Raw genomic sequence first — 56,789 nt, forward strand, 5'->3', positions numbered from 1 at the left:
TTACTCAGAGTTAAGTGACGATAGCCTAGGAGATACACCTGTACCCATGCCGAACACAGAAGTTAAGCCCTAGAACGCCGGAAGTAGTTGGGGGTTGCCCCCTGTGAGATATGGAAGTCGCTTAGCTCTAGGGAGTTTAGCTCAGCTGGGAGAGCATCTGCCTTACAAGCAGAGGGTCAGCGGTTCGATCCCGTTAACTCCCAAAGGTCCCGTAGTGTAGCGGTTATCACGTCGCCCTGTCACGGCGAAGATCGCGGGTTCGATTCCCGTCGGGACCGTTTAAGATAACGGAAGTTATTTTAGACTCGTTAGCTCAGTTGGTAGAGCAATTGACTTTTAATCAATGGGTCACTGGTTCGAGCCCAGTACGGGTCATATCTGCGGGTTTGGCGGAATTGGCAGACGCACCAGATTTAGGATCTGGCGCTTAACGGCGTGGGGGTTCAAGTCCCTTAACCCGCATTAAGATATAATAAATGAGCCGGCTTAGCTCAGTTGGTAGAGCATCTGATTTGTAATCAGAGGGTCGCGTGTTCAAGTCATGTAGCCGGCATTTTTAGATAGAAGAAAACAGTGCGAACGTAGTTCAGTGGTAGAACACCACCTTGCCAAGGTGGGGGTCGCGGGTTCGAATCCCGTCGTTCGCTTAGAGAGGCCGGGGTGGCGGAACTGGCAGACGCACAGGACTTAAAATCCTGCGATTGGTAACGATCGTACCGGTTCGATTCCGGTCCTCGGCATAATATAATGAGCACCCTTAGCTCAACTGGATAGAGTACCTGACTACGAATCAGGCGGTTAGAGGTTCGACTCCTCTAGGGTGCATTTTTCTTTTTAACTCGGGAAGTAGCTCAGCTTGGTAGAGTACTTGGTTTGGGACCAAGGTGTCGCAGGTTCGAATCCTGTCTTCCCGATACATGGCGGTGTAGCTCAGCTGGCTAGAGCGTCCGGTTCATACCCGGGAGGTCGGGGGTTCGATCCCCTTCGCCGCTATAATGATCTTGTCGGACCTTTAGCTCAGCTGGTTAGAGCTCTCGGCTCATAACCGAGTGGTCGTAGGTTCAAGTCCTACAAGGTCCATTTGAATATTGGAGGATTACCCAAGTCCGGCTGAAGGGAACGGTCTTGAAAACCGTCAGGCGTGTAAAAGCGTGCGTGGGTTCGAATCCCACATCCTCCTTTTATATTAACGCGGGATGGAGCAGCTCGGTAGCTCGTCGGGCTCATAACCCGAAGGTCGTAGGTTCAAATCCTGCTCCCGCAATAAGGCTCGGTAGCTCAGTTGGTAGAGCAATGGATTGAAGCTCCATGTGTCGGCGGTTCGATTCCGTCTCGCGCCATTTAATTGATAGTATTTATGCGGGTGTAGTTTAGTGGTAAAACTACAGCCTTCCAAGCTGTTGTCGCGAGTTCGATTCTCGTCACCCGCTTTGAACTTTGTTCAAATTACCAAGTTTTTTAACTTGGGCGCGTAGCTCAGGTGGTTAGAGCGCACGCCTGATAAGCGTGAGGTCGGTGGTTCGAGTCCACTCGTGCCCATTAATTGGAGAATTACTCAAGAGGCTGAAGAGGACGGTTTGCTAAATCGTTAGGTCGGGTAACTGGCGCAAGGGTTCGAATCCCTTATTCTCCGTTTTAATGAGAGTTTGTAACTCTCTTTTTTATTTTTAGAGACAATAAAACTTCAGATCTGTAAAACTTAATTGAATTACTAATCTGAAGTTATTTTTATATCGTTTATATTATAATTGTGTTATTTCACTTCCAACTCTTGAGTGAAATTTCTCCGCTATTGAGCCAGATTTCTTTTCCGTTATCACATTGCACCAAAAGTTTTCCACTTTCAGAGATGTCTTTAGCAAGTCCCTTGTAGTCTTTTTGCTCTAGTGTGAAAGTGACTTCTTTTCCAAGAACGAATGACTGTTTTTTATATAGGTATAATAGCTCTTCTGCTGGTGTTTCGAAGAAAGCACGCCATATTTCGATAATTAATTCATTTCTTGTTATTAGAGCTGTAGTTTTAAATAAGCTAGAAGCTTTTTCTTTTAATTCTTGTGGGAAGTCTTTAATAGTAAAGTTGATTCCTACTCCAATAATGATATCTGTGACTAAGCCTGTTTCTACAGATGTCATTGCTTCAGTGAGAATTCCTCCAATTTTATGATTGTTTAGATAGATATCATTGACCCATTTTATGTCGATATCTATTAAAGTTAGGTTCTTAATGGCTTTGTAGATAGCTCCAGCTACAAGTAGTGTGTAGGATGGTAATTTGTCATAGGGGAGATTTGGTTTGAGATGGAGTGTCATATAAATGCCACCTTGTGGTGAGTAGAAGGAACGTTGAAAACGGCCTCGGCCTGCTGTTTGATAGGAAGCTAGATATAGGGTATTTGCTTCATGGCCTAAATCAATTGCTTCTTTTGCATCTAGTTGTGTTGATTTTGTTTCGGGTTTAAAGCTGACTTTAATTGGAAGATTTTCTTCTAGAAGTTCTGGAAGAATAAGGTCTCCATTCATCAATTTATAGCCTTTGTTTTTGATACTATCAATTTCAATGCCTTCTTGTTCTAGCCGCTTGATGGCTTTCCAAATTGATGTTCGGGTCAGTGATAGTTCTTCTGCAATTTTTTCTCCGCTGATATAATCGGTTTCTTTAGCTAGAATTTGGTAGACGGCTTGGTAGGATTTCATAGTGTTTCCTTTCTCACTAGTTGGTGTTGAGAATATTCTTTTCTTGTTTGACTTGGAGTCTGATTAAAGTATTGTTTATAAGCTTTCGAAAAATGTAGTGGATCTGAAAAACCTACCGAGTATGCAATTACCTTGATAGACTCTTGGGTATTTTCGAGAAGTTGTTTAGCTCGGTGCATTCGAACGTAAAGTAGGTATTCTTTGGGTGATAAGGTGTTAAATTCTTTGAATACACTTGATAAGTAGCTTCTGTGAACGGATAGTTCTTTTGCTAAATCTTGAATTGTAAGTGATTGAGGATAGTGGCTATCAATTAATCGTTTGCATTCAAGATAGAGTTGGTGGGTTGATGAAATATTCTTTTTTTTCTGATTGGGAGCAATAGTTCCCAGATGAAACATCAGTTCATGGAGTTGTCCCATGATATGGAGTTGAGCTAATTCATTTGATTTGGTAATCTGAGCGAAGCGGACAATGTCTGAGATGAGTCTTGCAGTAGTCTGGGTATGACAAGTTTCAGATTGGATGAGATAGGATTGATTAGAAATTTGAGAAAGAGCAAAATAATCAGGAGCTTTCCCTCCAGTGATTCCTAACCAGTAGTAGGCCCAAGGCTCTTTACTATCTGCTTGATAAAAGGTTAATTCATCTGGTTTTAATAGAAAGAAATCTCCTTCTTTTAAATCAACAATTTTACCATTGTAATGAAATTTTCCTTGTCCTTTACTAATGTAATGTAGAACGTATGTATCACGAATGGCTGGACCAAAAGAGTAATTAGGTGTGCATTCCTCATATCCATAAAAGCTTAGGGAAAGGTCGATTGTTCCAGTCTGGTATTCTGAAAAAACTAACATGTGCTACCTCCTACCTAACATTTTACCATATTCTTGAGACATTTTTCTATTTTGGAAAGCGATTTCAGATGATAAAATAGAATCATTAAAGTGATGAGGTGAAGTAAATGGGAGTTAGGATAGAGAATAATCTATTTTATGTTGAGAGTAAAAATTTAAGTTTGATTATTGAAAATCGAAATGGGTACTTACTTTTGAAACATTTAGGAAAGACTATTAAGAACTATAAAGGTTCCAATAGTGTTTATGAACGAGACCATGCCTTTTCAGGAAATCCAACGGCTCATAATCGAACCTTTAGTTTAGATACTCAGCGACAGATTTTTGGGCAACATGGCTTAGGAGATTTTAGGAAACCAACTATACAGGTTCAGCACGATGCAACTGAGGTAACAGATTTTCGTTTTATAGAAGCAAAGATTTTAAAAGGTCAAAATGGTCCACAGGGTTTACCTTCCCCACATAGCATGGATGGTACAGAGACTCTTGCCTTGATTTTAGAAGATTCTAAGGCTCAACTTAGTCTGACTTTATATTATACTGCTTTTGATAATGATGCGACAATTGCTAGCTACAGTAAATTAGTGAATAATAGTAATCAGGAAGTTGTTATCCATAAAGATTTTTCTTTTATGGCTGATGTTCCAGCTGCGGATTACGAAATTGTAACTCTGCAGGGTGCTTATGCTCGTGAAAAGACTGTCAGACGTCAACAGGTAGAACAAGGAATCTTTTCGATTAGTTCGAACCGTGGGGCTTCTGGGCATGCTCAAACACCAGCTCTTCTCTTATGTGATCAAGGAGTCACAGAGGATGCTGGAAATGTGTTTGCTATTCAACTAATGTATAGTGGCAACTTTGAAGCTTTTGTTCAAAAAAATCAATTGAATGAAGTTCGGCTGGCTATTGGCATAAATCCAGAAAACTTTTCTTGGAAGTTAGACCCTGAGGAAAATTTTGAAACACCGGTAGCTTTAGTGACCTATTCAGATAAGGGATTAACTGGTGTTAGTCATGAAAGTCAGAATTTTGTACTGAAGCACATTCTGCCAAGTAAATTTTCTAAAAAAGAACGCCCAATTCTAATCAATAACTGGGAAGCAACTTACTTTGACTTCCAGAGAGAAAAACTGTTAGAGTTGGCAGATGAGGCTAAGAAAGTTGGCATTGAACTTTTTGTATTAGATGATGGGTGGTTTGGTAATCGCTTTGATGATAATCGTGCTTTAGGTGACTGGAGTGTGAATGAGGCAAAACTGGGTGGAAGTCTTGAAAGTCTGATTTCAGATATCCATGAAAGAGGTTTGCAGTTTGGACTTTGGTTAGAACCTGAGATGATTTCTGTAGATAGTGATTTGTATCGTAAACATCCTGATTGGGCTATTCAGGTTCCTGACTATGAGCATACCTATTCTAGAAATCAATTAGTACTTAATCTTGCCAATCCTCAGGTAGTAGAATACTTGAAAATTGTCTTAGATGAACTCCTATCTTATCATGAGATTGATTACATTAAATGGGATATGAATCGTAATATGACTAAGCTAGGGAATGGTTCGAACTATCTAGAGACAAAGATGCAATCTCATCAGTACATGTTGGGGCTTTACGAACTCGTTTCTTATCTGACAGAGAAGCACAGCCATATTCTCTTTGAGTCCTGCTCTGGTGGTGGTGGACGAAATGATCTGGGTATGATACGCTATTTCCCACAAGTCTGGGCAAGTGATAATACTGATGCGATTGCACGTTTACCAATTCAATACGGCTCATCCTATCTCTATCCAACCATTTCTATGGGGGCTCATGTGTCAGCAGTACCGAATCATCAGATGGGACGAATGACACCATTAGAAACACGCGGTCATGTAGCAATGATGGGAAATTTGGGATATGAGCTTGATTTGACAAGTTTATCAGATGAAGAGAAAGCTGAGATTGCTAATCAGGTGAACTTGTATAAAGAATTACGACCAGTAGTTCAGTTAGGACAACAGTATAGACTCATTAACCCTGATACTGAATCCAATGAAGCAGCTGTACAATTTAATTACGGCAATCAAACGATTGTAACCTACGTTCGCGTTTTGTCAGTTGTAGAGGCCATGGAAACAACTTTAAAATTAAAAGATTTGGATGAAGAGGGACTATATGAATTACAGGAAAATGGCGAAGTTTACTCAGGTGCAGAACTCATGTATGCAGGCTTAACTGTTATCTTATCCCAAGGAGATTTTTTGAGTAGACAGTATATTTTTAGAAGACTATAATAAAGGTGTATAAATTTATAAAGGAGGCTTTCCAATGAAATGGTATAAAAAATCGGACTTCTTGCAATTACAGGTTTAGCTTTGTTTGGGCTCGGCGCTTGCTCCAACTATGGTAAATCTGCGGATGGCACAGTGACCATCGAGTATTTCAACCAGAAAAAAGAAATGACCAAAACCTTGGAAGAAATCGCTCGTGATTTTGAGAAGGAAAACCCTAAGATCAAGGTCAAAGTCGTCAATGTACCAAATGCTGGTGAAGTATTGAAGACACGTGTTCTCGCAGGAGATGTGCCTGATGTGGTCAATATTTACCCACAGTCCATCGAACTGCAAGAATGGGCAAAAGCAGGTGTCTTTGAAGATTTGAGCAACAAAGACTACCTGAAACGCGTGAAAAATGGCTACGCTGAAAAATATGCTGTAAACGAAAAAGTTTACAACGTTCCTTTTACAGCTAATGCTTATGGAATTTACTACAACAAAGATAAATTCGAAGAGCTGGGCTTGAAGGTTCCTGAAACCTGGGATGAATTTGAACAGTTAGTCAAAGACATCGTTACTAAAGGACAAACACCATTTGGAATTGCAGGTGCAGATGCTTGGACACTCAATGGTTACAATCAATTAGCCTTTGCGACAGCAACAGGTGGAGGAAAAGAAGCCAATCAATACCTTCGTTATTCTCAACCAAATGCCATTAAATTGTCGGATTCGATTATGAAAGATGACATCAAGGTCATGGACATCCTTCGCATCAATGGCTCTAAGCAAAAGAACTGGGAAGGTGCTGGCTATACCGATGTTATCGGAGCCTTCGCACGTGGGGATGTCCTCATGACACCAAATGGGTCTTGGGCGATCACAGCGATTAATGAACAAAAACCGAACTTTAAGATTGGGACCTTCATGATTCCAGGAAAAGAAAAAGGACAAAGCTTAACCGTTGGTGCGGGAGACTTGGCATGGTCTATCTCAGCTGCCACCAAACATCCAAAAGAAGCCAATGCCTTTGTGGAATATATGACCCGTCCAGAAGTTATGCAAAAATACTACGATGTGGACGGATCTCCAACAGCGATCGAAGGGGTCAAACAAGCAGGAGAAGATTCACCGCTTGCTGGTATGACCGAATATGCCTTTACGGATCGTCACTTGGTCTGGTTGCAACAATACTGGACCAGTGAAGCAGACTTCCATACCTTGACCATGAACTATGTCTTGACCGGTGATAAACAAGGCATGGTCAATGATTTGAATGCCTTCTTTAACCCGATGAAAGCGGATGTGGATTAGGAGTAGAGAGACTATGAAAAAAGTATTACAAAAATATTGGGCATGGGCTTTTGTGGTCATTCCCCTCTTGTTACAAGCAATTTTCTTCTATGTGCCGATGTTTCAAGGAGCCTTTTACAGTTTTACTAACTGGACAGGATTGACTTATAACTACAAATTTGTCGGCTTAAACAACTTTAAGCTCCTCTTCATGGATCCAAAATTCATGAATGCGATTGGCTTTACCGCAATCATTACGATTGCCATGGTGGTTGGTGAGATTGCACTCGGGATCTTCATTGCGCGTGTCTTGAACTCTAAAATCAAAGCCCAAACCTTCTTCCGTGCTTGGTTCTTCTTCCCAGCTGTTTTGTCTGGTTTGACAGTGGCTTTGATTTTCAAGCAAGTCTTCAACTACGGTCTTCCAGCGATTGGGCATGCCCTTCATATTGAATTTCTCCAAACCAGTCTTTTAGGGACTAAGTGGGGAGCGATCTTTGCGGCTGTCTTTGTCCTTCTTTGGCAAGGGGTGGCTATGCCCATCATCATCTTCCTAGCTGGTTTGCAATCTATTCCAACTGAGATTACAGAGGCAGCAAGGATTGATGGCGCGACTAGCAAGCAAGTTTTCTGGAACATTGAATTGCCTTACTTGCTACCAAGTGTCTCTATGGTCTTTATCCTAGCCCTAAAAGGTGGGCTGACTGCCTTTGACCAAGTCTTTGCCATGACCGGTGGTGGTCCAAACAATGCCACAACCTCACTTGGGCTTTTGGTTTATAACTATGCCTTTAAAAACAACCAATTCGGTTATGCCAATGCCATTGCCGTAATCTTGTTCTTCTTAATTGTAGTGATTTCGATCATCCAATTGAGAGTATCTAAGAAATTTGAAATTTAAGAGGAGAAGCATGATGAAACAAGATGAAAGAAAAGACCTGATTGGCAAATACATTCTATTGATTCTAGGATCGGTTCTGATTTTAGTGCCGCTCCTTGCTACCCTCTTTAGTTCCTTCAAACCCACTAAGGATATTGTAGATAATTTCTTTGGCTTTCCAACCAACTTCACATGGGACAACTTTAGCCGTCTCTTAGCTGATGGGATCGGAGGCTATTATTGGAACTCTGTCGTCATCACTGTCTTTACTTGCAGTAATGATCTTTATCCCTATGGCAGCCTACTCCATCGCTCGCAATATGAGTAAAAGAAAAGCCTTTACCATCATGTATACCCTCTTAATCCTCGGAATCTTCGTACCTTTCCAAGTCATCATGATTCCGATTACGGTTATGATGAGTAAACTCGGTTTGGCTAATACCTTTGGTTTGATCTTGCTCTACTTGACCTATGCGATTCCACAGACCCTCTTTCTCTATGTTGGCTATATCAAAATCTCGATTCCAGAAAGTCTGGATGAAGCAGCAGAGATCGATGGGGCTAATCAATTTACAACCTATTTCCGCATCATCTTCCCAATGATGAAACCGATGCATGCGACAACCATGATCATCAATGCCCTTTGGTTCTGGAATGACTTCATGTTGCCACTCCTTGTCTTGAACCGGGATTCCAAAATGTGGACTCTGCCTTTGTTCCAATACAACTACGCAGGCCAATATTTCAACGACTACGGACCAAGCTTTGCCTCTTACGTGGTCGGCATTATCAGTATCACCATTGTCTATCTCTTCTTCCAACGCCATATCATCGCAGGAATGAGCAACGGAGCAGTGAAGTAAGAAGAACTCATGGAATCTATAGTCTCTGACACAGAGGAAGGGTTCAGCTTGTTGATAATTCTATGTAGAAGACAAGAAAGTAGTACTTAGTTTATCACAGTCTATATTAGTACGAGTTTGATGATAAATAGAGATTTAAAATGAATTTGATTTACGAAGCCAAGTCAATGAGACTTGGCTTCAATTAGAAAAAGGAGAGTAATGATGCCAATTCAGAATAAAACCATGTTGATTACCTATTCAGATAGTCTGGGAAATAATCTTAAAGACTTATATGAGAATTTGGAAGAGCATTTTGGGGATGCTATTGGGGGAGTTCACCTTCTACCATTTTTCCCATCAACAGGTGATCGTGGATTTGCGCCAGTTGACTACGACGAAGTGGATTCAGCTTTTGGTGATTGGGAGGATGTTAAGCGTTTAGGTGAGAAATATTATCTGATGTTTGACTTTATGATTAATCATATTTCTCGTCAATCCAAGTATTATAAGGACTATCAAGAAAAACATGAAGCCAGTGAATTTAAAGATCTCTTTCTAAACTGGGATAAGTTTTGGCCAGAAAACCGTCCGACACAAGCTGATGTAGACTTAATTTACAAGCGTAAGGATCGTGCACCAAAGCAAGAGATTGTGTTTGAAGATGGTTCAGTAGAACATTTGTGGAATACCTTTGGTGAGGAGCAGATTGATCTTGATGTGACCAAAGAAGTAACGATGGAATTTATCCGTAAGACCATTCAGCACTTGGCAAGTAATGGGTGTGATTTGATTCGCTTAGATGCCTTTGCTTATGCAGTGAAGAAATTGGATACCAATGATTTCTTTGTGGAACCAGATATTTGGGATTTATTGGACAAAGTTCGAGATATCGCTGCTGAGTATGGGACAGAGCTCTTACCTGAGATTCATGAACATTATTCGATTCAGTTTAAAATAGCGGATCACGATTACTATGTTTATGATTTTGCCCTTCCAATGGTAACACTTTATACTCTTTACAGTTCCAGAATAGAGCGTTTAGCTAAGTGGTTAAAGATGAGCCCGATGAAGCAATTTACGACGCTAGATACCCATGATGGGATTGGAGTAGTAGATGTCAAGGATATCCTGACCGATGAAGAGATTGACTATGCTTCAAATGAACTCTATAAGGTTGGAGCTAATGTCAAACGTAAGTACTCTAGTGCCGAGTATAACAATTTAGATATCTACCAAATCAATTCAACCTACTATTCTGCGCTTGGAGATGATGATGTCAAGTATTTTCTCGCTCGTCTAATTCAAGCTTTTGCCCCAGGTATTCCTCAGCTTTACTATGTGGGTCTATTAGCAGGCAAGAATGACTTGAAATTATTAGAAGAAACTAAAGAAGGTCGAAATATTAATCGTCATTACTATAGCAACGAGGAAATAGCAGAAGAAGTCCAACGTCCTGTAGTGAAGGCCCTTCTCAATCTATTTTCTTTCCGTAACCGTTCAGAAGACTTTGAACTAGAAGGAACTATTGACGTTGAAACACCAACAGCCCATAGCATTGTAATCAAACGTCAAAATAAAGATAAGTCCGTAACAGCAGTAGCAGAAATTGATTTGCAAAATCAGGCTTATCGGGTAATTGAGAACGGAATTGAAGTAACATTTTGAAAATTTGATATGGTGGATAAAATAGGGTTTTGCTAAATTCCCAAACTAAGTTCCACCGCTAGTAGAAGTGGAAGTTAGTCTGATAAAAATCGTAAAAACCAGTGGAAATCCGTGTCAGGGTAAGTTCCACTGGTTTTAATCATGCTTGATTTCATCGCTTTTGTAGCCGAAGGGGATCGAAAAAAAGAGCGCACAAAATCCCCTTATCTGAAAGCGTTTCAGATTAAGTTCCGCTATGGTGGAAGTTAGTGTGAGACGTTACCATGATAGGGTTTTTATTTTTGAAAACGTTTCCCTTGTTTTCAAATTGCTAAAAAAGTGGTACAATATAGGATAGCTTACTATTATCTGAATCAACTGATTTGGAGAGAAAGGATTCATTTTGAAATCAATAGGCTTTATTGAAAAGCTGAAAGGGTTGTCTAGTAAAGAGCTGATTTTATTGGGAATTATCCTGAGTATCTTTTTGCCCTTTTATCTTTTTGTAGTTGTATTCTGTTTATATATTATCAGTTTGATTTTTACAGGAGACATGAAAAGTATTCTTCAGAAAATGGGGGAGCATCCGATGCTGCTTCTTTTTCTTGGCTATAGTACTGTTATATCCATTCTTGCACAAAATTGGATGGGGCTTGTGGCTTCAGTAGGAATGTTTCTATTTACTATTTTCTTTTTGTATTATCAGTCGATTTTATCCCATAAATTCTTTCGCTTGATTTTGCAGCTCGTCTTATTTGGTAGCGTCTTGTCAGCTGTTTTTGCGAGTTTAGAGCATTTCCAAATTGTGAAGAAATTCAACTATGCTTTTCTTTCACCTAACATGCAGGTGTGGCATCAGAATCGTGCAGAAGTGACCTTCTTTAATCCTAATTATTATGGAATTATTTGTTGTTTCTGTATCATGATTGCCTTCTATCTGTTTACAACGACCAAGTTGAATTGGTTGAAAGTATTCTGTGTGATTGCAGGCTTTGTGAATCTCTTTGGTTTGAATTTTACGCAAAATCGAACTGCCTTTCCTGCTATTATCGCTGGAGCCATTATTTATCTCTTTACGACCATTAAAAACTGGAAGGCCTTTTGGCTTAGTATTGGGGTCTTCGCAATCGGCTTGAGCTTCCTCTTTTCTAGTGATTTGGGAGTTCGGATGGGGACTTTAGACTCTTCTATGGAAGAACGCATTTCTATCTGGGATGCTGGGATGGCTTTGTTTAAGCAAAATCCTTTTTGGGGTGAAGGGCCATTGACTTATATGCACTCTTATCCTCGGATACATGCTCCTTATCATGAACATGCTCACAGTCTATATATCGATACGATTCTGAGTTACGGAATTGTGGGGACTATTTTATTAGTTTTGTCTTCTGTTGCTCCTGTTCGCTTGATGATGGATATGAGTCAGGAGTCGGGGAAACGCCCGATTATCGGCCTTTATCTATCTTTCCTTACAGTGGTTGCTGTGCACGGAATCTTTGACTTGGCCCTCTTCTGGATTCAGTCAGGTTTCATTTTCTTGTTAGTTATGTGCAGTATTCCATTGGAGCATCGAACGTTGGTATCGGACATGACGGATTAAGTATATAAGATTACAATCTTCTACCTTGGGTGGGAGATTTTTATATACACTGGACATGTCGTGCATCTGAGGTGTAAGTCCTCTGTAGGGCTCCACTATCGGTGAATACAATAGCTCTCCCCAAGCCTGACTATCGTGAGGTAGTGGATTAAAATGGTCTGGGGATAGATCGTTTTAAGTCTGACGCAGGAAATAAGAATTGTCAAAGGAAGGGATAGCGAAATCGTGGCACTACTAACAGGAACGTGATAGCAAGGCGTATATAGTGGATAAGGTAGCGAGAAATTTTAAAGTATAAAAGATAGTCTTAATCTATATGTGTAAATCACGAAAGTAATTGAATTTGGAATAAGGTTGGTGTGAAAAAGATATAGTAAATTGAATCTTGAATACTAGAATGATACTTCTACAATATTATTATAATTTAATTTAAATTCCAAAATCACATTGTTCAGTCCGTATTTCATTTTACTATAGGTCTTTCTAAGCTCCAAAGTTTCTGCGTCAAATTTCCTATTTTCGCTGTAGCCTTTGATACTTCGAACGACAATTTGAATCATATATTCAGAAAAAATGAAAAATTTGTGTTAATAAGCCTAAATATTCTGAAAATTCGTTTACTTTTCTTGAAATCTATGATATAATTGATAATAACCTATACTTTATAAGAGGAGTAAATAAATGAAAAAAAGTCAAGTGCTTGCTGTAGCGGGGGCTACCTTATTAGCGTCAGGAGTTCTAGCTGCGTGTTCAAACACTAGTTCAAATAATGCTAAACTAGCAAAAGATTACCAATATGTTTATCAAACAGATCCAGAAACCTTGGATTATATCGTCAGCAATATCGATTCAACATCATTCGTCACAACAAATGCAGTAGATGGTTTGTTGGCTAATGATAAATATGGTAATTTAGTTCCTTCTATTGCTGAATCATGGACAGTTTCAAAAGATGGTTTGACTTATACCTATAAAATCCGTAAGGATGCTAAATGGGTGACAGCAGAGGGAGAAGAATACGCTCCTGTAACTGCTAAAGACTTCGTTACTGGTTTGAAACACGCCGTAGATGGAAAATCAAAAGGACTTTCAATCGTTAGCTCTTCTATTAAAGGATTAGAAGCCTATATCAAGGGTGAAACAAGCGACTTTTCAACCGTTGGAGTAAAAGCACTTGATGATCAAACACTAGAATATACTTTGAACCAGCCAGAAACTTTCTGGAATGACAAGACAACTAGTGGTGTTTTGATGCCGGTTAATGAAGAATTCTTAACTTCAAAAGGGGAAGGTTTTGGTGCCCCAACCGATGCTAACTCTATTCTTTATAACGGTCCATTTGTCTTGAAGGCTGTAACTCCTAAATCATCTATCGAGATGGCTAAAAATGACGCTTACTGGGATAAAGAAAATGTAAAAATTGAGAACGTTAAGTTCACTTTCTGGGATGGTAAGGATCAAGATGTAATTGCCAAAGGTTTTTCTGATGGTCAATATAGCAAAGCTCGTATCTTCCCTACAAGTTCTACATATGAAAAATATGCAGCTGACTTCAAAGATAACATTTACTTTAACGAACCAGGTGCTGGTGTTGCAACTGTCAGCTTGAATTATGGCCGTACAACGTATAACCACACTGCCAAAACAAGTGATGCCCAAAAGACATCTACTCAGAAAGCATTGCTAAACAAGGAATTCCGTCAAGCCTTGAACTTTGCGGTCGATCGCAATTCTTATTCAGCTCAAACAAATGGTACCGATGGAGCTGCAGTAGCCATCCGTAATACGTTTGCACCTTATAATCTTCAAGTTGGTAAGAAAACATTTGGTGAATTGGTACAAGATAGCTTGGCTAAGACAAATTCTTCTACTTGGTCAAACGTATCTCTAGCAGATTCTCAAAATGGCCTTTACAATGAAGAAAAAGCTAAAGAAGTCTTTGCTAAAGCTAAATCAAGCCTACAAGCTGAAGGTGTTGAATTCCCAATCCACTTGGATGCCTTGGTTATCCAAGAATCAACAGCGGTTGTAAACCGTGTTCAATCATTGAAACAATCAATTGAAAAAGTATTGGGTTCAGATAATGTTGTTGTAGACTTGCAACAAATGACTCAAGCAGAAGCTTTACCAATTTCATTTAGTGCTCCAACAGCTAAAGAGCAAGATTGGGATATCCACACCTTGCTAGGATGGAACCCTGACTATCAAGATCCTTCTACTTTCTTGGATCAGTTTGTCATCAAGGGAGAAAACACTCGCCTTTACCTTGGTATTGACCAAAACACTGATGCATCAGTAGTAAGCAAACTTGCTTTAGCTGACTATGGAAAATTACTTGATGATGCAAACAGCGAAAACCAAGATGTTCAAAAACGTTATGAAAAATACGCGGTAGCACAAGCTTGGTTGACTGACAATGCTTTGACAATTCCAGTAATGGCTTCTCCTAAAGAAACAGCTGTTTCATATGTTTCAAAAGTTCTACCATTTAGCTCATCATATTCTGTAGCCGGTCTTAAAGGTGAAAATTCAGGATACTTGAAGTACACTGAAGTTGGTGAAAAAGCAATCACCAAAGAAGAGTATGAAAAAGCTCGTGAAAAATGGTTGAAAGAAAAAGCTGAATCAAATGAGAAAGCTCAAAAAGAATTGGCAAGCCATGTGAAGTAAATAATTTCTAATAGAACTTTCTCTCCATGAGGAGAAGGTTCTTTTGGGATTTTTAAAGGAAATAATATGAAAAAATATATTTTTATGCGTGTTTTGCGGTCATTGGTTTCGATTTTCTTAGTAACGACTTTGACCTACACGATTATCTATACCTTGGTTCCTCGAAAATTGATTTTCAAGCAGGATCCTAACTATAATAAAATTGCGACAACAGCTGATAAACGTGATAACTATGAAAATACTGTGTTTGAGCGTATGGGCTACATTGAGTACTACGATACTAAAGAGTTGCAAGAAAAGGCAAGTAGCATGGATTCTTCTGTAACAGTAGAAGCAAATGCGACCAATAAAGCTATTTATGAAAAGTACATCAATCAATTAGGTCATGGTTGGACTTTGGGAGAATTTACTGAAAGTGGTCAATTCTATGCTACTCGTGAAATTCCAATTTTTGAACGTGTTTTTCACTTCTATGCTAACTTGATTGACATTGACCATACAAATAAAATTCAAGACCCTGAAAATCCAGACTTGAAACGCTACCTTCGTTTCGAAAATGATCCAGCTATCGGATGGTCATTGGTCGGTTCAGGTACTAAACATAAATATCTCTTGTACTTCAACAGTCAGTTCCCATTTGTGCATCAAAATTTTGTGAATATCAATTTAGGTGACTCTTATCCAACCTATGCTAATACACCAGTTCTTCAGGTTATTACTCAAGGTCAAGGACAAACCAAAACTGCCCAAGTTCAGTTCCCAACAGGTAAGAAAACGTCTTCTGTAAATATTTACTCAAGAACCTACAAGTCACCTAGTCAGGCTGACTCTCGTGAAGTAGCTAGCTATGGGAAAGATGATCCTTACACAGCGACTGAAAGTAATTACCAATATCCATCTATGATTGTCAGCTCTGCTATTGCTGGTTTGATTGGTTTGGTGATTTCTTATGCGATTGCCGTGCCACTTGGTTCAGCCATGGCTCGTTTCAAGAACACTTGGATCGATAGCTTCTCAACAGGGGTTTTGACCTTCTTGCTTGCTCTTCCAACCATTGCCTTGGTTTACATCGTTCGTTTGATTGGATCATCTATTGGTCTTCCAGATTCGTTCCCTATCTTGGGTGCTGGAGATTGGCGTTCTTATGTTTTACCAGCAGTTATCCTTGGTTTGTTGGGTGCTCCTGCTACAGCTATTTGGATTCGTCGTTACATGATTGACTTGCAATCTCAAGACTTTGTTCGTTTTGCTCGTGCAAAAGGTTTGTCTGAAAAAGAAATTTCAAACAAACACATCTTTAAAAATGCCATGGTTCCGCTGGTTTCAGGAATTCCTGGTGCCGTTATTGGGGTTATCGGTGGTGCAACTCTTACTGAAACAGTCTTCGCCTTCCCAGGTATGGGTAAAATGTTGATTGACTCTGTAAAAGCATCTAATAACTCTATGGTTGTTGGTCTTGTCTTCATCTTTACATGTATTTCTATCTTCTCACTTCTTTTGGGAGATATTTGGATGACCATTATTGACCCACGTATTAAATTGACTGAGAAAGGAGGCAAATAATGTCTACAATCGATAAAGAAAAATTTCAGTTTGTAAAACGTGACGATTTTGCCTCTGAAACTATTGATGCGCCAGCATATTCTTACTGGAAATCAGTGTTTAGACAATTTATGAAGAAAAAATCAACTGTAGTCATGTTGGGAATCTTGGTAGCCATCATTTTGATGAGTTTCATCTACCCAATGTTTTCTAAGTTTGATTTCAATGATGTCAGCAAGGTAAACGACTTTAGTGCTCGTTATATCAAGCCAAATGCTGAGCATTGGTTCGGTACAGACAGTAACGGTAAATCGCTCTTTGACGGTGTCTGGTTCGGAGCTCGTAACTCTATCCTCATTTCTGTGATTGCGACAGTGATTAACTTGGTTATCGGTGTTTTTGTCGGTGGTATTTGGGGAATTTCAAAATCAGTTGACCGCGTGATGATGGAAGTTTATAATGTCATCTCAAACATCCCATCTCTTTTGATTGTCATTGTCTTGACTTACTCAATCGGAGCTGGATTCTGGAATCTGATTTTTGCCATGAGTGTGACAACATGGATTGGAATTGCCTTCATGATCCGTGTGCAAATCTTGCGTTATCGTGATTTGGAATACAACTTGGCGTCACGTACTTTGGGAACACCAACCTTGAAGATTGTTGCTAAAAACATCATGCCTCAATTGGTATCTGTTATTGTGACAACGATGACACAAATGCTTCCAAGCTTTATCTCATACGAAGCCTTCTTGTCTTTCTTCGGTCTTGGATTACCGATTACAGTGCCAAGTTTGGGTCGTTTGATTTCAGATTATTCACAAAACGTAACAACCAATGCTTACTTGTTCTGGATTCCATTGACAACCCTTGTTTTGGTATCCTTGTCCCTTTTCGTAGTTGGTCAAAACTTAGCGGATGCTAGTGATCCACGTACACATAGATAGGAGTAGAAATGACAAAAGAAAAAAATGTAATTTTGACTGCTCGCGATATTGTCGTGGAATTTGACGTTCGTGACAAAGTATTGACAGCCATTCGCGGCGTTTCCCTTGAACTGGTTGAAGGAGAAGTATTAGCCTTGGTAGGTGAGTCAGGATCAGGAAAATCTGTTTTGACAAAAACTTTCACAGGTATGCTTGAAGAAAATGGTCGCATTGCCCAAGGTAGCATTGACTACCGTGGTCAGGATTTGACAGCCTTGTCTTCTCACAAGGATTGGGAACAAATTCGTGGTGCTAAGATTGCGACTATCTTCCAAGATCCAATGACTAGTTTGGACCCAATTAAAACAATTGGTAGTCAGATTACAGAAGTTATTGTAAAACACCAAGGAAAAACAGCTAAAGAAGCAAAAGAATTGGCCATTGACTACATGAATAAGGTTGGGATTCCAGATGCAGATAGACGTTTTGATGAATACCCATTCCAATATTCTGGAGGGATGCGTCAACGTATCGTAATTGCTATTGCCCTTGCCTGCCGACCTGATGTTTTGATCTGTGATGAGCCAACAACAGCCTTGGATGTGACTATCCAAGCACAGATTATTGATTTGCTGAAATCTTTACAAAACGAATACCATTTCACAACAATCTTTATCACCCACGACCTTGGTGTGGTAGCAAGTATTGCAGATAAGGTAGCAGTTATGTATGCAGGAGAAATCGTTGAGTATGGAACTGTTGAGGAAGTCTTCTATGACCCTCGCCATCCATATACATGGAGTCTCTTGTCTAGCTTGCCTCAGCTTGCTGATGATAAAGGAGATCTTTACTCAATTCCAGGAACACCTCCGTCACTTTATACTGACCTGAAAGGGGATGCCTTTGCCTTGCGTTCAGACTATGCAATGCAGATTGACTTCGAACAAAAAGCTCCTCAATTCTCAGTATCAGAGACACATTGGGCTAAAACTTGGCTTCTTCATGAGGATGCTCCAAAAGTAGAAAAACCAGCTGTGATTGCAAATCTCCACGATAAGATCCGTGAAAAAATGGGATTTACCCATCTGGAAGACTAGGAGGAAGGAAATGTCTGAAAAATTAGTAGAAATCAAAGATTTAGAAATTTCCTTCGGTGAAGGAAGTAAGAAGTTTGTCGCGGTTAAAAATGCTAACTTCTTTATCAACAAGGGAGAAACTTTCTCGCTTGTAGGTGAGTCCGGTAGTGGGAAAACAACTATTGGTCGTGCGATAATCGGTCTAAATGATACAAGCAATGGAGATATCATTTTTGAAGGTCAAAAGATTAATGGTAAGAAATCGCGTGAACAAGCTGCAGAATTGATTCGTCGTATCCAGATGATTTTCCAAGACCCTGCGGCAAGTTTGAATGAACGTGCGACTGTTGATTATATTATTTCTGAAGGTCTTTACAATCATCATCTGTTCAAAGATGAAGAAGAACGTAAAGAGAAAGTTAAAAATATTATCCGTGAAGTGGGGCTGCTTGCTGAGCACTTGACTCGTTACCCTCATGAGTTTTCAGGTGGTCAACGTCAACGTATCGGTATTGCCCGTGCCTTGGTCATGCAACCAGACTTTGTTATTGCGGATGAGCCCATTTCAGCCTTGGACGTTTCTGTTCGTGCCCAAGTCTTGAACTTGCTCAAAAAATTCCAAAAAGAACTTGGTTTGACCTATCTCTTTATCGCTCATGACTTGTCGGTTGTTCGTTTTATTTCAGATCGTATCGCGGTTATTTACAAGGGTGTTATTGTAGAGGTTGCAGAAACAGAAGAATTGTTTAACAATCCAATTCACCCATATACTCAGGCTTTGCTTTCAGCGGTACCAATCCCAGATCCAATCTTGGAACGTAAGAAGGTCTTGAAGGTTTACGATCCAAGTCAACACGACTATGATACTGACAAACCTTCTATGGTTGAAATCCGTCCAGGTCACTATGTTTGGGCTAACCAAGCCGAATTGGCGCGTTACCAACAAGGGTTAAACTAATAATGGTTTTATAATTTCCATGTCAACTTTTATGGAAATTATAAACCTTTTTTTGTTGGGCTGATTTGAAAATACTTTGCAAATATCCTGAAAGAATTTTCGAAAAATTTTAAAAAATTCTGAAATATTCTTGACAGCTAATGAAAAAGGTGGTAAGATAGGAAACATCAAAAAAGAAAGCAGAAAAAGAAATGAATAAGAAACAAGCTGTAACGATGAATCAAAACTTTTACTTTAGCTACTTTAGATAGTGTTTGTAGACATGTCACCATGGATGCAAACAGTTCAAGCAATTTGTTTGTATCTATGTGGCTAAGATTTTTGATTGTGGTCCATATAGATGAATATCTAAATGGACTAGCAAAGTTATAACTTGTTAGATTTTTTCAAGCATCCGTTTAGGTATTATCTAGGCGGTTTTTTGTTTTATACTCTTCGAAAATCAAATTCAAACCACGTCAACGTCGCCTTGCCGTACTCAAGTACAGCCTGCGGCTAGTTTCCTAGTTTGCTCTTTGATTTTCATTGAGTATTATCTTTTCTGAGAAGGAGTTTCATTATGAAAGTTGTTCGAAAATTGCTAGCACCCCTCTTGGTAGTGGGGATCCTCTTAACCTCTCTGATCAGTTTGCATCAGTTGAAGGCAGATAAGAAAAAAGATGTATTTCGTATCGGTATTTCACAATTTATTACCCACCAGTCTCTAGACGCTACTAGAGAAGGTTTTGTGGATGAGCTGGGCAAGCAAGGTTATATTGAAGGGAAAAATATCGAGATTGATTTGCAAAATGCACAGGGAGAACAAAGAAATCTAAAAACGATTTCCCAGCAACTAGCAGAATCTAGTGATGTCGTTCTAGCTATCGCAACGCCTTCTGCTCAGAGCTTGGCTAATACAACACAAACGACACCGGTTATCTTTTCAGCGGTAACAGATCCTGTCAGTGCCAAGTTGGTTGAGTCAAGAGAACATCCTGGGGGCAATGTAACTGGGACAAGCGATCAGTCATCAGATGCCATTTCAACCCAAATCAATTTGATAAAGAAAGTGTTGCCAAAAGCTAAAACAATTGGAATTCTTTATACTCAGAGCGAGCCAAATTCGGTTGTCCAAAAGGATGAAGCTAAGCGCCTTCTGGAAGAAAAAGGCTTTAGCGTTGTTGAAAAAACAATCTTGGACAGTAACAACGTCAAGGCTGCTGCAGAAAGCTTGATGGCAGAGGTGGATATGGTTTTTGTCCCAACGGATAATACCATTTCGTCAACCATGGAAACAGTTAAGCAGGTTTCTATTAAACACAAGGTTCCAGTATTTGGTGGTTCAACAGAAATGATTGCGGTTGGTGGCTTGTATAACTACGGAACCAATTATGAAGAATTGGGACGTCAGACAGCAAGAATGCTGGTTCGTGTCTTAAAAGGTGAGAAGCCAGAAAATATAGCAGTTGAGTTGCCTGAAAAGCTGGAATTGCATACCAACCAAGAAATGGCAGATGCACTAGGAATTGATATTAGTAAGTTAGAAAGCAAGGAATAGGGAGGTTTAAGATGAGTTTTGTATTATCTAGTTTATCAGAAGGTTTGTTGTGGTCGATTATGGCCATTGGGGTTTACTTGACTTTTCGTATTTTGGATATTGCGGATATGACTGCTGAAGGAGCCTTTCCTCTGGGTGCAGCTGTTGTTGTATCGCAGATACAGGCAGGGACAAATCCTTGGATTGCGACTTTACTTGCTTTGTTTGCAGGTATGGTAGCAGGTCTAGTATCAGGAATGCTCCATACCAAGATGAAAATTCCAGCTCTCTTGACAGGGATTGTGACCTTGACAGGGCTTTATTCCATCAATATTAAAATCATGGGAAGTGTGCCCAATCTTTCCTTGGGAGATTCTTCAACTGTCTTTAAACAATTGGCGAGCTTAGGGCTGACAACTGAAGAAGCTGTTTTCTCATTCAGTTTGGCCTGTCTCTTACTTGTTTGTTTGGTCTTGACTCTTTTGATGAAAACAGAGATTGGCTTGGTTTTGCGTTCGACTGGTGACAATATCCCGATGAGTGAGGCAAATGGGGTCAATGTAGACACCATGAAGATTGTTGGTTACATGATTTCAAACGGCTTGATTGCCCTATGTGGTTCCTTGTTTGCCCAAAATGATGGATTTTCAGATGTGACTTCTGGGACAGGAACCATTGTTGTTGGTTTGAGTGCAGTCATTATTGCGGAAGTCTTGATTCACGACTTGACCATTGGAGGTCGCTTGTTATCCATCGGAATCGGTGCTATTGTTTACCGTTTGATTATTTTAAATATCTATGAAATTCCAAATCTAGATCAAAACCTGGTTCGTCTCTTTAATGCAATCTTGCTCGCTTTAGTTTTATTTGCACCAGAATTGCAAAAGAGATTAAAGATTCGTGGTCTGAAATTGAGAAATGAATAGGAGGAGAAAGTTATGGCAAGTTTGTTAACACTTGAAAATATTCACAAAACATTTGAAGCAGGGACGGTCAATGAGAACCATGTCCTCAAAGGATTAGATTTAGAGGTTGAAGAGGGAGATTTTATCTCTGTGATTGGTGGAAATGGAGCAGGTAAATCCACTTTGATGAATATCTTGGCAGGCAATCTATCGGTGGACGAAGGGGACCTTTTATTGGCAGGTAAATCCATTAAAAATCTGAGTGTAAGAAAGAGAGCCAAGGATATTGCCCGTGTTTTTCAAGACCCTAAGATGGGGACAGCTTCTCGTTTGACGATTGAGGAAAATATGGCTATTGCCTTGAGACGCGGGCAGAAGAGAGGGCTTGGTTGGGGCGTGAAGGAGAAGGATAGAATCCAGTTCCAAGAGGCCTTGAAGGAGTTGAATATTGGTCTTGAAAACCGCTTGAAAGTGGATACTCAATATCTCTCAGGAGGACAAAGACAGGCCTTGACTCTAGTCATGGCAGCTCTAGTGAAACCTAAACTCTTGCTTTTGGATGAACATACTGCGGCACTTGACCCGAAAACGAGTCAAATGGTGATGGATTTGACACAAAAAATTGTGGAACATCATCAGTTGACGACTTTGATGATTACCCACGATATGAACCATGCGATTGAGTACGGAAATCGTCTCATTATGCTCTATCAAGGCAAGATAGTGGTGGATGTAAAAGGAGAAGAGAAAAAGCATCTGACAGTTGAAGACCTCATGCATCTCTTCCAGAAAAATAGTGGCCAAAGTTTGGTCAGTGATGAATTGGTTTTGGGATAAAGAAAAAGGCTGAGATCTAGTGTCTCAGTCTTTTATTTCTTGCGTTTTGCAAAATCTCTTCAAACCGTGTCAGCTCTATCTGCAACCTCAAAACAGTGTTTTGAGCAGCCTGTGGCTAGCTTCCTAGTTTGCTCTTTGATTTTCATTGAGTATAAACTCAGTAAGGAACCCTCTTTCGCAGAAAAGCAGGGTTCTTTTTGCCGTCTATTCCCTCCCTGAAAGCGTAAAACAAACTAGTCAGGGTGGCTAGTTTGTGGTATAATGAAAGAGACTCAAAAAGAAACAGGAGAAATATAATGGATTTACTATTAGCAATTGTATTGATTGTGCTAGCTTTTCTAGGAGGAGCTCTTGGAGGAATGTACTTGGTTCGTAAGCAAATTGAAAAAGAATTCGCTGACAACCCACGTTTGAATGCTGAAGCAGTTCGTACTCTTTTGAGTGCAAATGGTCAAAAACCAAGCGAAGCCAAGGTGCAACAAGTTTACCACCAAATCATTCGCCAACAAAAAGCAGCCCTTGCCAACAATAAAAAGAAAAAATAAATAAGGAAAAGTCTGGGATGAAAGTTCCAGACTTCTCACTATGTTGGTTATGTTTAGGGATGAGACTTTTTCCTTGCATTCTATTGATATTTGATTATGATTAAGAGAGATAGTTATTGATTAGACTGTCATTCAGTTCATAAGGATAAATAATCATAATGAACTATCAATCAGAAAAAAGACTAGAAAGAAGACTGTATGGATAATCGACCAATTGGTTTTTTGGATTCGGGTGTCGGGGGCTTGACCGTTGTGCGCGAGCTCATGCGCCAGCTTCCCCATGAAGAAATCGTCTATATTGGAGATTCGGCACGGGCGCCCTATGGTCCCCGTCCTGCTGAGCAAATTCGTGAATATACTTGGCAGTTGGTCAACTTTCTTTTGACCAAGGATGTCAAGATGATTGTCATTGCTTGTAACACTGCGACTGCGGTCGTCTGGGAAGAAATCAAGGCTCAACTAGATATTCCTGTCTTGGGTGTGATTTTGCCAGGAGCTTCAGCAGCCATCAAGTCCAGCCAAGGTGGGAAAATCGGAGTGATTGGAACACCCATGACGGTCCAATCTGACATTTATCGCCAGAAAATCCATGATCTGGATCCGGACTTACAGGTGGAGAGCTTGGCCTGTCCCAAGTTTGCTCCCTTGGTGGAGTCTGGTGCCCTGTCAACCAGTGTCACCAAGAAAGTGGTCTATGAAACCCTGCGTCCCTTGGTTGGCAAGGTGGATAGCCTGATTTTGGGTTGTACCCATTATCCACTGCTCAGACCTATTATTCAAAATGTCATGGGGCCCAAGGTTCAGCTCATCGATAGTGGGGCAGAGTGTGTACGGGACATCTCAGTCCTACTCAATTATTTTGAAATCAATCGTGGTCGTGATGCCGGATCACTCCATCACCGTTTTTACACAACAGCCAGCAGCCAAAGTTTTGCACAAATTGGTGAAGAATGGCTGGAAAAAGAGATTCATGTGGAGCATGTAGAATTATGACAAATAAAATTTATGAATATAAGGATGAACAGGACTGGTATGTCGGGTCCTATGGTATTTTTGGTGGCGTCCGGACGTTGACGGATGATGACTTGGATTTTCCTCTATTGGAGTTTGCCCAAAGATTTCGAGATGAGGATCGAGGTTTTCCTGTTTCTGTTACTGTTTTACGCTATGGTTCTCTCTACCGTTTATTGTCTTTTGTGGTAGATATCCTCAACCAAGAAATGGGACGAAATGTGGAAGTCATCCAACGTCAGGGGGCTTTTCTCTTAGTTGAAAATGGGCAACTCCTGCATGTAGAATTGCCTAAAGAAGGTGTTGATGTAGAAGCTTTCTTTGAGACAAACAAGGTCAGAGAAACCTTATTGATTGCGACTCGAAACGAGGGCAAGACCAAGGAATTCCGAGCTATCTTTGACAAGCTAGGCTACGATGTGGAAAATCTTAATGACTATCCTGACTTACCTGAAGTAGCTGAAACAGGCATGACCTTTGAAGAAAATGCCCGTCTCAAGGCAGAAACTATTTCTCAATTAACGGGCAAGATGGTTTTGGCAGATGACTCAGGTCTCAAAGTCGATGTCCTTGGTGGCTTGCCAGGTGTCTGGTCAGCTCGTTTCGCAGGAGTGGGAGCTACTGACCGTGAAAACAATGCCAAACTCTTGCACGAATTGGCCATGGTCTTTGAACTCAAGGACCGCTCGGCTCAATTCCATACAACCCTAGTCGTAGCCAGTCCAAACAAGGAAAGTTTGGTTGTTGAAGCAGACTGGCCTGGCTACATTAACTTTGAACCTAAGGGTGAAAATGGCTTCGGCTATGATCCTCTCTTCCTTGTAGGAGAGACAGGCAAGTCATCAGCTGAATTAACCCTCGAAGAAAAAAATAGTCAATCTCACCGTGCCTTAGCCGTTAAGAAACTTTTGGAGGTATTTCCATCATGGCAAAGCAAACCATCATTGTAATGAGCGATTCTCATGGCGATAGCTTGATTGTGGAAGAAATCCGTGATCGCTATGTGGGCAAAGTCGATGCCGTTTTTCATAATGGCGATTCTGAACTGCGTCCTGATTCTCCACTTTGGGAGGGCATCCGTGTTGTTAAAGGGAACATGGACTTCTACGCCGGCTACCCAGAACGTTTGGTGACTGAGCTTGGTTCGATCAAGATTATCCAAACCCATGGTCACTTGTTTGACATCAATTTCAACTTTCAAAAGCTGGACTACTGGGCTCAGGAAGAAGAGGCCGATATCTGCCTTTATGGTCACTTGCATGTGCCAAGCGCTTGGATGGAAGGCAAGACCCTCTTTCTAAATCCAGGTTCCATCAGTCAACCACGTGGGACCATCAGAGAATGTCTTTATGCTCGTGTGGAGATTGATGATAGTTATTTCAAAGTGGACTTTTTGACACGAGACCATGAGGTGTATCCGGGCTTGTCCAAGGAGTTTAGCCGATGATTGCCAAGGAGTTTGAGACTTTCTTGTTGGGGCAGGAGGAAACTTTTTTAACTCCTGCTGAAAATCTAGCTGTGTTGATTGATACTCACAATGCAGATCACGCGACACTCTTGCTCAGTCAGATGACCTATACCCGTGTTCCTGTTGTGACAGATGAAAAACAGTTTGTTGGGACGATTGGGCTCAGAGATATTATGGCTTATCAGATGGAGCATGACTTGAGTCAAGAAATCATGGCAGATACGGATATTGTTCATATGACTAAAACGGACGTAGCGGTTGTTTCGCCTGATTTTACCATTACGGAGGTCTTGCACAAGCTGGTAGATGAGTCCTTCTTGCCGGTTGTGGACGCAGAAGGTATTTTCCAAGGGATTATTACGCGCAAGTCTATCCTCAAGGCAGTCAATGCTCTCTTGCATGACTTTAGTAAGGAATACGAGATTCGATGCAAATGAGAGATAGGATTTCAGCCTTTTTAGAGGAAAAGCAGGGCTTGTCTGCCAATTCCAAGCAGTCCTATAAGTATGATTTGGAGCAATTTTTAGACATTGTGGGTGAGCGGATTTCGGAGACCAGTCTCAAGATTTACCAAGTCCAGCTAGCCAGTCTGAAAATCAGCGCCCAGAAGCGGAAAATTTCGGCTTGTAATCAATTTCTCTACTTTCTCTATCAAAAAGGAGAAGTGGATAGCTTTTACCGCTTAGAATTAGCTAAACAAGCTGAAAAGAAGACCGCAAAGCCAGAACTGTTAGACCTAGACTCTTTTTGGCAAGAAAGCGACTATCCAGAGGGTCGCTTGCTAGCACTCTTAATCCTAGAAATGGGACTCTTGCCGAGTGAGATTTTAGCTCTAAAGGTTGCGGATATCAATCTGGATTTTCAGGTGTTGCGAATCCAGAAGGCTTCCCAACAGAGGATTGTCACCATTCCCACGACCTTGCTTTCAGAGCTAGAACCCTTGATGGGCCAGACCTATCTGTTTGAAAGGGGAGGGAAAGCCTATTCTCGTCAGTGGGCCTTTCGTCAGTTAGAAGCTTTTGTCAAGGAGAGAGGTTTTCCAGCCTTATCAGCCCAAGCCTTGCGAGAACAGTTTATTCTAAGACAAATAGAAAACAAGGTCGATTTGTACGAAATTGCAAAAAAATTAGGATTAAAAACAGTCCTGACCTTAGAAAAATATAGATAATGGATATTAAATTAAAAGATTTTGAAGGGCCCCTGGACTTGCTTTTGCACCTGGTTTCTAAGTACCAGATGGATATCTACGATGTGCCCATCACGGAAGTCATCGAGCAGTATCTAGCCTATGTCTCAACCCTGCAGGCCATGCGTCTGGAAGTGACGGGCGAGTACATGGTCATGGCCAGTCAGCTCATGTTGATCAAGAGCCGCAAGCTTCTTCCAAAGGTAGCGGAAGTGACAGATTTGGAGGATGACCTGGAGCAGGATCTTCTCTCTCAAATCGAAGAATACCGTAAGTTTAAGCTCTTGGGTGAGCACTTGGAAGCCAAGCACCAAGAACGGGCCCAGTACTATTCCAAAGCGCCGACAGAGTTGATTTACGAAGATGCGGAGCTTGTGCATGACAAGACGACCATTGACCTCTTTTTGGCTTTTTCAAATATCCTAGCCAAGAAAAAAGAGGAGTTTGCACAGAATCACACGACTATCTTGCGGGATGAGTATAAGATTGAGGACATGATGGTTATCGTGAAAGAGTCCTTGACTGGACGAGATCAATTGCGCTTGCAGGATTTGTTTAAGGAAGCCCAGAATGTCCAAGAGGTTATTACCCTCTTTTTGGCAACCCTAGAGTTAATCAAAACCCAGGAGCTGATCCTTGTGCAAGAGGAAAGTTTTGGAGATATTTATCTCATGGAAAAGAAGGAAGAAAGTCAAGTGGTCCAAAACTAGACTTGATAGAGAGGAAAGATGAGTACTTTAGCAAAAATAGAAGCGCTCTTGTTTGTAGCGGGTGAAGATGGGATTAGAGTCCGCCAGTTAGCTGAACTCCTCTCTCTGCCACCGACAGGCATCCAACAGAGTTTAGAAAAATTAGTCCAGAAGTATGAAAAGGACCCAGATTCCAGTTTGGCTCTGATTGAGACAGGGGGCGCTTATAGATTGGTGACCAAGCCTCAATTTGCAGCGGTTTTGAAGGAATACTCTAAGGCACCTATCAACCAGAGTTTATCTCGAGCTGCCCTTGAGACCTTGTCCATCATTGCCTACAAGCAACCCATCACACGGATAGAGATTGATGCCATCCGTGGGGTCAACTCGAGTGGGGCCTTGGCAAAGTTGCAGGCCTTTGACTTGATACGAGAAGACGGGAAAAAAGAAGTGTTGGGTCGCCCCAACCTCTATGTGACTACAGATTATTTCCTAGATTACATGGGGATAAATCATTTAGAAGAATTACCAGTGATTGATGAGCTTGAGATTCAAGCCCAAGAAAGCCAATTATTTGGTGAAAGGATAGAAGAAGATGAGAATCAATAAGTATATTGCCCACGCAGGTGTGGCCAGTAGGAGAAAAGCAGAAGAGCTGATCAAGCAAGGCTTGGTGACGGTTAACGGCCAGGTGGTACGTGAACTAGCAACGACCATCAAGTCAGGCGACAAGGTCGAAGTTGAAGGCCAGCCTATCTACAACGAAGAAAAGGTCTATTATCTGCTTAACAAACCACGCGGTGTCATTTCCAGTGTGACAGATGACAAGGGTCGCAAGACGGTTGTCGACCTCTTGCCCAACGTGAAAGAGCGCATCTATCCTGTAGGTCGTTTGGACTGGGATACATCAGGTGTCTTGATTTTGACCAATGATGGGGATTTTACGGATGAGATGATTCACCCTCGTAATGAGATTGACAAGGTTTATGTCGCGCGTGTTAAAGGTGTGGCCAATAAGGATAATCTCCGCCCCTTGACCCGTGGACTGGAGATTGATGGCAAGAAAACCAAGCCAGCTGTTTATGAAATTCTCAAAGTGGACCCAGTTAAAAATCGCTCTGTGGTACAGTTGACCATTCATGAAGGACGTAACCATCAGGTTAAAAAGATGTTTGAAGCTGTTGGTCTTCAAGTGGACAAGTTGTCACGGACTCGTTTTGGACACCTAGACTTGACAGGACTCCGTCCAGGAGAATCTCGTCGTCTTAATAAAAAAGAAATCAGCCAACTACACACCATGGCTGTAACCAAGAAATAATGAAACGAATCTTAATAGCGCCTGTGCGCTTTTACCAACGGTTTATCTCACCAGCCTTTCCACCCTCTTGTCGCTTTGAGCCGACTTGTTCCAACTACATGATTCAGGCTATTGAAAAACATGGCTTCAAGGGTGTTTTGATGGGTTTGGCTCGAATTTTACGTTGCCATCCATGGTCGAAAACAGGTAAGGACCCCGTCCCAGACCATTTTTCCCTTAAACGGAATCAAGAAGGGGAATGAGGTTGGGCAAAAGGTTTTAATAAAATGATAAAAACGCATCCTATCAGGTTTGAGTGAGCTTGATAGGATGCGTTTTATCATGTAAAGATGTGATTGAGTTTAAAGCAGCTTATTTCAAGGCTTTTTGTGCATCTTCAATCATGAGTTTTGTTGATTCAAGTCCGCCTCCGCTTAGATACCAGAGATCTGGTGTTAGTTGGATGATCTTTCCATTTTTAGCGGCAGGTGTTTCAGCGATGAGGGCATTTTCTAGGACGCCATCGTTGCTTGAGTTGTCACCACCGATGGCAAGGGTACGGTTGATGACAAAGAGGATGTCAGGGTTGATTTCTTTGACACTTTCAAAGCTGACTTCTTGTCCGTGGCGTGAGTCTTCGAATTTAGTGTCAGTTGGCTTGAATTTCAAGGTTTGATACAAGAAAGAGAAACGAGATTGGGCACCAAAGGCAGCCATTTTTCCTTCATTGAGGAGGATAGCAAGGGCTTTTTTGTCAGAACTTTCGTTTTTAGTTGCGACTTCTTGGATGCTCTTGTCTAGCTTGTCCAATTCTTCCTTGGCTTTCTGTGTACCAGTTTCACCAAAGGCGCTTGCTAGGGATTCGATATTAGTCTTGGTAGAAGTCCAGTAGTCATCTTTGCCTGCTTGGAAGAGAACAGTCGGAGCGATTTCGTTGAACTTATCTACGAATTTTTGGGTACGTGGTGAAGCGATAATTAGGTCTGGTTCAAGAGCAGCAAGGGCTTCTAGGTCTGGCTCAACCATAGAACCAACATTTTTAACTTTTCCAGCTAGGTCTTTTAGATAAGTCGGAACAGTTTTTGTAGGCATTCCGACGATATTCTTTTCAAAACCTAAAGCGCGAATAGTATCCGCAGCACCGAGGTCAAAGGTCACAATCTTTTCAGGGACTTTTGAAAGTGTGACTATACCTAGTGAACTTTTAATGGTTACCTCTGTTGGAGCAGAGCTACTTGACTCCGTCTTACTAGTGCTTGAGTTTGTACTACATGCACCAAGTAGGAGCAAGAAGCTGGCCGCTAGGGCAGTGAGATAAAGTTTAAGGGATGTTTTCATAATTTCTCCTTTTTAAAATGTGATAACGATTTAGGGAGTCTCTAGGTTTTATTGACTAAGAGACTGAAAGTTCTCTAACTTGAGCTTCTATGTTACTAGCTATAGATACAAATCTTTTTGCCATTGATATCAGCTAGCGTGATAGGAATTTCATATAGTTGACTGAGCAGATCAGCTTGCATGATTTGATCTGTTGTTCCCTTGCGAAAGACTCGGCCGTCCTTGAAGGCGACAATTTCATCCGCATACTGGCTGGCCATGTTAATATCGTGGAGGACGATGATAATGGTCTTTCCGAGTTCTTCCACCAGTCTCCGAAGAATCTGCATCATGCTAACGCTTTGCTTGATGTCGAGGTTGTTGAGCGGTTCGTCTAGTAAGATAAAGTCCGTATCCTGGGCCAGTACCATAGCGATAAAGACCCGCTGGAGTTGTCCTCCAGACAGGCTATCGATGTAGCGGTCTTTTAAGTTGGTCAGTTCTAAATAGTCCAGAGTTTCTCGGATTTTTTCCCAATCTTCTGCTCTCAGTCGACCTCGGCTGTAGGGAAAACGTCCAAAACTGACCAGTTCTTCCACCGTCAATTTGGCTTGGTAATTGATTTTCTGCTTTAGGATAGTCAGTTCTTTGGCTAGTTCTTGCGAATTCCAACTCTCGATTTCACGACCTTTGATACTGAGAATTCCCTGATCTTTCTTGGTCAGTCTGCTCATGATGGAGAGGAGAGTCGATTTTCCAGAACCATTTGGACCAATGAAGGCTGTCAGTTTCTGAGGACTGACTTCAAGCGAAATGCCTTGCAAAATATCCTGTTTTTGAATGGATTTGTCAATGTTTTTCAGTTTCACCGATGCGCCCTCCTATAAAGTAAGATAAAGAATAAGAAGCCACCCACACTCTCGATAATCATACTGATGCGAATTTCTAGTGCAAAGACTCGTTCAATCAAGGCTTGCCCCAAGGTTAAGCTAATAAATCCAACCAGAATGGCTACGATAAAGAGTAACTTGTGCCGATAGTCTTTGACAATCAGGTAGGTGAGGTTAGCTAGCATAAAGCCGAAGAAGGCCATAGTCCCTACCAAGGCAGTGGCCGTTGAGGTCAAAAGCACGATGCCCCAGAGGATTTCTTTCTGTTCTTTTTCAACATCGAGTCCCAATATCTGAGCCGTTTCTCTTTGCAGATGCAAGACATCCAAAATGACTGCTTTCCGAAAGAAACAGATTGTCAAAGCAAGGATAATCAGAGAGCCGATGGCTAGGATGGAAGTGTTGAGATGTTGAAAGGAGGCAAAGAGACTATTCTGCAGTTTATCGTATTCGTTTGGATCCATCAGGACCTGAAGGAAGGTACTGATATTTCGAAAGAGACTTCCGAGCGCTAGACAGATCAGCAGGATGAAGACCAGATCTTGCTTCATTAGTGTCTTCAAGTAGCCTTGTAAGGCAAGAAAGAAGAGGGATTGGATAAGAAGTAAAACCAGGAATTCTAAGATAGGAGACTTGTCAAGTTGAAGAAACTTACTTTCAAAAACCAGTAGCAGAGTTTGCAGTAGGACGTAGAAGGATTCGATTCCTAAAATACTAGGCGTCAGGAAGCGATTTTCCGTCAGGGTTTGAAAACTAATGGTCGAAATCCCAGTTGCGATGGCTACCAAGAGATAAACGATAATCTTTTGGGAACGCAACTTCCAAGCAAAGGCTGACAAGTGAGTGATGGGCCAAAAGTAGAGGAGACAAGCTCCGATGGCCAGAATAATGAGAAGCCAGAAGAGCTTGGTATGTTTGCTTTTAGACTGCATCTTGTCGTCCCCCTCTCCAGAGAAGTAGGATAAAGACGAGGCTACCAATGATTCCTAGTAGAAGACTGACAGACAGCTCATAGGGCCGAATTAGAACTCGGGATAGGATATCGCAGGCCAGAACTAGATTAGCACCGACCAGAGCGACCATGAGTTTGGTCTGGCTTAGATTATCTCCATAGCGCTTGCGGACAAGATTGGGAACGATGACTCCGAGAAATGGCAAGCCACCCACGGTAATCATGGTGACACTAGTCGTTAGCGCAACCAGAAAGAGGGACAGTTTTTCAAGCAGGGAGTAAGAAATCCCCAAACTTTCGCTAGTTTCTTTTCCTAGATTCATGATGGTGAAGGTTTGGGATAATTTCCAAACGGTTATCAGGATGATGAGGCCTAAGAAGAGCCACTCATACTGATGGGTCTGAATCATGGAGAAGGAGCCCTGGGTCCAGGCAGTTATACTCTGAACCAGATTGAAACGATAGGCGATAACTTCTGTCACAGAACCGATAATCCCGCTATAGATGATCCCAATCAGAGGCAACATCCACCTTTCCTTTACAGTAAAAATGGTCATAAAGGCTAGGAAGAAGAGAGTAAATACGATGGATGAAACAAAAGCGAAGAGCATCTTTTGGGTCAGACTAGCCGACGGAAAGACAAAGAGGCTCAATACCATTCCCAGTTTGGCAGCTTCAGTCGTTCCAACTGTGCTTGGAGCAGCAAACTGATTTTGAGTGATAGTCTGCATGAGAAGTCCTGCCATACTCATACTAGAGGCGGTCAGGAGAATACTGATAGTTCTTGGAAGACGGGACTCTTGAAAGAGAAGCCAGGTCTGCTGGTCGAAAGCAAAGAGCTTTCCCCACGAAAAATCACTGGTCCCAATGCTAATAGAGAGAAAGACTAGGAGTAGAAGTAAGCCAATTAAATAATGAGAAAGTTTCATACCCCATCCTTTCATGTAGATTTGGTACCGAAAGATACCTGCGGATATTACTGTAACACGATTTCTTTAATCTGTCAATAAATTTTCTGATAATTTAATGTAAAAAGAAAGAAAAATTCCTGAAAGAACATCTGTCTCTCTTTTTTATAGGAAAACTGAGTAAAAAACTATCAACCTTCCTGCTATCCTTCTCCTATAAAAAGTGGTAAAATGGATGAAAGAAAGAAGGAACTGAAATGACAACATTATTTTCAAAAATTAAAGAAGTAACAGAACTTGCTGCTATCTCAGGTCATGAAGCACCTGTCCGTGCTTATCTTCGTGAAAAGTTAACACCGCACGTGGATGAAGTGGTGACAGATGGCTTGGGTGGTATTTTTGGTATCAAACATTCAGAAGCTGCGGATGCGCCGCGCGTCTTGGTCGCTTCTCACATGGATGAAGTTGGTTTTATGGTCAGCGAGATCAAGCCAGATGGTACCTTCCGTGTGGTTGAAATTGGTGGTTGGAATCCTATGGTAGTCAGCAGCCAACGTTTCAAACTCCTGACTCGTGATGGTCGTGAAATTCCTGTGATTTCAGGCTCTGTTCCGCCACATTTGACTCGTGGTAAGGGCGGCCCAACTATGCCTGCTATTGCAGATATTGTCTTTGATGGTGGTTTTGTAGATAAGGCTGAGGCAGAAAGTTTTGGCATCCGTCCTGGTGACACCATCGTACCAGATAGTTCTGCAATCTTGACAGCCAATGAAAAAAATATCATCTCAAAAGCTTGGGACAATCGCTATGGAGTTCTCATGGTGAGCGAGTTGGCAGAAGCTCTGTCAGGTCAAAAACTTGGCAATGAACTCTATCTGGGTTCTAACGTCCAAGAAGAAGTTGGTCTCCGCGGTGCTCATACATCTACAACCAAGTTTGACCCAGAAGTTTTCCTAGCAGTTGACTGCTCACCTGCTGGTGATGTTTATGGTGGTCAAGGCAAGATTGGAGATGGAACCTTGATTCGTTTCTACGACCCAGGTCACTTGCTTCTCCCAGGAATGAAGGATTTCCTTTTGACAACGGCTGAAGAAGCTGGTATCAAGTACCAATACTACTGTGGTAAAGGCGGCACAGACGCTGGCGCAGCTCATTTGAAAAATGGTGGTGTCCCATCAACAACAATCGGTGTTTGCGCTCGTTATATCCATTCTCACCAAACCCTCTACGCTATGGATGACTTCCTAGAAGCTCAAGCTTTCTTGCAAGCCTTGGTGAAAAAATTGGATCGTTCAACAGTTGACTTGATTAAAAATTATTAAGCCATAAGGGAGGTGGTAGGGATGGTAGAACCAAACCTAGAAAGCCTTGTAAAAGATCTTTATAATCATGCTCGACATGATTTGAGTGAAGATTTAGTTGCTGCTCTCCTAGAGACTGCTAAAAAACTGCCTACTACAAATGAGCAATTACTGGCAGTTCGTCTCTCAGGTCTGGTCAATCATGAATTGCTCCTAAATCCCAAACATCCAGCACCTGAGTTGCTCAACTTGGCCCGCTTTATCAAAAGAGAAGAAGCCAAGTACCGAGGAACCGCAGCTTCTGCCCTTATGTACGGGGAGTTCTTTAAAATGCTTTGATTCCATTGTGGATCAAAGCATTTTTTTGTAAGATCTATCTCGTGAGCGTTCAAATAGTAGTAACAAGGAATCATGAGAAGTTAGCCGAGACCATAGTAGTGAAGAAACTTCTGTAATGGAAGTGGAGAGAAGTGAGGAATCGTCAAACGGTAGGGGATAGGCTGTTTGAAGGGTGCTATGAGAAAGATAGGGTAAGGTGAAATTAAATACGAACAAATTGATTGGGAAATTCAAATCGCTTTCTATCAATGTTTTAGAAGATACAGTGCCCTAGTCCAACTTCAATATACTATAAAAGAACAGATGGAAGCAATTATGATTGACTTCTATCTTTAAAATAAATGGTCTGATAGGAAAAACATGTCTCCTCATAAAATATAGTATAGTACAGATGGAAGGCTTTTGTAGACTGGAGGACGAAGGAGTTTAGAAACTCTCGTTAAAAGTTAGTTGAACCGGAGTATGGTGGTGTGAATCATTAGCAAAAATTATTTCTAAATCGAAATAGTTGACAGTTGGAAGGACAAGTGTTACAATTATTTTATTCGTTTCGATATCGAAATAAATTGGAGGTGTTATGAAAGATAGTCATTTGCTAGCCCATCATATTCGTTTGTTGAATGGGCGGATTTTTCAAAAGTTACTGAGTCAAGATCCTGAGGCTCTTTATAGGGGTGAACAGGGCAAGATTTTAGCGGTTTTATGGAATAGTGAAACTGGCTGCGCAACTGCGACAGATATCGCGCTTGCGACTGGGCTTGCGAATAATACGCTGACGACTATGATAAAAAAGCTAGAGGAACAAAAGCTTGTAATTGTTAGTCCGTGTGGAAAAGACAAGCGTAAGAAGTATTTAGTTTTAACGGAGTTGGGCAAATCCCAGAAAGAAGTGGGGCATCGTGTTAGTCAGAAATTGGATACAATCTTTTACAAAGGATTTTCAGAGGAAGAAATTCACCAATTTGAAGCCTTTCAAGAAAGAATTTTGGCGAATCTGAAAGAGAAGGCAAAAGAGGATTAAAATAGATCAAATTAGCTGTTTATAAGTAAAGGCCGCTTTCGACTTTGTTTTCCAACTCTTAGGACAAGGAAACTATGTGGTTAGTTATGGTCAGACTCAGATTGATGGCCTTGCTTATGCCCAGTACAATATCTTCCGTTTAGAGAACGGGAAAATTTTTGAGCATTGGGACAATAAGGAAGTCATGCCTAAGGTAGAAGACATGACCAATCGAGGAAAGTTTTAAAATGAGGACAAAGAATGATTGAATACAAAAATGTAGCACTGCGCTACACAGAAAAGGATGTCTTGAGAGATGTCAACTTACAGATTGAGGATGGGGAATTTATGGTTTTAGTAGGACCTTCTGGGTCAGGTAAGACGACCATGCTCAAGATGATTAACCGTCTTTTGGAACCAACTGATGGAAATATTTATATGGATGGGAAGCGCATCAAAGACTATGATGAGCGTGAACTTCGTCTTTCTACTGGTTATGTTTTACAGGCTATTGCTCTTTTTCCAAATCTAACAGTTGCGGAAAATATTGCTCTTATTCCTGAAATGAAGGGGTGGAGCAAGGAAGAAATTACGAAGAAAACAGAAGAGCTTTTGGCTAAGGTTGGTTTACCAGTAGCCGAGTATGGGCATCGCTTACCTAGTGAATTATCTGGTGGAGAACAGCAACGGATCGGTATTGTCCGAGCTATGATTGGTCAGCCTAAGATTCTCCTCATGGATGAGCCTTTTTCAGCCTTGGATGCTATTTCGAGAAAACAATTGCAGGTTCTGACGAAAGAATTGCATAAAGAGTTTGGGATGACAACGATTTTTGTGACCCATGATACGGATGAAGCTCTGAAATTGGCAGACCGTATTGCTGTTTTACAGGATGGGGAAATTCGCCAGGTGGCGAATCCCGAGATTATTTTAAAAGCTCCTGCTACAGAATTTGTAGCAGACTTGTTTGGAGGTAGTGTTCATGACTAATTTAATTGCAACTTTTCAGGATCGTTTTAGTGATTGGTTGACAGCTCTATCTCAACATTTGCAGTTGTCACTTTTGACCCTGTTACTAGCTATTTTTATCGCGATTCCTTTGGCTGTTTATCTTCGCTATCATGAGAAGTTGGCGGATTGGGTTTTGCAGATTGCAGGGATTTTCCAGACTATTCCGTCACTGGCCTTGTTAGGGCTCTTTATTCCCTTGATGGGAATTGGAACCTTGCCTGCTTTGACAGCTCTAGTGATTTATGCGATCTTTCCGATTTTACAAAATACCATCACTGGACTCAAGGGAATTGATCCGAGTCTGCAAGAGGCTGGGATTGCCTTTGGGATGACTAGGTGGGAGCGACTCAAGAAGTTTGAAATTCCACTTGCCATGCCTGTTATCATGTCTGGGATTCGGACGGCAGCTGTCTTGATTATCGGTACGGCAACCTTGGCTGCCTTGATTGGTGCAGGGGGGCTGGGTTCCTTTATCCTTTTGGGAATTGACCGTAATAATGCCAGTCTGATTTTGATTGGGGCACTTTCTTCTGCAGTGCTAGCCATTGCCTTTAACTTTCTACTAAAAGTGATGGAAAAAGCAAAATTGCGGACGATTTTTTCTGGTTTTGCCTTGGTGACCTTATTGCTAGGTCTGTCTTATAGTCCAGCCCTCTTAGCTCAAAAAGAGAAGGAAAACTTGGTGATTGCTGGAAAATTGGGTCCAGAACCAGAAATTTTGGCCAATATGTATAAGTTACTGATTGAAGAAAATACCAGCATGACTGCGACTGTTAAACCAAATTTTGGGAAAACAAGCTTTCTCTATGAAGCTTTGAAAAAAGGTGATATTGACATCTATCCTGAATTTACCGGTACGGTGACTGAAAGTTTGCTTCAACCATCACCGAAAGTGAGTCATGAGCCAGAGCAGGTTTATAATGTGGCGCGTGATGGCATTGCCAAACAGGATCATCTAGCCTATCTCAAACCTATGTCTTATCAAAATACCTACGCTGTAGCTGTTCCGAAAAAGATTGCTCAGGAATACGGCTTGAAGACCATTTCGGACTTGAAAAAAGTGGAAGGGCAGTTGAAGGCAGGCTTTACACTTGAGTTTAATGACCGTGAAGATGGCAATAAGGGCTTGCAATCAATGTACGGTCTCAATCTCAATGTGGCGACCATGGAACCAGCCCTTCGCTATCAGGCAATTCAGTCAGGTGATATTCAAATCACGGATGCCTATTCGACTGATGCGGAATTGGCGCGTTATGATTTACAGGTATTGGAAGATGACAAGCAACTCTTCCCACCTTATCAAGGGGCTCCACTAATGAAAGAAGCTCTCCTCAAGAAACATCCAGAGTTGGAAACAGTTCTCAATAAATTGGCTGGTAAAATTACTGAAAGCCAGATGAGCCAGCTCAACTACCAAGTCGGTGTTGAAGGCAAGTCAGCAGAACAAGTAGCCAAGGAGTTTCTACAAGAACAAGGTTTGTTGAAGAAATAGTTTGAAAATGTCAAACTCAACTTGCTTAAACGACTATATAGAAGAACGCTCAGACAATGTCGTCTGGGCTTTTTTGATGTGAGAATGACTGAATGTCACTTAAAATGGAAAGAAAGAGAAAATTTTCATGATTTTCTAAAATTTTACTGTAAAGATAGTTGACTATTCATAAAATAGGTGTATAATATTTTGTGAACTACTTAACAAATAAGGGGTTTCAGCTCATGTCGACTAAGGTTAGAAATCTTGTGTATAGGCAGTTCATTATCTAATAGAGCGTTGCGTCCGAAAGTCTATCCAGACACGGCTCTTTAAAAACAAAAGGAGAAATGATGCATACTTATTTGCAAAAGAAAATTGAAAATATCAAAACAACCCTAGGTGAAATGTCAGGTGGTTACCGTCGTATGGTTGCGGCTATGGCTGATTTAGGATTTTCAGGAACTATGAAGGCTATCTGGGATGACCTCTTTGCCCATCGTAGTTTTGCCCAGTGGATTTATTTGCTGGTTTTAGGAAGTTTTCCTCTCTGGCTGGAGTTGGTTTACGAACATCGTATTGTTGACTGGATTGGGATGATTTGTAGCTTGACAGGGATTATCTGTGTAATCTTTGTATCGGAAGGTCGAGCAAGTAATTATCTTTTTGGCTTGATTAACTCTGTTATTTACCTTATTTTGGCCCTACAGAAAGGCTTTTATGGTGAGGTGCTGACGACACTTTACTTCACAGTCATGCAGCCAATTGGACTTCTAGTTTGGATTTATCAGGCACAGTTTAAGAAGGAAAAGCAGGAGTTTGTCGCGCGTAAACTGGACGGCAAGGGCTGGACAAAGTATCTTTCCATTAGTGTGCTTTGGTGGTTGGCCTTTGGCTTCATTTATCAGTCTATTGGTGCCAATCGTCCCTATCGTGATTCAATCACAGATGCAACCAATGGGGTAGGGCAAATCCTCATGACAGCTGTTTACCGTGAACAGTGGATATTCTGGGCGGCTACCAATGTTTTTTCAATCTATCTCTGGTGGGGAGAAAGCCTGCAAATTCAAGGGAAATATCTAATTTATCTCATTAACAGTCTAGTTGGTTGGTATCAATGGAGCAAGGCAGCTAAGCAGAATACTGATTTACTTAACTAGGAAAAGATGTTTGAAAGTGCTGTTTTGAGATTTCGATTAAAACAGATATAGTTGATAATCAAGGATTTATAGTATGAAAAAGAGGATCGGCGGGTCCTCTTTTGTTGTTGAAAAGATAAAAAACTCAGTAACCTAGAAATAAGACAACTGAGCTTTACTCTATATTCAATTTTTAGGAATGAGAAGGTCTAGATAAAATTGGACAACTTCCTGGTCTGTGAAATCTTGACCTTTTTTGAGCCACCAGGTCAATGTCTCGATAAAGTTGGACACGACCAAGTGTTGGAGGTAAGAAGTAGGTAGACTTGGGTGAGTTTGCTTCAAATCAGCAGCCAGCATGGGATAGACGTGGTGCTCAAGCTCTCTCTGTAGTTGACGGAGGAAATAGTCATTTTTGGAGAATAGTAGACTGGTGATATGGTCTTGGTTTTTCTGAAAATGCAGAAAGAGGTGGGCGAGGTAGTCCTCGGTTGAAATGGCTTGCTTTCTTTCAAAAAGATGATGGAAGAGGTAGCGGCAGAGCTGGTCCAGAAGAAGCTCCTTACTTTCATAGTGACAGTAAAAGGTGGATCTTCCCACATCTGCGAGATCAATGATATCCTGAACAGTAGTGGCCTCGTAGCCCTTAGCATTCAAAAGTTGTATAAAAGCTTGATAGATGGCTTTTTTGGTTTTGCTGATACGGCGGTCAATGTTAGTCATATGGACATTTAAGGCAAATTGTTCAGAACTGAATAAAGCTGACGTTTTGCTTCTATCCTTTCTTTGAGTTTTAGTGGATAATGATAATGAACAAGGTGTTCATAAATCTATTATAACAAAGGAATGAGAAATATGAAGGCAAAATATGCTGTTTGGGTGGCTTTTTTCTTAAATTTGACTTATGCCATTGTTGAGTTTATTGCAGGTGGAATATTTGGTTCTAGCGCTGTTCTTGCTGACTCTGTGCATGACTTAGTAGATGCGATTGCAATTGGAATATCAGCTTTTTTAGAAACAATCTCCAATCGTGAAGAAGACAATCAGTACACCTTGGGCTATAAGCGGTTTAGCCTGCTAGGAGCCTTGGTAACAGCTGTGATTCTCGTAACAGGCTCTGTTCTAGTCATTTTGGAAAATGTCACGAAGATTTTGCATCCGCAACCAGTCAATGATGAGGGGATTCTCTGGTTAGGAATTATTGCGATTACTATCAATCTGTTAGCGAGTCTGGTGGTTGGTAAGGGAAGGACAAAGAATGAGTCTATTCTGAGTCTGCATTTTCTGGAAGATACGCTAGGGTGGGTAGCTGTTATCCTGATGGCGATTGTTCTTCGATTTACGGACTGGTATATCCTAGATCCTCTTTTGTCCCTTGTCATTTCTTTCTTTATTCTTTCAAAAGCCCTTCCACGTTTTTGGTCTACACTCAAGATTTTCTTGGATGCTGTGCCAGAAGGTCTTGATATCAAGCAAGTAAAGAGTGGCCTGGAGCGATTGGACAATGTGGCCAGCCTTAATCAGCTTAATCTCTGGACTATGGATGCTTTGGAAAAAAATGCCATTGTCCATGTTTGTCTAAAAGAAATGGAACATATGGAAACTTGTAAAGAGTCTATTCGAATTTTCCTAAAAGATTGTGGTTTTCAAAATATTACCATTGAAATTGATGCTGACCTAGAAACTCACCAAACCCATAAGCGAAAGGTGTGTGACTTGGAACGGAGTTATGAGCATCAACATTAGAAAAAAGTGAAAAATACTTGGGTACTATCTTATTTGGAATAGAGTAATTTCTTTATTATTTAAATATTTCAAAAATTGGTAAGAGAAGAGCATTGTATAAACTCCAGATATATGATTGTTAATGATAAAAATTTTTCGATTAGGTGCAAAATGCTTGACTTGGAGTCAACTCAAAGTTATATAATAAGATAAGTGAGTTAGAGTAGCTTAAACTCAGTGAATGAAATGAGAGGAGGTTAGCGTGTGAATATTAAATCTGCCAGTGATTTGTTGGGAATTTCAGCGGATACGATTCGGTATTATGAACGGGTTGGTCTTGTGCCACCGATTACTCGTACTGCTACTGGGATTCGTGATTTTCAAGATCAGGATATCGAAGCGCTGGAATTTATTAAGTGTTTTCGTTCGGCGGGTGTCTCTGTAGATAGTTTAGTTGACTATATGTCGCTCTACCAAAAGGGAGATGAAACGAGAGAGGAGAGGCTTGGTATTTTAGAAGAGGAAAAGCAAAAATTAGAGGAGCGCTTGTCTCAGCTACAGACAGCTTTAAATCGTTTAAATCTCAAAATTAAACTTTATAAGGAAGGAAAATTTTAAATGAAATCAGCAGTATATACAAAGGCAGGTCAGGTTGGACTTGCTAGCATTGAACGTCCGCAAATAATAGAAGCGGATGATGTGATTATTCGTGTGGTTCGTGCGTGCGTTTGTGGTTCAGATTTATGGAGGTACCGTAATCCAGAAACGAAAGCTGGACACAAAAATAGTGGACACGAAGCGATTGGGATTGTCGAAGAAACTGGGGAAGCCATTACGACGGTGAAACCAGGTGACTTTGTCATCGTCCCTTTTACCCATGGATGTGGTGAGTGTGATGCCTGTCTTGCTGGCTTTGACGGTTCTTGCGACAATCATATTGGTAATAACTTGGGGGGCGATTTTCAGGCGGAATATATCCGTTTCCACTATGCAAACTGGGCGCTGGTTAAAATCCCTGGTCAACCTTCTGACTACACAGAAGGTATGCTAAAGTCCCTCTTGACCCTTGCTGATGTCATGCCAACAGGCTATCATGCGGCGCGTGTTGCAAATGTTCAAAAAGGGGATAAGGTTGTGGTTATCGGTGATGGGGCTGTTGGTCAATGTGCTGTCATCGCAGCTAAAATGCGTGGAGCATCGCAAATTATTCTTATGAGCCGTCATGAAGATCGTCAAAAGATGGCTCTGGAGTCAGGTGCGACAGCTGTTGTAGCTGAACGCGGTCAAGAAGGAATTACCAAGGTGCGTGAAATCCTCGGTGGCGGAGCGGACGCAGCACTTGAATGTGTTGGTACGGAGGCTGCTGTAGAACAGGCGCTAGGTGTTCTCCATAATGGAGGGCGTATGGGATTTGTAGGAGTCCCACACTATAATAATCGTGCTCTTGGTTCGACATTTATGCAAAATATCTCTGTAGCAGGTGGGGCAGCTTCTGCTACAACATACGATAAGCAATTTTTACTAAAAGCCGTCCTTGATGGTGATATCAATCCAGGTCGCGTCTTTACTTCAAGTTATAAACTGGAAGATATCGACCAAGCCTACAAAGATATGGATGAACGTAAGACCATTAAGTCTATGATTGTGATGGATTAAAAAAGAAAATCCTAATGGAGATGTGAGACTCTCTATTAGGATTTTTTGTCATGTTTAATTTGTGGAGTTATGGCAGAGTACTCTCTCTTAAAGTCAGTCTGGTACCCAGCATGGTCAGGCTAGGGATTTTGCGACCGTGGAGTACTTCTTTGTTAAGAATATCCATACCTGCTCGGCCCATTTCTTCGGTATAGACGGTGATGCTGGAGAGGGGAGGATAGACTTGCTTGGTCAGACTAGTATCGTTAAAGGAAATAAGGCTGACGCGGTCTGGCAGGCTGATTCCAGCTTCTTGGAGGGCACGGAGGGCACCGATAGCTAAACTATCGCTAGCTGCAAAAAATGCTGGTGGCAGTTGGTCTCCCAAACTCTGAATAGCCTCCTTCATCAAGTCATAGCCAGACTGGGCAGTAAAGCTTCCTTGAAAGACCAGTTCATCATGATAAATTCCCTTCGCTTGACTGTAGTTTCTGAAATTTTCCAGTCGCTTATCCTCAATGATTTCTTCTTGGTCAGTTGTTTCCTCAATACCTGTTAGAATTCCTATACGGTCTATCCCTTGACTGAGGAAATAATCGACAACCTGTTTCATGGCAGTGTAAAAGTCCGTAATAATGCAGGTATGTCCTAGTGAAAGAGTATCACTGTCTAGAAAGACAAGAGGCTTTTGGTATTCTTCAAAGGCAGAAATCTGAGCTCGGCTAAACTTTCCGATGCAGAGAATCCCGATGACTTCCTCGCTTAGGGTAAAAGGATGGTCATTAAAATAGCGCAAAATATCATAGTCCAGTTCTTGGGCTCTTTTTTCTATGCCTAGGCGAATCTGGTAGTAGTAGAGGTCGTCCAGCTCTCCTTGTTCGCTGACCCATTGGATAATAGCAATCTTTTGCTTGGGCTTGTGGGACTCGCCTGTCTTGAGGTGCTTAGTGTAGCCCAACTCTTCAGCAACAGTTAAAATACGGTGTCTGGTTTCTTCTGTAACAGATAGACTCTGGTCGCGGTTGAGGACGCGGGATACGGTTGCGATAGAGACAGAGGCTAGCTGTGCAATGTCTTTTAAAGTAGCCATAAATCCTCCTTCTTTAAGGTTAGTATATCATATTTTTCTGCTTTTTACTGATAGTTTAGTAAAATTTTAGTAAAAAGGATTGACCTTGGGAAATCCCTTGGATACAATAGAAGAAAACGATTACACGTTAAGGTGACTTAACGGACAGTCAAAGGAGAATTCATATGACACAACATCTTACTGCAGAAGCCCTTCGAAAAGACTTTCTTGCTGTTTTTGGTCAAGAAGCAGACCAAACCTTCTTTTCACCAGGCCGTATCAACTTGATTGGTGAGCACACAGACTACAACGGTGGGCACGTTTTTCCTGCTGCTATTTCCTTGGGAACATACGGGGCAGCTCGCAAACGTGATGATCAAGTCTTGCGTTTCTACTCAGCTAACTTTGAGGACAAGGGCATTATCGAAGTACCTTTAGCTGACCTCAAGTTTGAAAAAGAGCACAACTGGACCAATTATCCAAAAGGAGTTCTTCATTTCTTGCAAGAAGCTGGGCACGTGATTGATAAAGGTTTTGATTTTTATGTTTATGGGAATATCCCAAATGGTGCTGGTTTGTCTTCTTCAGCATCCCTTGAACTCTTGACAGGAGTCGTGGCAGAGCATCTCTTTGATTTAAAATTAGAGCGTCTCGATTTGGTTAAAATCGGAAAACAAACAGAAAATAACTTTATCGGAGTCAACTCTGGTATCATGGACCAGTTTGCTATCGGTATGGGGGCTGATCAACGTGCAATTTACCTAGATACCAATACTTTAGAATACGACTTGGTGCCACTTGATTTGAAGGACAATGTCGTTGTTATTATGAACACCAATAAACGTCGTGAATTGGCGGATTCTAAATATAATGAACGCCGTGCTGAATGTGAAAAAGCAGTGGAAGAATTGCAAGTTGCTTTAGATATTCATACCTTGGGTGAATTGGATGAGTGGGCCTTTGACCAATACAGCTATCTGATTAAAGATGAAAATCGTTTGAAACGTGCTCGTCATGCAATGCTTGAAAATCAACGTACCCTCAGAGCTCAAGCAGCCCTCCAAGCAGGAGATTTGGAAACATTTGGTCGTTTGATGAATGCGTCACACGTTTCTCTAGAACATGACTATGAAGTAACTGGCTTGGAATTGGATACTCTTGTTCACACAGCTTGGGGACAAGAAGGTGTTCTCGGTGCTCGTATGACAGGGGCAGGTTTTGGCGGATGTGCCATTGCTTTAGTGCAAAATGATGCTGTTGAGACCTTTAAGGAAGCTGTAGGCAAACACTACGAGGAAGTAGTTGGATACGCTCCAAGCTTCTATATCGCTGAAGTTGCAGGTGGCACTCGCGTCCTTGACTAGTCAAAAGGAGGCTCTATAGTGACCTTAGTAGATAAATTTGTAACACATATTATTTCTGAAAGTTCATTTGAGGAAATGGATCGAATCTACCTGACCAATCGTGTCTTGGCACGAGTGGGAGATGGTGTTTTGGAAGTTGAGACCAATCTGGATAAAGTGATTGACCTCAAGGACCAGCTGGTTGAGGAAGCCGTTCGATTAGAGACGATTGAGGATAGTCAGACTGCGCGTGAAATCCTTGGTGCTGAACTGATGGATTTGGTGACTCCTTGTCCGAGTCAGGTCAATCGTGACTTTTGGGCAACCTATGCCCACTCTCCTGAGCAAGCGATAGAGGATTTTTACCAACTCAGTCAGAAGAATGACTACATCAAACTCAAGGCCATTGCTAAAAATATCGCCTACAGAGTACCATCTGACTACGGAGATCTAGAAATAACCATCAACCTCTCTAAGCCTGAAAAGGATCCTAAGGAGATTGCGGCAGCCAAGTTGGTGCAAGCTAGCAATTATCCCCAGTGTCAGCTTTGTCTAGAGAATGAGGGCTACCATGGTCTAGTTAACCACCCAGCTCGCAGTAACCACCCAGCTCGCAGTAACCACCGTATTATCCGTTTTAAAATGGCTACTCAGGAGTGGGGTTTCCAGTATTCACCTTATGCCTACTTTAATGAGCACTGTATTTTCTTAGACGGTCAGCATCGTCCCATGGCCATTAGTCGTCAGAGCTTTGAACGTCTGCTGGCTATCGTAGAACAGTTTCCAGGCTATTTTGCTGGCTCTAATGCCGACCTGCCGATTGTGGGGGGCTCTATTCTAACTCATGATCATTATCAGGGAGGCCGTCACGTATTTCCTATGGAATTAGCTCCCTTGCAAAAGACTTTCTATTTTGCTGGTTTTGAGCAGGTTAAGGCTGGGATTGTCAAGTGGCCCATGTCAGTGTTGCGTTTGACTTCGGATTCCAAAGAGGATTTGATCAACTTGGCTGACAAGATTTTGCAGGAATGGCGTCAGTATTCAGATCCTAGTGTGCAGATTTTGGCAGAGACAGACGGGACACCGCATCACACCATCACACCTATAGCCCGTAAGCGCGACGGTCAGTTTGAGTTGGACTTGGTCTTGAGGGACAATCAGACTTCTGCAGAACATCCTGATGGCATCTATCATCCTCACAAGGATGTCCAACATATCAAGAAGGAAAATATCGGCTTGATTGAGGTCATGGGCTTGGCAATCCTGCCACCACGTCTGAAAGAAGAAGTGGAGCAAGTTGCTAGCTATCTTGTAGGAGAAGCTGTTACAGTTGCCGATTATCATCAGGAATGGGCAGACCAACTCAAAGTCCAACATCCAGATCTAGCGGAAAAAGAAAAAGCCCTTGAAATCGTCAAGGACTCTGTTGGTGCTATCTTTGCGCGTGTCCTTGAGGATGCAGGAGTCTACAAGCAGACAGAACAAGGACAGGCAGCCTTTATGCGCTTTGTGGAGCAGGTCGGAATTTTACCAGACTAGGAGCATTCTCCTTGCACAGTCCTATAAAAAGTAGTATCATAGTGTCGTTTGAAATATCAGGAGGAAACGATGAAAGATTTTCATTTTGACGCTATATCTGCCTTTGAAAATTACGAAATTGAACAAATGAGAGATGGTCACGTTGTGGTGACGACAAAAGTAGTGAACTCGTCGCTCAACTACTATGGCAATGCCCATGGTGGCTATCTCTTTACCCTTTGTGACCAAATCAGTGGTCTTGTGGTGATTTCACTTGGCTTAGATGGAGTGACACTCCAGTCTTCCATCAACTACCTTAAGGCAGGAAAACTCGACGACGTGTTGACCATTAAAGGAGAATGCGTCCATCAAGGTCGCACAACCTGTGTCGTGGATGTGGATATTACCAATCAAGAAGGCAGAAATGTCTGCAAGGCAACCTTCACCATGTTTGTCACAGGCCAACGATCAGAAGATAGACAGGTGGGGATATAGATAACTAAAAAAGAGGCTCGCACCTCTTTTTCTTATTTCTTTTTATGATTTAATACGGCATTGAGTACAATGGCGAGTAGGCTGGCTACGACGATTCCGTTTGAGAAGAACATTTGGAAGGCTGTCGGCATGCTGACAAAGAGATTGCTGTTATTTAGACCGACACCTGCAGCGATTGAAACAGCTGCGATAAGGAAGTTATGTTCATTGTTAGCAAAGTCAACACGAGCGAGGATTTGCATCCCTTGAATCGATACAAAACCAAACATCACCAGCATGGCACCACCGAGGACAGGGCTCGGAATGATTTGAGCAAGGGCACCAAACTTAGGAAGGAGTCCAAGGAGAACCAGGAAACCAGCTGCGTAGTAGATTGGCAGGCGAGTCTTGATACCTGATAATTTAACCAACCCAACGTTTTGTGAAAATCCTGTGTAAGGGAAGGTGTTAAAGATTCCTCCGAGAAGTACGGCCAAACCTTCTGCGCGGTAACCGTTGCGCAGGCGCGTGCTGTCGATTGGATCTTTTGTGATATCAGACAAGGCTAGATAAACACCAGTCGACTCAACCATAGACACCGTTGCGATGATACACATCATGACAACGGATGAGATTTCAAAGGTTGGCATCCCAAAGTAGAGGGGAGTTGGGACATGGACAAGTGGTGCTGCTGCAACAGGAGAGAAGTCAACCAAACCCATGCTAGCAGCAATGGCAGTTCCAACAACCAAACCAATCAAAATAGAGATAGACTTGATAAATCCTTTGGTAAAGATGTTAATCAAGAGGATAATCAGAACAGTGATAGCTGCAAGCAAGAGACTTTGACCAGTTGGCTCTGGAACATTATTTCCCATATTTCCAATAGCGACAGGAATCAAGGTTAAACCAATCGTGGTAATAACAGATCCTGTTACGATAGATGGGAAGAGATTGGCCACTTTTGAGAAGATACCTGAAACAAGAACCACGTAAATCCCTGATGCGATAAGGGCACCAAACATAGCGCCACTACCATGGCTTTGCCCAATCATAATCAAGGGAGCGACAGATTGGAAGGCAACGCCGAGAACGACTGGTAGTCCAATACCAAAGTATTTGTTGAGTTGGAGTTGGAGGAAGGTTGCCACCCCACACATGAAGATATCTGTGGAAATCAGGTAGGTCAACTGCTCAGCTGAATAGCCAAGGGCTGTCGCAATCATGATGGGAACCAGGATGGATCCTGAGTACATGGCTAGTAAGTGCTGCAAGCCAAGAACGGCTGCTTGCGAATGTTTTTCTTGAGTTTGCATTAGAGATCTGCCTCCTTAAATACGACCTGACCATTTTCAAAACGATCCAAACGAGCGAGTGATAGGACAGGATAGCCTGCTTTTTCAAGCAAATCACGGCCATCTTGGAAGGATTTTTCAATCACAATACCGATAGCTTCGACTGTGGCACCAGCTTGTTCGATGATTTGAATCAAGCCTTTAGCAGCTTGGCCGTTAGCAAGGAAGTCGTCGATAATCAAAACCTTGTCCTCTGGTGAGAGGAATTTTCCAGCGATAGAAACGGTGCTGGTCACCTGCTTGGTAAAGGAGTAAACTTCGGCAGTTAAGATACCTTCGTTCATAGTGATGTTTTTAGCTTTTTTAGCGAAAATCATGGGAACGTTTAAGGCTTCAGCTGTAAAAATGGCTGGGGCAATGCCTGACGCTTCAATGGTCACGACTTTGGTAATTCCAGTAGCAGCAAATTTTTCCGCAAAGACCTTACCGATTTCTCGCATCAAGCTAAAGTCAACTTGGTGGGTTAAAAAGGAATCCACCTTGAGGATGTTGTCACCCAAGATATGCCCATCCTTGAGGATGCGCTCTTCTAATAATTTCATAAGACCTCCTAAAGTCTAAAAGCCAGTTTACTTGTTGGTTAAATGTTTCTATAGTGATCCGGTTTGCTAGTACTATGTATTTGATAAAACTAGTACGAGCGAAGCGAGTTTTATCAAATATTTCCCGCCGTAGTGGTAGCATAGACAATAATCTTGTTATTGTCTATGACGGGATTTTTGAGACTTTTGGCTCAAAAATTAGGGATGAAATTCCGAAGGAAGTTGCTCCCGTCCGCACTAATTAAGGGAAATATTAAAAATATTCAAAAAAGACCTACTTAATCTCTAAGTAAGTCCCCAAAATAGGCATGGAAAAAACGACCATACCTCACTCTGACTTACTTATTGTTAGGTGTTCCGGCACCTTGTAGAAACGTCGTGCCAATTCACGACATAAACAAGTAAAACGATATTTAATTTAAAATAGGCTTGAGCCAATGTTTTTATTTTACACTAAATAACTTTAGAAATCAACTGTTTTGTTAGTGTTTTGGTTTTAAAAACGAACAAATATAATAAAAATGGGGAAAAAATAACTTATTAGCTAACATTTAGAAGGTTTTTCCATCATAAAAGGCATATTATCAAGATTTTTCAAGACTTGACAATATGCCTTTTTCTAACTTTAAAGACTTTTTCCCAATCTTTATTATTCTACTCGCTAAATCTTAAAAAATAACCATCTGGATCCAAAATCGCAAATTCGTGAGGGTAAATAAAGCTATCTCCCACTCGAAATTCTCTTTTGGTCAGCGGACGATGGATAGGATAGTCAGCTTCCAACAGTTTTTGGTGGAGCTGAGGGACATCTGCAATGCCAAAGGAAATATTAACACCGCGCCCGAAAGGATAGGTCAGCTGAGCTAATTCTTCTGCGCTGCCTTCTTCTAGCATAAGTTGGCAGTCTTCAAGCGAGAGGAAGAGAAATTTCTCCTCTGGACGCTCGTATTCGACAGAGAATCCTAGCAGGTCGCAGTAGAAGTGGCGTGATTTTTCGATGTCAGATACTACAAATTCAGGAATGACAGCTTGATAGTCCATTCGTTTTCTCCTTAGAGTTCAATCTCCAAGACAATGGGTGTGTGGTCTTGGCGCGCACCGGAGTCAATCATATCAGACTTGGTCACCTTGTCAGCCACGCGGTTGCTTGTCAGCCAGTAGTCGATTCTCCAGCCTGTATTGTTGATTTTAGAAGTCTTGCTTCGTTGTGCCCACCAAGTGTAGCGTTCTGGAACATTGCCGTGAATGTGGCGGAAGGTATCCGTAAATCCAGTTGCTAAAAGGTTGGTAAATCCAGCACGTTCCTCGTCGGTAAATCCAGGTGAATGGCGGTTGCTAGCAGGATTTGCAAGGTCGATCTCATTGTGGGCCACGTTGTAGTCACCGGTTGCAAGGACTGGTTTTTCTTTGTCTAGTTCAGCCAAATACTCCGCATATTTGACATCCCAGACTTGGCGTTCTTCCAAGCGTTTGAGGCCATCACCAGCGTTTGGTGTGTAAACTTGGGTAACGAAAAATTTATCAAATTCTAGAGTGATGATGCGGCCTTCCAAGTCCATGGTAGAAGGGGCACCGATTTCTGGGAAAGTGACAGTGGGTGTAAGTTCTTTCTTATAGAGGAACATGGTTCCAGCATAGCCTTTGCGGGCAGGCTCTTGAGAAGAGCGCCACGTGTTTGCGTAGCCTGGGAAGAGTTCTTCTAAAATTTCCAAGTGTTTCTTTGTAGGCCCCTTGGCAGAAAGCTTGGTTTCTTGGATAGCAATGATATCAGCATTTTCAGCGACCAAGGTTTGTAGTACTTCTTGGGACAATTTGGCACGAGCTGAGTCACTAGTTAGGGCAGCGTTGAGGGAATCAATATTCCATGAGATAAGTTTCATAAAGTTACCTTTTTCATTCAGATTATAGATTTTATTATACCAAAAAAAGGTTTATTTCCCCAACGTATGGTTTGAAAAATTACTCTTTAGACTTTATCCTGAGAAAATAAAAATTCCCTAAACTATTTAGAAAAAAATCTAAATAGCTCTTGTGTTTAGAATAGAAAGGTGTATAATGTTATTTAGAAAAACATCTAAATAGAAAGTGAAGTTACATATATGTCAAATAAGAGAACAATCCTTCTTTTTGTGGTCTTGGCTTATGCCCTTGCTTGGATAATATGGTTGGCACTATGGTTAAGTGGTGTTGGTCTAAATTCTCCATGGAGTCAACTTGCTAGTATTGTAGCTATGTGGATGCCTGCACTTGCAGTCTTTATTTTAGGGAAAATCACGAATCAACCTAGTGGAATCAAATCTAAATTAGTCGTGAATCTCAAGAGGAACTGGAGCTTTTACTTACTAGCTATCTGGTTACCAGCAGTCATCAGTTTTTTAGGAGCGGGACTTTATTTTCTTGTATTCCCTAGTAATTTCAGCCTTGGTTTTGAATCTATTCAAGCTATTTTACAAGAAAAAGGAGTCCTTCAATCAGCCATTCCCTTATCTTTCTTGGCTTTGATTCAAATCCTATCTAGTTTGACCTACGCTCCTTTTCTTAATAGTTTCTTTGCATTGGGAGAGGAAATTGGTTGGCGTGGCTATCTTTACCCAGTGCTAAGAGAACGCTTTTCACTAGTCCAGACTCATGTCTTACTTGCTCTCATTTGGAGTCTATGGCATTTACCAATCAATTTGCAAGGATATAATTATGGCCTTACTTATTTTGCTTATCCCGTTTTGGGAGTTGTTGCTATGTTTCTATCTTGTTTTAGCCTAGGAATATTGTTGAGCTGGTTGTTGGAAAAGACAGGTTCTATCTGGGCTTCTGCCCTATTTCATGGGGCAATCAATGCAACTGCAGGTATTGGGTTACTCTTCCAATTACCAGGAGAAAAAGTTTCAAGCCTCTTGATTTTAGGCCCATCACCGACCGGAATGCTATCAGTTCTACCTTGCTTATTCCTAGCCCTACTAATATTACAAAGGGAAAGGAGTCATTATGAGTTTTGCAAATAGTTTTAAAGCCTTATCTCATCCAGTTAGGAGAGAGATTTTGAATTTACTCAAAGCAGGCAGATTATCTGCAGGAGAAATTGCCAGTTATTTCGAGTTGACAGGTGCAACGATTTCACACCATCTCACGATTTTGAAAGCAGCGGATTTGATTCATGAAATGAAAGAAAAAAACTTTATTTATTATGAGTTAAATACATCGGTTTTAGAGGATATAATGGTTTGGTTAGCAGATCTGAAAGGAGATCATTTTGATGAAGATAAAAATCAATAAGAAATTGGTATTATTTACGAGCATTCTCATCCTACTACCTTCCCTTGTAGGTTGTGTTTTCTGGAATCAATTACCAGAGGAGATACCCACTCATTTTAATCTACTGGGTCAAGCAGATGGCTACAATCATAAAATGTCTGCTATCTTTGGATTACCGACTCTCATGCTTTTGATGCATTGGTTGCTTCTATTTTTAATGATTAAGGATCCTAAATCTAGCAATATCAGTTCAAAAATACAAGTTTTGATTTACTGGATTATTCCTTTTGTATCTTGTCTATTAATGATTTCTATCTTCGGAGAATCTTTGGGTTATTCCATGATGAGTGGGCTACTAGCTCAGATTTTTATGGGAGTCGTGATGATCGTAATTGGAAATTATCTACCAAAAACACACCGAAATTATATAATCGGTATTCGACTACCGTGGACCTTGGAAAATGATGAAAACTGGAGAAAAACGCATCGCCTAGCTGGAAAAATTTGGGTATTAGGAGGATTGTTATTGTTTCTAAATTCCTTTGTGCAACTATATGTTTACTGGGTATTCTTCTTGACACTTTTCTTTGTAGTGATAATTCCTAGTGTCTATTCTTATCAATTATCAAAATCAGAATCTTGAAATAGCTACTGGAGTCATTAGTTTGAGAAGTTGGTCTGATATGTCTATTTCCCCAACGTATGGTTTGAAAAATCACCCTTTTTCGTTTATAATGAAGAATGATTTTATGAAAGGGAGTGGAAATAAATGAAATTTTACTCATATGACTATGTGCTAAGCCAAATCAGTCAGCAAAATGGCATCATGATTGGCTTTGGGATTGTTCTCCTAGCTATCACAGGTTTTTTTGCTTTTAAGGCTTATCGTGATAAAAAGGGGACTAAGTTTCGGGAATTGGTCATGATTTTGGCCTTGACCTTGGTAGCCATGCTTTTGGTGACAATTTCAAAATACCAGACCAATCAAGCCTCTAATAACCAATTTCAAACCTCCCTTCATTTTATAGAGGTTGTTTCCAAAGACTTGGGAGTAGATAAATCAGAAGTTTATGTCAATACTTCTGCAGCCACTGATGGAGCGCTAATCAAGGTAGGTTCAAATTTCTATCGCGCTTTGAACGGGAGCCAACCAGACAAGTATCTTTTAGAAAAATTAGAATTCAATCAAACAGACGCTATTGAATTGGTGGAGGTAAACAAATGACACTCAACTATATGGAAATTTTAATCAAACTGGCCTTGGGTCTTTTCTCGCTTGTTTTTGTTATCAATGTGACAGGAAAGGGAAATCTGGCGCCTAACTCTGCGACAGACCAAATTCAGAACTATGTTCTCGGTGGTATTCTCGGTGGGGTGATTTACAATAGTTCTATTAGCATTCTCCAGTACGCAGTGATTTTGATGATGTGGACGATTTTGGTTTTGACCCTCAAATGGCTTAATAACAATGTTCGTTTTGTCAAACACTTGATTGATGGAAAACCGACTCTCCTCATCAAAAATGGGAAGATTGACCCAGAAGCTTGTCGTTCAGTTGGTTTGTCTGCGGCAGATGTTGCTCTCAAACTTCGTAGCCAAGGAATTTTCCAGATGAAACAAGTCAAACGAGCTGTGCAAGAGCAAAATGGCCAACTCATCGTGGTCCAAATGGGAGATGAAAATCCTAAGTATCCAGTTGTGACTGACGGTGTGATCCAAGTCGATGTTTTAGAATCGATTGGTCGTAGCGAAGAGTGGTTGCTTGATAACCTCAGCAAACAAGGACATGACAATGTTGCCAATATCTTTATTGCTGAGTATGACAAGGGTGCGGTCACAGTCGTAACTTATGAATAAGAAAAACCTGGGGTTTTGGCCTCAGGTTTCCATTTGCAATCAGAAAGGGATTTTATGTCCATTATTCAAAAACTTTGGTGGTTTTTCAAGTTAGAAAAACGCCGTTATCTAGTCGGAATTGTGGCCTTGGTCTTGGTTTCCGTTCTCAATCTAATTCCCCCCATGGTCATGGGGCGGGTTATTGATGCCATTACATCGGGGCAATTAAGCCAGCAGGACCTCCTTCTTGCCCTATTTTACTTGCTTCTTGCAGCCTTTGGGATGTACTATCTGCGCTATGTTTGGCGTATGTATATCATTGGGACTTCCTACCGTCTGGGACAGATTATGCGCTCTCGCTTATTTGAGCATTTCACAGAAATGTCTCCAGCTTTTTATCAGACCTATCGGACGGGGGACCTGATGGCACACGCAACCAACGATATCAATGCCTTAACCCGTCTCGCAGGGGGCGGTGTTATGTCTGCGGTGGATGCCTCTATCACGGCTTTAGTGACCTTGATGACCATGCTCTTTAGCATTTCATGGCAGATGACCTTGGTTGCCATTCTTCCCCTGCCTTTCATGGCTTATGCGACCAGTCGTTTGGGTAGAAAGACTCATAAGGCTTTTGGAGAGTCGCAGGCTGCCTTTTCTGAACTCAATAACAAGGTACAGGAGTCTGTATCAGGTATTAAAGTGACCAAGTCTTTCGGTTATCAGGCGGACGAGCTCAAGTCCTTTCAGGCAGTAAATGAATTGACCTTTCAAAAGAACCTACAAACCATGAAATACGATAGTCTCTTTGACCCTATGGTTCTCTTATTTGTTGGTTCCTCCTATGTTTTAACCCTCTTGGTCGGCTCCTTGATGGTTCAGAAAGGGCAAATCACGGTTGGGAATCTAGTTACCTTTATCAGCTACTTGGATATGCTAGTTTGGCCTCTTATGGCCATCGGCTTCCTCTTTAATATTACTCAGCGAGGGAAGGTTTCCTATCAGCGAATTGAGGAACTTTTGTCTCAGAAATCACCTGTACAAGACCCTGAGTTTCCTTTAGATGGTATCGAAAATGGGCGTTTGGAGTACGCTATTGACAGCTTTGCCTTTGAAAATGAGGAAACACTGACAAATGTTCACTTTAGTTTGGAAAAAGGGCAAACATTGGGCTTGGTTGGGCAAACAGGCTCTGGGAAAACATCTCTAATTAAACTGCTCTTGCGTGAATACGATGTGGATAAGGGAGCCATTTACCTAAACGGTCATAATATTCGTGACTATCGTCTGACAGGTCTTCGTAGTCTTATGGGCTATGTTCCTCAGGACCAGTTCCTCTTTGCGACTTCGATTTTAGACAATATCCGCTTTGGCAATCCTAACTTGCCCCTTTCAGCGGTCGAGGAAGCGACCAAGCTAGCTCAAGTTTACCAAGATATTATAGCTATGCCCCAGGGATTTGATACGCTGATTGGTGAAAAGGGAGTCAGTCTTTCTGGAGGTCAAAAGCAGCGTCTGGCCATGAGTCGGGCGATGATTTTAGATCCAGATATCTTGATTTTGGATGATTCTTTGTCGGCCGTGGATGCCAAGACAGAGTATGCGATTATCGACAACCTCAAGGAGACGCGCAAGGACAAGACAACCATTATTACGGCTCATCGCTTCAGTGCGGTTGTCCATGCAGATTTGATTTTAGTCCTGCAAAATGGTCAAATTATCGAACGAGGCAGGCACGAAGACTTGCTAGCTATGGATGGCTGGTATGCCCAAACCTACCAGTCTCAGCAGTTGGAAATGAAGGGAGAAGAAGATGCAGAATAAGAAAGAACAATGGACTGTATTGAAGCGCTTGATGTCTTATTTCAAGCCTTATGGACTCCTGACCTTTTTGGCCCTCAGTTTTCTCCTAGCGACGACGGTCATCAAAAGTGTCATTCCCCTTGTGGCTTCCCACTTTATTGACCAGTATCTCAGCAATCTCAACCAACTCGCTGTGACCGTTTTGCTGGCCTACTATGGCCTTTATATCCTACAAACTCTGGTCCAGTATGTCGGCAATCTTCTCTTTGCGAGGGTATCCTACAGCATCGTTAGGGATATTCGTCGCAATGTCTTTGCCAATATGGAAAAGCTGGGCATGTCTTATTTTGACAAGACGCCAGCAGGCTCCATCGTCTCTCGTTTGACAAATGACACCGAGACTATCAGTGATATGTTTTCGGGGATTTTATCTAGCTTTATCTCAGCAGTTTTCATCTTTCTGACAACTCTTTATACCATGTTGGTGTTGGATTTTCGTTTGACTGCATTAGTCTTGCTCTTTCTCCCCTTGATCTTCCTTTTGGTCAATCTCTATCGGAAAAAATCAGTGAAAATCATTGAGAAAACCAGAAGTCTCTTGTCAGATATCAATAGCAAGCTGGCTGAAAACATCGAGGGAATCAGAATAATCCAGGCCTTTAATCAAGAGAAGCGCCTACAGTCAGAGTTTGATGAAATCAACCAAGAACACTTGGTTTATGCCAACCGTTCTGTAGCCTTGGATACCCTCTTTTTGCGCCCTGCCATGAGTTTGCTGAAACTCCTAGGATATGCAGTTTTAATGGCCTATTTTGGCTATCGTGGACTTTATCTGGGAATAACGGCAGGAACCATGTATGCCTTTATCCAGTATATCAATCGTCTCTTTGATCCTCTGATTGAAGTGACGCAAAACTTTTCAACCCTGCAAACGTCTATGGTTTCTGCAGGCCGTGTCTTTGCCTTGATTGACAATAGGATCTATGAGCCCCTTCAAAAAGATGGGCAAGTCAAAATCCGAGAAGGCAATATCCGTTTTGAACATGTGTGTTTCTCTTATGATGGAAAACATCCGATTCTGGATGACATTTCCTTCTCCGTTAACAAGGGTGAAACCATTGCATTTGTAGGCCATACAGGTTCAGGGAAATCGTCTATTATCAATGTTCTCATGCGCTTTTATGAATTCCAGTCAGGGCGAGTTCTCTTGGATGATGTGGATATCAGGAA

Annotated in this window: 53 protein-coding genes, 17 tRNA genes, 1 rRNA gene, 3 pseudogenes and 1 riboswitch (1 of these 75 running past the window's edge); of the genes and pseudogenes, 62 read left to right on the forward strand and 12 right to left on the reverse strand. The window is 41.5% G+C overall.

Annotation, left to right across the window (positions count from 1 at the left end; genetic code table 11):
* The first annotated feature begins 10 nt into the window (after positions 1-10).
* The 18 genes from rrf (at position 11) to OVN23_RS04555 (ending at position 1,633) form a co-directional block, all read left to right on the forward strand.
* Positions 11-126, forward strand: a 5S ribosomal RNA gene (gene rrf, locus OVN23_RS04470).
* A gap of 4 nt (positions 127-130) precedes the next feature.
* Positions 131-203, forward strand: a tRNA-Val gene (locus OVN23_RS04475).
* A 2-nt stretch (positions 204-205) separates the two neighbouring features.
* Positions 206-278: transfer RNA gene (locus tag OVN23_RS04480), tRNA-Asp, on the forward strand.
* A 24-nt stretch (positions 279-302) separates the two neighbouring features.
* A tRNA-Lys gene (locus tag OVN23_RS04485) sits at positions 303-375 on the forward strand.
* Positions 376-380: 5 nt separating this feature from the next.
* Positions 381-462, forward strand: a tRNA-Leu gene (locus OVN23_RS04490).
* Between the two features lie 18 nt (positions 463-480).
* Positions 481-553, forward strand: a tRNA-Thr gene (locus tag OVN23_RS04495).
* 22 nt (positions 554-575) lie between these two features.
* Positions 576-647: transfer RNA gene (locus OVN23_RS04500), tRNA-Gly, on the forward strand.
* A gap of 7 nt (positions 648-654) precedes the next feature.
* A tRNA-Leu gene (locus OVN23_RS04505) sits at positions 655-740 on the forward strand.
* Between the two features lie 11 nt (positions 741-751).
* Positions 752-825, forward strand: a tRNA-Arg gene (locus OVN23_RS04510).
* A 15-nt stretch (positions 826-840) separates the two neighbouring features.
* Positions 841-914, forward strand: a tRNA-Pro gene (locus OVN23_RS04515).
* Between the two features lie 5 nt (positions 915-919).
* Positions 920-993, forward strand: a tRNA-Met gene (locus OVN23_RS04520).
* Positions 994-1,006: 13 nt separating this feature from the next.
* Positions 1,007-1,080, forward strand: a tRNA-Ile gene (locus OVN23_RS04525).
* Between the two features lie 10 nt (positions 1,081-1,090).
* Positions 1,091-1,180, forward strand: a tRNA-Ser gene (locus OVN23_RS04530).
* A gap of 10 nt (positions 1,181-1,190) precedes the next feature.
* A tRNA-Met gene (locus tag OVN23_RS04535) sits at positions 1,191-1,264 on the forward strand.
* 3 nt (positions 1,265-1,267) lie between these two features.
* Positions 1,268-1,340 (forward strand) — tRNA-Phe (locus OVN23_RS04540).
* Between the two features lie 19 nt (positions 1,341-1,359).
* Positions 1,360-1,430 (forward strand) — tRNA-Gly (locus tag OVN23_RS04545).
* Between the two features lie 35 nt (positions 1,431-1,465).
* A tRNA-Ile gene (locus tag OVN23_RS04550) sits at positions 1,466-1,539 on the forward strand.
* Positions 1,540-1,545: 6 nt separating this feature from the next.
* Positions 1,546-1,633 (forward strand) — tRNA-Ser (locus tag OVN23_RS04555).
* A 125-nt stretch (positions 1,634-1,758) separates the two neighbouring features.
* On the opposite strand, the gene birA is transcribed toward OVN23_RS04555, so the two are convergent.
* Positions 1,759-2,694 (reverse strand): bifunctional biotin--[acetyl-CoA-carboxylase] ligase/biotin operon repressor BirA, encoded by a 936-nt coding sequence (gene birA, locus OVN23_RS04560; protein WP_164227023.1) that lies wholly within the window; start codon positions 2,692-2,694, stop codon positions 1,759-1,761.
* Positions 2,691-3,551 carry an AraC family transcriptional regulator gene (locus OVN23_RS04565; protein ID WP_112445783.1) on the reverse strand — a complete coding sequence of 287 codons (861 nt, stop codon included), beginning with the start codon at positions 3,549-3,551 and terminating at the stop codon, positions 2,691-2,693. The genes birA and OVN23_RS04565 overlap by 4 nt, the downstream gene beginning before the upstream one ends.
* A gap of 107 nt (positions 3,552-3,658) precedes the next feature.
* On the opposite strand from OVN23_RS04565, the gene OVN23_RS04570 reads away from it, so the two are divergent.
* From OVN23_RS04570 to yidD, 24 genes and pseudogenes are all read left to right on the forward strand, one after another.
* The gene (locus OVN23_RS04570; protein WP_267240676.1) at positions 3,659-5,821 is read left to right on the forward strand and encodes an alpha-galactosidase; all 2,163 of its coding nucleotides are present in this window, start codon (positions 3,659-3,661) and stop codon (positions 5,819-5,821) included.
* Between the two features lie 34 nt (positions 5,822-5,855).
* Positions 5,856-7,114, forward strand: a pseudogene (locus OVN23_RS04575) (extracellular solute-binding protein).
* Between the two features lie 13 nt (positions 7,115-7,127).
* Positions 7,128-7,994: a carbohydrate ABC transporter permease gene (locus OVN23_RS04580; RefSeq protein ID WP_050253864.1), complete on the forward strand. Its 867-nt coding sequence runs from the start codon at positions 7,128-7,130 to the stop codon at positions 7,992-7,994.
* Between the two features lie 13 nt (positions 7,995-8,007).
* Positions 8,008-8,836 (forward strand): annotated as a pseudogene (locus tag OVN23_RS04585) (carbohydrate ABC transporter permease).
* Between the two features lie 204 nt (positions 8,837-9,040).
* Positions 9,041-10,483, forward strand: coding sequence for a sucrose phosphorylase (gtfA, locus tag OVN23_RS04590; protein WP_267240678.1), 1,443 nt, complete (start codon positions 9,041-9,043; stop codon positions 10,481-10,483).
* A gap of 382 nt (positions 10,484-10,865) precedes the next feature.
* Positions 10,866-12,059, forward strand: a complete 1,194-nt coding sequence (locus OVN23_RS04595) for an O-antigen ligase family protein (protein WP_267240679.1) — start codon at positions 10,866-10,868, stop codon at positions 12,057-12,059.
* Between the two features lie 681 nt (positions 12,060-12,740).
* Positions 12,741-14,729, forward strand: coding sequence for a peptide ABC transporter substrate-binding protein (locus tag OVN23_RS04600; protein ID WP_267240680.1), 1,989 nt, complete (start codon positions 12,741-12,743; stop codon positions 14,727-14,729).
* Positions 14,730-14,795: 66 nt separating this feature from the next.
* Positions 14,796-16,292 carry an ABC transporter permease gene (locus OVN23_RS04605; RefSeq protein ID WP_267240681.1) on the forward strand — a complete coding sequence of 499 codons (1,497 nt, stop codon included), beginning with the start codon at positions 14,796-14,798 and terminating at the stop codon, positions 16,290-16,292.
* A complete protein-coding gene (oppC, locus tag OVN23_RS04610) occupies positions 16,292-17,218 on the forward strand; it encodes an oligopeptide ABC transporter permease OppC (protein WP_000103703.1) in 927 nt (308 codons plus the stop codon). Before OVN23_RS04605 ends, oppC begins: the two co-directional genes overlap by 1 nt.
* Positions 17,219-17,226: 8 nt before the next feature.
* Positions 17,227-18,294, forward strand: a complete 1,068-nt coding sequence (locus OVN23_RS04615) for an ABC transporter ATP-binding protein (protein WP_173229297.1) — start codon at positions 17,227-17,229, stop codon at positions 18,292-18,294.
* 10 nt (positions 18,295-18,304) lie between these two features.
* Positions 18,305-19,231: an ATP-binding cassette domain-containing protein gene (locus OVN23_RS04620; protein WP_173229299.1), complete on the forward strand. Its 927-nt coding sequence runs from the start codon at positions 18,305-18,307 to the stop codon at positions 19,229-19,231.
* Positions 19,232-19,790: 559 nt separating this feature from the next.
* Positions 19,791-20,768: an ABC transporter substrate binding protein gene (locus tag OVN23_RS04625; RefSeq protein ID WP_173213165.1), complete on the forward strand. Its 978-nt coding sequence runs from the start codon at positions 19,791-19,793 to the stop codon at positions 20,766-20,768.
* Between the two features lie 11 nt (positions 20,769-20,779).
* A complete protein-coding gene (locus OVN23_RS04630) occupies positions 20,780-21,673 on the forward strand; it encodes an ABC transporter permease (protein ID WP_173213164.1) in 894 nt (297 codons plus the stop codon).
* A gap of 12 nt (positions 21,674-21,685) precedes the next feature.
* A complete protein-coding gene (locus OVN23_RS04635) occupies positions 21,686-22,489 on the forward strand; it encodes an ABC transporter ATP-binding protein (RefSeq protein ID WP_000157661.1) in 804 nt (267 codons plus the stop codon).
* A 296-nt stretch (positions 22,490-22,785) separates the two neighbouring features.
* The gene (locus tag OVN23_RS04640; RefSeq protein WP_000364990.1) at positions 22,786-23,034 is read left to right on the forward strand and encodes a YneF family protein; all 249 of its coding nucleotides are present in this window, start codon (positions 22,786-22,788) and stop codon (positions 23,032-23,034) included.
* Positions 23,035-23,232: 198 nt separating this feature from the next.
* Positions 23,233-24,027, forward strand: a complete 795-nt coding sequence (gene racE / locus OVN23_RS04645; protein WP_173213163.1) for a glutamate racemase — start codon at positions 23,233-23,235, stop codon at positions 24,025-24,027.
* Positions 24,024-24,995: a nucleoside-triphosphate diphosphatase gene (locus OVN23_RS04650; RefSeq protein WP_050972308.1), complete on the forward strand. Its 972-nt coding sequence runs from the start codon at positions 24,024-24,026 to the stop codon at positions 24,993-24,995. The genes racE and OVN23_RS04650 overlap by 4 nt, the downstream gene beginning before the upstream one ends.
* A complete protein-coding gene (locus OVN23_RS04655; protein ID WP_173213161.1) occupies positions 24,971-25,492 on the forward strand; it encodes a metallophosphoesterase in 522 nt (173 codons plus the stop codon). Before OVN23_RS04650 ends, OVN23_RS04655 begins: the two co-directional genes overlap by 25 nt.
* Positions 25,489-25,950 carry a cyclic-di-AMP-binding protein CbpB gene (cbpB, locus tag OVN23_RS04660; RefSeq protein WP_125451503.1) on the forward strand — a complete coding sequence of 154 codons (462 nt, stop codon included), beginning with the start codon at positions 25,489-25,491 and terminating at the stop codon, positions 25,948-25,950. Before OVN23_RS04655 ends, cbpB begins: the two co-directional genes overlap by 4 nt.
* Positions 25,947-26,681, forward strand: a complete 735-nt coding sequence (gene xerD / locus OVN23_RS04665) for a site-specific tyrosine recombinase XerD (RefSeq protein ID WP_318968716.1) — start codon at positions 25,947-25,949, stop codon at positions 26,679-26,681. Before cbpB ends, xerD begins: the two co-directional genes overlap by 4 nt.
* Entirely contained in the window at positions 26,681-27,409 is a 729-nt protein-coding gene (locus tag OVN23_RS04670; RefSeq protein WP_164226035.1) for a segregation/condensation protein A, read from the forward strand. The genes xerD and OVN23_RS04670 overlap by 1 nt, the downstream gene beginning before the upstream one ends.
* An 18-nt stretch (positions 27,410-27,427) precedes the next feature.
* Entirely contained in the window at positions 27,428-27,997 is a 570-nt protein-coding gene (gene scpB / locus OVN23_RS04675) for an SMC-Scp complex subunit ScpB (RefSeq protein WP_164226036.1), read from the forward strand.
* The gene (locus tag OVN23_RS04680) at positions 27,984-28,706 is read left to right on the forward strand and encodes a pseudouridine synthase (RefSeq protein ID WP_001222228.1); all 723 of its coding nucleotides are present in this window, start codon (positions 27,984-27,986) and stop codon (positions 28,704-28,706) included. Before scpB ends, OVN23_RS04680 begins: the two co-directional genes overlap by 14 nt.
* Positions 28,706-28,948, forward strand: a complete 243-nt coding sequence (gene yidD, locus OVN23_RS04685) for a membrane protein insertion efficiency factor YidD (RefSeq protein WP_050230852.1) — start codon at positions 28,706-28,708, stop codon at positions 28,946-28,948. Before OVN23_RS04680 ends, yidD begins: the two co-directional genes overlap by 1 nt.
* Before the next feature lie 109 nt (positions 28,949-29,057).
* Here yidD and OVN23_RS04690 read toward each other — a convergent pair whose 3' ends face one another.
* The 4 genes from OVN23_RS04690 to OVN23_RS04705 form a co-directional block, all read right to left on the reverse strand.
* Complete coding sequence (locus OVN23_RS04690) at positions 29,058-30,023, reverse strand: siderophore ABC transporter substrate-binding protein (RefSeq protein ID WP_112443799.1); 966 nt, start codon at positions 30,021-30,023, stop codon at positions 29,058-29,060.
* 95 nt (positions 30,024-30,118) lie between these two features.
* A complete protein-coding gene (locus OVN23_RS04695; RefSeq protein WP_267240690.1) occupies positions 30,119-30,871 on the reverse strand; it encodes an ABC transporter ATP-binding protein in 753 nt (250 codons plus the stop codon).
* Positions 30,868-31,824, reverse strand: a complete 957-nt coding sequence (locus OVN23_RS04700; protein WP_267240691.1) for an iron chelate uptake ABC transporter family permease subunit — start codon at positions 31,822-31,824, stop codon at positions 30,868-30,870. Before OVN23_RS04700 ends, OVN23_RS04695 begins: the two co-directional genes overlap by 4 nt.
* A complete protein-coding gene (locus OVN23_RS04705) occupies positions 31,814-32,773 on the reverse strand; it encodes an ABC transporter permease (protein WP_267240692.1) in 960 nt (319 codons plus the stop codon). Before OVN23_RS04705 ends, OVN23_RS04700 begins: the two co-directional genes overlap by 11 nt.
* Before the next feature lie 236 nt (positions 32,774-33,009).
* On the opposite strand from OVN23_RS04705, the gene pepA reads away from it, so the two are divergent.
* The 7 genes and pseudogenes from pepA to pnuC all read left to right on the forward strand — a co-directional run bounded on the left by pepA (position 33,010) and on the right by pnuC (position 39,034).
* Positions 33,010-34,074: a glutamyl aminopeptidase gene (gene pepA, locus OVN23_RS04710; protein WP_267240693.1), complete on the forward strand. Its 1,065-nt coding sequence runs from the start codon at positions 33,010-33,012 to the stop codon at positions 34,072-34,074.
* 21 nt (positions 34,075-34,095) lie between these two features.
* Positions 34,096-34,392, forward strand: coding sequence for a bacteriocin immunity protein (locus OVN23_RS04715; protein WP_267240694.1), 297 nt, complete (start codon positions 34,096-34,098; stop codon positions 34,390-34,392).
* 577 nt (positions 34,393-34,969) lie between these two features.
* Positions 34,970-35,413, forward strand: a complete 444-nt coding sequence (locus OVN23_RS04720) for a MarR family winged helix-turn-helix transcriptional regulator (protein WP_267240695.1) — start codon at positions 34,970-34,972, stop codon at positions 35,411-35,413.
* Between the two features lie 37 nt (positions 35,414-35,450).
* Positions 35,451-35,639, forward strand: a pseudogene (locus OVN23_RS04725) (polyketide cyclase); the annotation flags it as partial.
* Positions 35,640-35,653: 14 nt separating this feature from the next.
* Positions 35,654-36,382, forward strand: a complete 729-nt coding sequence (locus OVN23_RS04730) for an ATP-binding cassette domain-containing protein (protein WP_267240696.1) — start codon at positions 35,654-35,656, stop codon at positions 36,380-36,382.
* Positions 36,375-37,895, forward strand: coding sequence for an ABC transporter permease/substrate-binding protein (locus OVN23_RS04735; protein ID WP_267240697.1), 1,521 nt, complete (start codon positions 36,375-36,377; stop codon positions 37,893-37,895). Before OVN23_RS04730 ends, OVN23_RS04735 begins: the two co-directional genes overlap by 8 nt.
* Before the next feature lie 332 nt (positions 37,896-38,227).
* The gene (pnuC, locus tag OVN23_RS04740; RefSeq protein ID WP_000557779.1) at positions 38,228-39,034 is read left to right on the forward strand and encodes a nicotinamide riboside transporter PnuC; all 807 of its coding nucleotides are present in this window, start codon (positions 38,228-38,230) and stop codon (positions 39,032-39,034) included.
* Between the two features lie 165 nt (positions 39,035-39,199).
* On the opposite strand, the gene OVN23_RS04745 is transcribed toward pnuC, so the two are convergent.
* Positions 39,200-39,736: a TetR/AcrR family transcriptional regulator gene (locus tag OVN23_RS04745; RefSeq protein WP_267240698.1), complete on the reverse strand. Its 537-nt coding sequence runs from the start codon at positions 39,734-39,736 to the stop codon at positions 39,200-39,202.
* A gap of 132 nt (positions 39,737-39,868) precedes the next feature.
* Here OVN23_RS04745 and czcD point away from each other — a divergent pair, with 132 nt between their 5' ends.
* The 3 genes from czcD (at position 39,869) to OVN23_RS04760 (ending at position 42,394) form a co-directional block, all read left to right on the forward strand.
* The gene (gene czcD, locus OVN23_RS04750) at positions 39,869-40,759 is read left to right on the forward strand and encodes a cation diffusion facilitator family transporter CzcD (RefSeq protein WP_173253193.1); all 891 of its coding nucleotides are present in this window, start codon (positions 39,869-39,871) and stop codon (positions 40,757-40,759) included.
* Positions 40,760-41,002: 243 nt separating this feature from the next.
* A complete protein-coding gene (gene nmlR / locus OVN23_RS04755) occupies positions 41,003-41,356 on the forward strand; it encodes a stress response transcriptional regulator NmlR (protein WP_001022629.1) in 354 nt (117 codons plus the stop codon).
* A complete protein-coding gene (locus tag OVN23_RS04760) occupies positions 41,357-42,394 on the forward strand; it encodes a zinc-binding dehydrogenase (RefSeq protein ID WP_164226048.1) in 1,038 nt (345 codons plus the stop codon).
* A 67-nt stretch (positions 42,395-42,461) separates the two neighbouring features.
* On the opposite strand, the gene galR is transcribed toward OVN23_RS04760, so the two are convergent.
* Positions 42,462-43,463, reverse strand: a complete 1,002-nt coding sequence (galR, locus tag OVN23_RS04765; RefSeq protein WP_164226049.1) for a DNA-binding transcriptional regulator GalR — start codon at positions 43,461-43,463, stop codon at positions 42,462-42,464.
* A 164-nt stretch (positions 43,464-43,627) separates the two neighbouring features.
* Between galR and OVN23_RS04770 the strand changes: the two genes are divergently transcribed.
* The 3 genes from OVN23_RS04770 to OVN23_RS04780 all read left to right on the forward strand — a co-directional run bounded on the left by OVN23_RS04770 (position 43,628) and on the right by OVN23_RS04780 (position 46,798).
* Entirely contained in the window at positions 43,628-44,806 is a 1,179-nt protein-coding gene (locus OVN23_RS04770) for a galactokinase (RefSeq protein ID WP_164226050.1), read from the forward strand.
* 18 nt (positions 44,807-44,824) lie between these two features.
* On the forward strand, positions 44,825-46,324 hold the full coding sequence (locus tag OVN23_RS04775; protein WP_164226051.1) for a UDP-glucose--hexose-1-phosphate uridylyltransferase: 1,500 nt from the start codon (positions 44,825-44,827) through the stop codon (positions 46,322-46,324).
* A 69-nt stretch (positions 46,325-46,393) separates the two neighbouring features.
* Positions 46,394-46,798, forward strand: coding sequence for a PaaI family thioesterase (locus OVN23_RS04780; protein WP_164226052.1), 405 nt, complete (start codon positions 46,394-46,396; stop codon positions 46,796-46,798).
* Positions 46,799-46,830: 32 nt separating this feature from the next.
* On the opposite strand, the gene OVN23_RS04785 is transcribed toward OVN23_RS04780, so the two are convergent.
* From OVN23_RS04785 to OVN23_RS04800, 4 genes are all read right to left on the reverse strand, one after another.
* Positions 46,831-48,093 (reverse strand): nucleobase:cation symporter-2 family protein, encoded by a 1,263-nt coding sequence (locus tag OVN23_RS04785; RefSeq protein WP_164226053.1) that lies wholly within the window; start codon positions 48,091-48,093, stop codon positions 46,831-46,833.
* Complete coding sequence (locus tag OVN23_RS04790) at positions 48,093-48,674, reverse strand: xanthine phosphoribosyltransferase (protein ID WP_125419985.1); 582 nt, start codon at positions 48,672-48,674, stop codon at positions 48,093-48,095. Before OVN23_RS04790 ends, OVN23_RS04785 begins: the two co-directional genes overlap by 1 nt.
* 325 nt (positions 48,675-48,999) lie before the next feature.
* Positions 49,000-49,095, reverse strand: a riboswitch (purine riboswitch).
* 233 nt (positions 49,096-49,328) lie between these two features.
* A complete protein-coding gene (locus OVN23_RS04795) occupies positions 49,329-49,715 on the reverse strand; it encodes a bleomycin resistance protein (RefSeq protein ID WP_000386216.1) in 387 nt (128 codons plus the stop codon).
* Between the two features lie 11 nt (positions 49,716-49,726).
* Positions 49,727-50,554 (reverse strand): exodeoxyribonuclease III, encoded by an 828-nt coding sequence (locus OVN23_RS04800; RefSeq protein ID WP_164226054.1) that lies wholly within the window; start codon positions 50,552-50,554, stop codon positions 49,727-49,729.
* Positions 50,555-50,773: 219 nt separating this feature from the next.
* Here OVN23_RS04800 and OVN23_RS04805 point away from each other — a divergent pair, with 219 nt between their 5' ends.
* From OVN23_RS04805 to OVN23_RS04835, 7 genes are all read left to right on the forward strand, one after another.
* Positions 50,774-51,673 carry a CPBP family intramembrane glutamic endopeptidase gene (locus tag OVN23_RS04805; RefSeq protein WP_267240705.1) on the forward strand — a complete coding sequence of 300 codons (900 nt, stop codon included), beginning with the start codon at positions 50,774-50,776 and terminating at the stop codon, positions 51,671-51,673.
* Positions 51,657-51,944 (forward strand): autorepressor SdpR family transcription factor, encoded by a 288-nt coding sequence (locus OVN23_RS04810; RefSeq protein ID WP_000006511.1) that lies wholly within the window; start codon positions 51,657-51,659, stop codon positions 51,942-51,944. Before OVN23_RS04805 ends, OVN23_RS04810 begins: the two co-directional genes overlap by 17 nt.
* Positions 51,925-52,566 carry an SdpI family protein gene (locus tag OVN23_RS04815; protein WP_164226056.1) on the forward strand — a complete coding sequence of 214 codons (642 nt, stop codon included), beginning with the start codon at positions 51,925-51,927 and terminating at the stop codon, positions 52,564-52,566. The genes OVN23_RS04810 and OVN23_RS04815 overlap by 20 nt, the downstream gene beginning before the upstream one ends.
* Positions 52,567-52,692: 126 nt before the next feature.
* On the forward strand, positions 52,693-53,148 hold the full coding sequence (locus OVN23_RS04820; RefSeq protein ID WP_061439772.1) for a DUF3290 family protein: 456 nt from the start codon (positions 52,693-52,695) through the stop codon (positions 53,146-53,148).
* Positions 53,145-53,780 carry a DUF421 domain-containing protein gene (locus tag OVN23_RS04825; protein WP_267240706.1) on the forward strand — a complete coding sequence of 212 codons (636 nt, stop codon included), beginning with the start codon at positions 53,145-53,147 and terminating at the stop codon, positions 53,778-53,780. Before OVN23_RS04820 ends, OVN23_RS04825 begins: the two co-directional genes overlap by 4 nt.
* Positions 53,781-53,834: 54 nt before the next feature.
* Entirely contained in the window at positions 53,835-55,580 is a 1,746-nt protein-coding gene (locus OVN23_RS04830; protein ID WP_267240707.1) for an ABC transporter ATP-binding protein, read from the forward strand.
* Positions 55,570-56,789: the 5' portion of an ABC transporter ATP-binding protein gene (locus tag OVN23_RS04835; protein ID WP_267240708.1), read on the forward strand. It continues 523 nt past the right edge of the window; only the first 1,220 of its 1,743 coding nucleotides appear in the window; it begins with the start codon at positions 55,570-55,572; the stop codon falls past the right edge of the window. Before OVN23_RS04830 ends, OVN23_RS04835 begins: the two co-directional genes overlap by 11 nt.

The organism is Streptococcus sp. Marseille-Q6488, assembly GCF_946902925.1.
GTDB lineage: Bacteria > Bacillota > Bacilli > Lactobacillales > Streptococcaceae > Streptococcus.

Coding starts and splice junctions, on each gene's coding strand:
- birA (WP_164227023.1), bottom strand. CDS start 2,694: ATGAAATCCTACCAAGCCGTCTACCAAATTCTAGCTAAAGAAACCGAT.
- OVN23_RS04565 (WP_112445783.1), bottom strand. CDS start 3,551: ATGTTAGTTTTTTCAGAATACCAGACTGGAACAATCGACCTTTCCCTA.
- OVN23_RS04570 (WP_267240676.1), top strand. CDS start 3,659: ATGGGAGTTAGGATAGAGAATAATCTATTTTATGTTGAGAGTAAAAAT.
- OVN23_RS04580 (WP_050253864.1), top strand. CDS start 7,128: ATGAAAAAAGTATTACAAAAATATTGGGCATGGGCTTTTGTGGTCATT.
- gtfA (WP_267240678.1), top strand. CDS start 9,041: ATGCCAATTCAGAATAAAACCATGTTGATTACCTATTCAGATAGTCTG.
- OVN23_RS04600 (WP_267240680.1), top strand. CDS start 12,741: ATGAAAAAAAGTCAAGTGCTTGCTGTAGCGGGGGCTACCTTATTAGCG.
- OVN23_RS04605 (WP_267240681.1), top strand. CDS start 14,796: ATGAAAAAATATATTTTTATGCGTGTTTTGCGGTCATTGGTTTCGATT.
- oppC (WP_000103703.1), top strand. CDS start 16,292: ATGTCTACAATCGATAAAGAAAAATTTCAGTTTGTAAAACGTGACGAT.
- OVN23_RS04615 (WP_173229297.1), top strand. CDS start 17,227: ATGACAAAAGAAAAAAATGTAATTTTGACTGCTCGCGATATTGTCGTG.
- OVN23_RS04620 (WP_173229299.1), top strand. CDS start 18,305: ATGTCTGAAAAATTAGTAGAAATCAAAGATTTAGAAATTTCCTTCGGT.
- OVN23_RS04625 (WP_173213165.1), top strand. CDS start 19,791: ATGAAAGTTGTTCGAAAATTGCTAGCACCCCTCTTGGTAGTGGGGATC.
- OVN23_RS04630 (WP_173213164.1), top strand. CDS start 20,780: ATGAGTTTTGTATTATCTAGTTTATCAGAAGGTTTGTTGTGGTCGATT.
- OVN23_RS04635 (WP_000157661.1), top strand. CDS start 21,686: ATGGCAAGTTTGTTAACACTTGAAAATATTCACAAAACATTTGAAGCA.
- OVN23_RS04640 (WP_000364990.1), top strand. CDS start 22,786: ATGGATTTACTATTAGCAATTGTATTGATTGTGCTAGCTTTTCTAGGA.
- racE (WP_173213163.1), top strand. CDS start 23,233: ATGGATAATCGACCAATTGGTTTTTTGGATTCGGGTGTCGGGGGCTTG.
- OVN23_RS04650 (WP_050972308.1), top strand. CDS start 24,024: ATGACAAATAAAATTTATGAATATAAGGATGAACAGGACTGGTATGTC.
- OVN23_RS04655 (WP_173213161.1), top strand. CDS start 24,971: ATGGCAAAGCAAACCATCATTGTAATGAGCGATTCTCATGGCGATAGC.
- cbpB (WP_125451503.1), top strand. CDS start 25,489: ATGATTGCCAAGGAGTTTGAGACTTTCTTGTTGGGGCAGGAGGAAACT.
- xerD (WP_318968716.1), top strand. CDS start 25,947: ATGAGAGATAGGATTTCAGCCTTTTTAGAGGAAAAGCAGGGCTTGTCT.
- OVN23_RS04670 (WP_164226035.1), top strand. CDS start 26,681: ATGGATATTAAATTAAAAGATTTTGAAGGGCCCCTGGACTTGCTTTTG.
- scpB (WP_164226036.1), top strand. CDS start 27,428: ATGAGTACTTTAGCAAAAATAGAAGCGCTCTTGTTTGTAGCGGGTGAA.
- OVN23_RS04680 (WP_001222228.1), top strand. CDS start 27,984: ATGAGAATCAATAAGTATATTGCCCACGCAGGTGTGGCCAGTAGGAGA.
- yidD (WP_050230852.1), top strand. CDS start 28,706: ATGAAACGAATCTTAATAGCGCCTGTGCGCTTTTACCAACGGTTTATC.
- OVN23_RS04690 (WP_112443799.1), bottom strand. CDS start 30,023: ATGAAAACATCCCTTAAACTTTATCTCACTGCCCTAGCGGCCAGCTTC.
- OVN23_RS04700 (WP_267240691.1), bottom strand. CDS start 31,824: ATGCAGTCTAAAAGCAAACATACCAAGCTCTTCTGGCTTCTCATTATT.
- OVN23_RS04705 (WP_267240692.1), bottom strand. CDS start 32,773: ATGAAACTTTCTCATTATTTAATTGGCTTACTTCTACTCCTAGTCTTT.
- pepA (WP_267240693.1), top strand. CDS start 33,010: ATGACAACATTATTTTCAAAAATTAAAGAAGTAACAGAACTTGCTGCT.
- OVN23_RS04715 (WP_267240694.1), top strand. CDS start 34,096: ATGGTAGAACCAAACCTAGAAAGCCTTGTAAAAGATCTTTATAATCAT.
- OVN23_RS04720 (WP_267240695.1), top strand. CDS start 34,970: ATGAAAGATAGTCATTTGCTAGCCCATCATATTCGTTTGTTGAATGGG.
- OVN23_RS04730 (WP_267240696.1), top strand. CDS start 35,654: ATGATTGAATACAAAAATGTAGCACTGCGCTACACAGAAAAGGATGTC.
- OVN23_RS04735 (WP_267240697.1), top strand. CDS start 36,375: ATGACTAATTTAATTGCAACTTTTCAGGATCGTTTTAGTGATTGGTTG.
- pnuC (WP_000557779.1), top strand. CDS start 38,228: ATGCATACTTATTTGCAAAAGAAAATTGAAAATATCAAAACAACCCTA.
- OVN23_RS04745 (WP_267240698.1), bottom strand. CDS start 39,736: ATGACTAACATTGACCGCCGTATCAGCAAAACCAAAAAAGCCATCTAT.
- czcD (WP_173253193.1), top strand. CDS start 39,869: ATGAAGGCAAAATATGCTGTTTGGGTGGCTTTTTTCTTAAATTTGACT.
- OVN23_RS04760 (WP_164226048.1), top strand. CDS start 41,357: ATGAAATCAGCAGTATATACAAAGGCAGGTCAGGTTGGACTTGCTAGC.
- galR (WP_164226049.1), bottom strand. CDS start 43,463: ATGGCTACTTTAAAAGACATTGCACAGCTAGCCTCTGTCTCTATCGCA.
- OVN23_RS04770 (WP_164226050.1), top strand. CDS start 43,628: ATGACACAACATCTTACTGCAGAAGCCCTTCGAAAAGACTTTCTTGCT.
- OVN23_RS04780 (WP_164226052.1), top strand. CDS start 46,394: ATGAAAGATTTTCATTTTGACGCTATATCTGCCTTTGAAAATTACGAA.
- OVN23_RS04785 (WP_164226053.1), bottom strand. CDS start 48,093: ATGCAAACTCAAGAAAAACATTCGCAAGCAGCCGTTCTTGGCTTGCAG.
- OVN23_RS04790 (WP_125419985.1), bottom strand. CDS start 48,674: ATGAAATTATTAGAAGAGCGCATCCTCAAGGATGGGCATATCTTGGGT.
- OVN23_RS04795 (WP_000386216.1), bottom strand. CDS start 49,715: ATGGACTATCAAGCTGTCATTCCTGAATTTGTAGTATCTGACATCGAA.
- OVN23_RS04800 (WP_164226054.1), bottom strand. CDS start 50,554: ATGAAACTTATCTCATGGAATATTGATTCCCTCAACGCTGCCCTAACT.
- OVN23_RS04805 (WP_267240705.1), top strand. CDS start 50,774: ATGTCAAATAAGAGAACAATCCTTCTTTTTGTGGTCTTGGCTTATGCC.
- OVN23_RS04810 (WP_000006511.1), top strand. CDS start 51,657: ATGAGTTTTGCAAATAGTTTTAAAGCCTTATCTCATCCAGTTAGGAGA.
- OVN23_RS04815 (WP_164226056.1), top strand. CDS start 51,925: ATGAAGATAAAAATCAATAAGAAATTGGTATTATTTACGAGCATTCTC.
- OVN23_RS04820 (WP_061439772.1), top strand. CDS start 52,693: ATGAAATTTTACTCATATGACTATGTGCTAAGCCAAATCAGTCAGCAA.
- OVN23_RS04825 (WP_267240706.1), top strand. CDS start 53,145: ATGACACTCAACTATATGGAAATTTTAATCAAACTGGCCTTGGGTCTT.
- OVN23_RS04830 (WP_267240707.1), top strand. CDS start 53,835: ATGTCCATTATTCAAAAACTTTGGTGGTTTTTCAAGTTAGAAAAACGC.